Origin of the sequence: Janthinobacterium aestuarii, assembly GCF_051380835.1 — a bacterium.
GTDB lineage: Bacteria > Pseudomonadota > Gammaproteobacteria > Burkholderiales > Burkholderiaceae_D > Janthinobacterium > Janthinobacterium aestuarii.
In genome coordinates this window covers 223,418-281,088 of the sequence record NZ_JBNYXU010000007.1, presented here as the reverse complement: position 1 = coordinate 281,088, position 57,671 = coordinate 223,418, and the positions used below count along the sequence as shown (strand labels likewise).

Annotated in this window: 46 protein-coding genes and 1 tRNA gene (2 of these 47 running past the window's edge); 4 read left to right on the top strand and 43 right to left on the bottom strand. The window is 63.4% G+C overall.

Annotated elements, in window-relative coordinates:
- The 7 genes from ACQ4WO_RS19830 to ACQ4WO_RS19800 form a co-directional block, all read right to left on the bottom strand.
- Positions 1 to 65 carry the 5' portion of an FxDxF family PEP-CTERM protein gene (locus ACQ4WO_RS19830; protein WP_436482910.1) on the bottom strand. It extends 493 nt beyond the left edge of the window, so 65 of the gene's 558 nt are visible here — the first part of the coding sequence; its start codon is at positions 63 to 65; the stop codon falls past the left edge of the window.
- A gap of 181 nt (positions 66 to 246) precedes the next feature.
- On the bottom strand, positions 247 to 1,701 hold the full coding sequence (locus ACQ4WO_RS19825) for a mannose-1-phosphate guanylyltransferase/mannose-6-phosphate isomerase (RefSeq protein ID WP_436482909.1): 1,455 nt from the start codon (positions 1,699 to 1,701) through the stop codon (positions 247 to 249).
- A gap of 23 nt (positions 1,702 to 1,724) precedes the next feature.
- Positions 1,725 to 2,876: a nucleotidyltransferase family protein gene (locus ACQ4WO_RS19820; RefSeq protein ID WP_436482908.1), complete on the bottom strand. Its 1,152-nt coding sequence runs from the start codon at positions 2,874 to 2,876 to the stop codon at positions 1,725 to 1,727.
- A 162-nt stretch (positions 2,877 to 3,038) separates the two neighbouring features.
- Positions 3,039 to 4,319, bottom strand: coding sequence for a nucleotide sugar dehydrogenase (locus ACQ4WO_RS19815; protein ID WP_102295183.1), 1,281 nt, complete (start codon positions 4,317 to 4,319; stop codon positions 3,039 to 3,041).
- Between the two features lie 50 nt (positions 4,320 to 4,369).
- Positions 4,370 to 5,107, bottom strand: coding sequence for a WecB/TagA/CpsF family glycosyltransferase (locus ACQ4WO_RS19810; protein ID WP_436482907.1), 738 nt, complete (start codon positions 5,105 to 5,107; stop codon positions 4,370 to 4,372).
- Entirely contained in the window at positions 5,104 to 6,213 is a 1,110-nt protein-coding gene (wecB, locus tag ACQ4WO_RS19805) for a non-hydrolyzing UDP-N-acetylglucosamine 2-epimerase (protein WP_102295188.1), read from the bottom strand. The genes ACQ4WO_RS19810 and wecB overlap by 4 nt, the downstream gene beginning before the upstream one ends.
- 27 nt (positions 6,214 to 6,240) lie before the next feature.
- Complete coding sequence (locus tag ACQ4WO_RS19800) at positions 6,241 to 8,244, bottom strand: heparinase II/III family protein (protein WP_436482905.1); 2,004 nt, start codon at positions 8,242 to 8,244, stop codon at positions 6,241 to 6,243.
- A 553-nt stretch (positions 8,245 to 8,797) separates the two neighbouring features.
- Between ACQ4WO_RS19800 and ACQ4WO_RS19795 the strand changes: the two genes are divergently transcribed.
- The 3 genes from ACQ4WO_RS19795 (at position 8,798) to ACQ4WO_RS19785 (ending at position 12,383) form a co-directional block, all read left to right on the top strand.
- Positions 8,798 to 10,156, top strand: coding sequence for a phenylacetate--CoA ligase family protein (locus tag ACQ4WO_RS19795; RefSeq protein WP_436482904.1), 1,359 nt, complete (start codon positions 8,798 to 8,800; stop codon positions 10,154 to 10,156).
- A gap of 63 nt (positions 10,157 to 10,219) precedes the next feature.
- Positions 10,220 to 11,290 (top strand): glycosyltransferase family 4 protein, encoded by a 1,071-nt coding sequence (locus ACQ4WO_RS19790; protein ID WP_436482903.1) that lies wholly within the window; start codon positions 10,220 to 10,222, stop codon positions 11,288 to 11,290.
- Between the two features lie 10 nt (positions 11,291 to 11,300).
- Complete coding sequence (locus ACQ4WO_RS19785; RefSeq protein WP_436482902.1) at positions 11,301 to 12,383, top strand: CapA family protein; 1,083 nt, start codon at positions 11,301 to 11,303, stop codon at positions 12,381 to 12,383.
- A gap of 354 nt (positions 12,384 to 12,737) precedes the next feature.
- Here ACQ4WO_RS19785 and ACQ4WO_RS19780 read toward each other — a convergent pair whose 3' ends face one another.
- From ACQ4WO_RS19780 to ACQ4WO_RS19605, 36 genes are all read right to left on the bottom strand, one after another.
- A complete protein-coding gene (locus ACQ4WO_RS19780) occupies positions 12,738 to 14,975 on the bottom strand; it encodes a heparinase II/III domain-containing protein (protein ID WP_436482901.1) in 2,238 nt (745 codons plus the stop codon).
- 384 nt (positions 14,976 to 15,359) lie between these two features.
- Complete coding sequence (locus ACQ4WO_RS19775; RefSeq protein WP_436482900.1) at positions 15,360 to 16,412, bottom strand: glycosyltransferase family 2 protein; 1,053 nt, start codon at positions 16,410 to 16,412, stop codon at positions 15,360 to 15,362.
- A gap of 57 nt (positions 16,413 to 16,469) precedes the next feature.
- Positions 16,470 to 17,495, bottom strand: coding sequence for a glycosyltransferase family 2 protein (locus ACQ4WO_RS19770; protein ID WP_436482899.1), 1,026 nt, complete (start codon positions 17,493 to 17,495; stop codon positions 16,470 to 16,472).
- The gene (locus ACQ4WO_RS19765) at positions 17,496 to 19,058 is read right to left on the bottom strand and encodes an O-antigen ligase family protein (protein ID WP_436482898.1); all 1,563 of its coding nucleotides are present in this window, start codon (positions 19,056 to 19,058) and stop codon (positions 17,496 to 17,498) included. It abuts the gene before it with no gap.
- Entirely contained in the window at positions 19,055 to 20,299 is a 1,245-nt protein-coding gene (locus tag ACQ4WO_RS19760; RefSeq protein WP_436482897.1) for a lipopolysaccharide biosynthesis protein, read from the bottom strand. Before ACQ4WO_RS19760 ends, ACQ4WO_RS19765 begins: the two co-directional genes overlap by 4 nt.
- Before the next feature lie 23 nt (positions 20,300 to 20,322).
- Positions 20,323 to 21,384, bottom strand: a complete 1,062-nt coding sequence (locus ACQ4WO_RS19755) for an acyltransferase family protein (RefSeq protein WP_436482896.1) — start codon at positions 21,382 to 21,384, stop codon at positions 20,323 to 20,325.
- A gap of 84 nt (positions 21,385 to 21,468) precedes the next feature.
- Positions 21,469 to 22,581 (bottom strand): DegT/DnrJ/EryC1/StrS family aminotransferase, encoded by a 1,113-nt coding sequence (locus ACQ4WO_RS19750; RefSeq protein WP_436482895.1) that lies wholly within the window; start codon positions 22,579 to 22,581, stop codon positions 21,469 to 21,471.
- A gap of 33 nt (positions 22,582 to 22,614) precedes the next feature.
- Positions 22,615 to 23,337, bottom strand: coding sequence for a glycosyltransferase family 2 protein (locus tag ACQ4WO_RS19745; RefSeq protein ID WP_436482894.1), 723 nt, complete (start codon positions 23,335 to 23,337; stop codon positions 22,615 to 22,617).
- 152 nt (positions 23,338 to 23,489) lie between these two features.
- Positions 23,490 to 24,176 (bottom strand): exosortase-associated protein EpsI, B-type, encoded by a 687-nt coding sequence (gene epsI / locus ACQ4WO_RS19740; RefSeq protein ID WP_102295786.1) that lies wholly within the window; start codon positions 24,174 to 24,176, stop codon positions 23,490 to 23,492.
- Positions 24,173 to 25,069 (bottom strand): exosortase B, encoded by an 897-nt coding sequence (xrtB, locus tag ACQ4WO_RS19735; RefSeq protein ID WP_436482892.1) that lies wholly within the window; start codon positions 25,067 to 25,069, stop codon positions 24,173 to 24,175. The genes epsI and xrtB overlap by 4 nt, the downstream gene beginning before the upstream one ends.
- Positions 25,069 to 25,944 carry a chain length determinant protein tyrosine kinase EpsG gene (gene epsG, locus ACQ4WO_RS19730; protein WP_230515389.1) on the bottom strand — a complete coding sequence of 292 codons (876 nt, stop codon included), beginning with the start codon at positions 25,942 to 25,944 and terminating at the stop codon, positions 25,069 to 25,071. Before epsG ends, xrtB begins: the two co-directional genes overlap by 1 nt.
- 15 nt (positions 25,945 to 25,959) lie before the next feature.
- Positions 25,960 to 27,369 (bottom strand): chain length determinant protein EpsF, encoded by a 1,410-nt coding sequence (gene epsF, locus ACQ4WO_RS19725; protein WP_230515390.1) that lies wholly within the window; start codon positions 27,367 to 27,369, stop codon positions 25,960 to 25,962.
- A 66-nt stretch (positions 27,370 to 27,435) separates the two neighbouring features.
- Complete coding sequence (gene epsE, locus ACQ4WO_RS19720; RefSeq protein WP_436482891.1) at positions 27,436 to 28,224, bottom strand: polysaccharide export protein EpsE; 789 nt, start codon at positions 28,222 to 28,224, stop codon at positions 27,436 to 27,438.
- Positions 28,225 to 28,278: 54 nt separating this feature from the next.
- A complete protein-coding gene (locus tag ACQ4WO_RS19715) occupies positions 28,279 to 29,292 on the bottom strand; it encodes an EpsD family peptidyl-prolyl cis-trans isomerase (protein WP_436482890.1) in 1,014 nt (337 codons plus the stop codon).
- Positions 29,293 to 29,844: 552 nt separating this feature from the next.
- On the bottom strand, positions 29,845 to 31,227 hold the full coding sequence (locus ACQ4WO_RS19710; protein ID WP_436482889.1) for an undecaprenyl-phosphate glucose phosphotransferase: 1,383 nt from the start codon (positions 31,225 to 31,227) through the stop codon (positions 29,845 to 29,847).
- 8 nt (positions 31,228 to 31,235) lie between these two features.
- Positions 31,236 to 32,498: an XrtB/PEP-CTERM-associated polysaccharide biosynthesis outer membrane protein EpsL gene (gene epsL / locus ACQ4WO_RS19705; RefSeq protein ID WP_436482888.1), complete on the bottom strand. Its 1,263-nt coding sequence runs from the start codon at positions 32,496 to 32,498 to the stop codon at positions 31,236 to 31,238.
- A gap of 40 nt (positions 32,499 to 32,538) precedes the next feature.
- The gene (locus tag ACQ4WO_RS19700) at positions 32,539 to 33,228 is read right to left on the bottom strand and encodes a CAAX prenyl protease-related protein (RefSeq protein WP_436482887.1); all 690 of its coding nucleotides are present in this window, start codon (positions 33,226 to 33,228) and stop codon (positions 32,539 to 32,541) included.
- Positions 33,229 to 33,379: 151 nt separating this feature from the next.
- Complete coding sequence (locus ACQ4WO_RS19695) at positions 33,380 to 35,272, bottom strand: ATP-binding cassette domain-containing protein (protein WP_230515394.1); 1,893 nt, start codon at positions 35,270 to 35,272, stop codon at positions 33,380 to 33,382.
- 161 nt (positions 35,273 to 35,433) lie between these two features.
- A tRNA-Arg gene (locus ACQ4WO_RS19690) sits at positions 35,434 to 35,508 on the bottom strand.
- Between the two features lie 167 nt (positions 35,509 to 35,675).
- Positions 35,676 to 36,446: a PEP_CTERM-anchored TLD domain-containing protein gene (locus tag ACQ4WO_RS19685; RefSeq protein WP_436482885.1), complete on the bottom strand. Its 771-nt coding sequence runs from the start codon at positions 36,444 to 36,446 to the stop codon at positions 35,676 to 35,678.
- A gap of 110 nt (positions 36,447 to 36,556) precedes the next feature.
- Positions 36,557 to 36,946 (bottom strand): RidA family protein, encoded by a 390-nt coding sequence (locus ACQ4WO_RS19680; RefSeq protein WP_436482956.1) that lies wholly within the window; start codon positions 36,944 to 36,946, stop codon positions 36,557 to 36,559.
- A gap of 26 nt (positions 36,947 to 36,972) precedes the next feature.
- Positions 36,973 to 38,133, bottom strand: coding sequence for an acyl-CoA dehydrogenase family protein (locus ACQ4WO_RS19675; RefSeq protein ID WP_436482884.1), 1,161 nt, complete (start codon positions 38,131 to 38,133; stop codon positions 36,973 to 36,975).
- 1 nt (position 38,134) lies between these two features.
- Entirely contained in the window at positions 38,135 to 38,989 is an 855-nt protein-coding gene (locus tag ACQ4WO_RS19670) for an enoyl-CoA hydratase family protein (RefSeq protein ID WP_436482883.1), read from the bottom strand.
- 2 nt (positions 38,990 to 38,991) lie between these two features.
- Entirely contained in the window at positions 38,992 to 39,504 is a 513-nt protein-coding gene (locus tag ACQ4WO_RS19665; protein ID WP_034751704.1) for a MarR family winged helix-turn-helix transcriptional regulator, read from the bottom strand.
- 13 nt (positions 39,505 to 39,517) lie between these two features.
- On the bottom strand, positions 39,518 to 40,318 hold the full coding sequence (locus ACQ4WO_RS19660) for an SDR family NAD(P)-dependent oxidoreductase (protein WP_436482882.1): 801 nt from the start codon (positions 40,316 to 40,318) through the stop codon (positions 39,518 to 39,520).
- 1 nt (position 40,319) lies between these two features.
- Positions 40,320 to 42,710 carry a bifunctional salicylyl-CoA 5-hydroxylase/oxidoreductase gene (locus ACQ4WO_RS19655; protein ID WP_436482881.1) on the bottom strand — a complete coding sequence of 797 codons (2,391 nt, stop codon included), beginning with the start codon at positions 42,708 to 42,710 and terminating at the stop codon, positions 40,320 to 40,322.
- Complete coding sequence (locus ACQ4WO_RS19650; protein WP_436482880.1) at positions 42,707 to 44,326, bottom strand: AMP-binding protein; 1,620 nt, start codon at positions 44,324 to 44,326, stop codon at positions 42,707 to 42,709. The genes ACQ4WO_RS19655 and ACQ4WO_RS19650 overlap by 4 nt, the downstream gene beginning before the upstream one ends.
- Positions 44,327 to 44,419: 93 nt before the next feature.
- Positions 44,420 to 45,130 (bottom strand): response regulator, encoded by a 711-nt coding sequence (locus ACQ4WO_RS19645; protein WP_436482879.1) that lies wholly within the window; start codon positions 45,128 to 45,130, stop codon positions 44,420 to 44,422.
- Between the two features lie 86 nt (positions 45,131 to 45,216).
- Positions 45,217 to 49,380, bottom strand: a complete 4,164-nt coding sequence (locus ACQ4WO_RS19640; protein ID WP_436482878.1) for a hybrid sensor histidine kinase/response regulator — start codon at positions 49,378 to 49,380, stop codon at positions 45,217 to 45,219.
- 120 nt (positions 49,381 to 49,500) lie between these two features.
- The gene (locus ACQ4WO_RS19635; protein ID WP_092715093.1) at positions 49,501 to 50,670 is read right to left on the bottom strand and encodes a patatin-like phospholipase family protein; all 1,170 of its coding nucleotides are present in this window, start codon (positions 50,668 to 50,670) and stop codon (positions 49,501 to 49,503) included.
- Positions 50,671 to 50,877: 207 nt separating this feature from the next.
- On the bottom strand, positions 50,878 to 52,653 hold the full coding sequence (gene ggt, locus ACQ4WO_RS19630; protein WP_436482877.1) for a gamma-glutamyltransferase: 1,776 nt from the start codon (positions 52,651 to 52,653) through the stop codon (positions 50,878 to 50,880).
- Positions 52,654 to 52,725: 72 nt separating this feature from the next.
- A complete protein-coding gene (locus tag ACQ4WO_RS19625) occupies positions 52,726 to 53,484 on the bottom strand; it encodes a 3-hydroxyacyl-CoA dehydrogenase (RefSeq protein ID WP_436482875.1) in 759 nt (252 codons plus the stop codon).
- Between the two features lie 153 nt (positions 53,485 to 53,637).
- The gene (locus ACQ4WO_RS19620; protein WP_128140202.1) at positions 53,638 to 53,985 is read right to left on the bottom strand and encodes an SMR family transporter; all 348 of its coding nucleotides are present in this window, start codon (positions 53,983 to 53,985) and stop codon (positions 53,638 to 53,640) included.
- Between the two features lie 33 nt (positions 53,986 to 54,018).
- A complete protein-coding gene (locus tag ACQ4WO_RS19615) occupies positions 54,019 to 55,452 on the bottom strand; it encodes a UbiA family prenyltransferase (protein ID WP_436482874.1) in 1,434 nt (477 codons plus the stop codon).
- A gap of 2 nt (positions 55,453 to 55,454) precedes the next feature.
- Positions 55,455 to 56,702, bottom strand: a complete 1,248-nt coding sequence (locus tag ACQ4WO_RS19610; protein WP_436482873.1) for a hypothetical protein — start codon at positions 56,700 to 56,702, stop codon at positions 55,455 to 55,457.
- 197 nt (positions 56,703 to 56,899) lie between these two features.
- Positions 56,900 to 57,340 (bottom strand): hypothetical protein, encoded by a 441-nt coding sequence (locus ACQ4WO_RS19605; protein ID WP_436482872.1) that lies wholly within the window; start codon positions 57,338 to 57,340, stop codon positions 56,900 to 56,902.
- A 279-nt stretch (positions 57,341 to 57,619) separates the two neighbouring features.
- Here ACQ4WO_RS19605 and ACQ4WO_RS19600 point away from each other — a divergent pair, with 279 nt between their 5' ends.
- A protein-coding gene (locus ACQ4WO_RS19600) for a TonB-dependent receptor domain-containing protein (RefSeq protein WP_436482871.1) crosses the window boundary here: on the top strand, positions 57,620 to 57,671 show its start. Its footprint extends 2,018 nt past the window's final position; 52 of the gene's 2,070 nt are visible here — the first part of the coding sequence; its start codon is at positions 57,620 to 57,622; its stop codon lies off the right edge, out of view.

Sequence of the window (57,671 nt, the reverse complement as noted above, 5' to 3'; positions counted from 1 at the left end):
TGCGAGAACAAGGCTGAACCGGCAAAGGCCAGGGCCGCCAGCACCGAATACGTATTTTTCGTCATGCGATTCCACCGAGCGTGAGTGCGGACGCGCTTGCATCCGCATGAGTTATCTAATCAAACCAGGCAGAATCATAGCATAAAGCAATCAAATGTGTTAACTATTACCCAATGGAAAGTTACTTTATAGCATCATTCTGAGAGCCAATAGTTTCTATACTCTTGGATCTCGGCCGGCAGGCCATCAGACGCGCTGATATACATCCTCCAGCCGCACGATATCGTCTTCGCCCAGATAGCTGCCCGACTGCACTTCGATCAGGTGCAGCGGCAACTTGCCCGGGTTTTCCAGCCGGTGCGTCATGCCGATGGGGATGTAAGTCGACTCATTTTCCGTCAGCAAGGTCACCTTCTCGCCGCACGTGACTTGCGCCGTGCCGCTGACCACCACCCAGTGTTCGGCACGGTGATGGTGCATCTGCAGCGATAGCTTACCGCCCGGATTGACGGTGATGCGCTTGACCTGGAAACGCTCACCGATGTCGATGCCTTCATAACTGCCCCATGGCCGGTAGACCTTGCGGTGCTGCTGGTATTCGCTGCGTCCCTGCTGCTTCAAATGCTCCACCACCTGCTTGACGCGCTGCACCTGGTCCTTGTGCGCGATCAGCACCGCGTCGTCCGTCTCCACCACCACCAGGTCCTGCAGGCCCAGCACGGCGACCATGCGGCTTTCCGCACGCACCAGGCAATTGCGCACGTCATCGAGATACACATCGCCGCGCACCACGTTGCCGCTGGCATCACGCTGCTGCACTTCCCACAGGGCCGACCAGGAACCGACATCGCTCCAGCCGATGGCGGCCGGCAGCACCACGGCGTGGGCCGTATGCTCCATGACGGCGTAATCGATCGAGTCCGAGGCACAGGCGGCAAAGGCCTTTTCTTCCAGGCAGCAGAAACCGAGGTCGCGGTAGCTATGGCGCACGGCCGCCTCACAGGCGGCCAGCATGGCCGGCTGGAACAGGCCCAGTTCACCCAGGTAACGCTCGGCGCGGAACATGAACATGCCGCTGTTCCACAAGTAGTTCCCCGAGAGGACAAATGACTGTGCCGTCTCCAGGTCCGGCTTTTCCACGAACCGTGCGACGCGATAACCGGCCCCGCCGGTGCCGACCGGCTCGCCGCTGCGAATGTAGCCATAGCCCGTTTCCGGCGCCGTCGGCACGATGCCGAAGGTGGCCAGCGCGCCAGCGCCTGCCAGCGCCGCCGCCTCGGCGATCGCCAGGTGGAACGCGGCGACATCCGTGATGACATGGTCGGCCGGCAAGACCAGCATCAGCGCCTCGGGGTCGAAGGCCAGCAGGTACTGCGCCGCCACCGCCACCGCCGGCGCCGTATTGCGCCCTACCGGTTCGAGCAGGATACCCAGCGGCGCCAGACCGATCTCGCGCAATTGCTCGGCCACCATGAAACGGTGTTCATTACCGCACACGACCATCGGTGGCATGACCTCGATCCGCGCCAGCGCCCTGTCGCCAGTACCGCGCGCGGGCAGGCTGTACACACGCAGCGCCGTCTCTTGCAACATCGTCTTGTCCGTCACCAAACGTAACAGTTGCTTAGGCAACAGCGCCCGCGACAATGGCCACAAGCGGCTGCCAGAGCCACCGGACAGAATGACAGGATAGATTTTCATGGAGATACTCCATCGAAGGTCTGCTATGTGGCATACAGGGCCGGCGGGCCATTCGCGCGGCGCTGGCGGCGGCGGTCGCGCGCATTGCCCCAGGCGTTGGCGTCGCCTTCCGACACGTGGCGCATGCGGCCGGCGCGGTCAACGCAATATTCCTTGAAGACGATCATTTCATCGAGCAACACGTCAGGCAGCACGCGCGTGTATTCGAACAGCACGCTGCGCACCACTTCGGCGCCCGCGCAGACATGGCTGCCATGGCCGATCCAGGTGGGGCCGACAATGCTTGCGCCCGCGTCGATGCGGCAGCCCGAACCGATATACACGGGGCCTTCGATACGCGTTCCGCCGCTCCAGTCGATGCGCGTGTTCAAGCCCACCCACACGCCGTCGGCAATCTGGATACCGGGTACGTGCAACTGGGCCACCTCCCCCATCAGCACGCTTTGCAGCACTTCCCAGTAATCCTTGACGCTGCCGATGTCGATCCAGTTGTAGTGGCGCTTTTGCGCATAGAACGGCAAGCCCTTTTCCACCAGCAGGGGGAACAGTTCCGCACCGATATCGAACGGCCGGTCGCTGGGAATCAGGTCCAGCACCGCCGGCTCGAACAGGTAGATGCCGGTACTGACGCAATTGGACAGCGCCTCGGCCTGCGCCGGTTTTTCCTGGAAGGCCTGGATGCGCCCATCGGCATCGCTGACCACCACGCCATAGCTCGACACCTTGTCCCAAGGCACTTCCAGCGTGATGACGGAAGCCAGCGCGCCCTTGCGGCGGTGTTCGAGCAGGGCCGACTTGAGGTCGAGGTCGATCAAGGCATCGCCGCACAGTACGATCGTGGTTTCATCAAAGAAGCCGCCAAACTCCTGGATCTTCTTCATGCCCCCAGCCGAGCCGAGCGGCACCGGCACGACCTCGCCCGCGTCATTTGTATGGCCCTCGAAGGAATAGCCGATCTGCACGCCAAACTGGTGGCCTTCGCCGAAATACTCCTCGATCTTTTCATGCAGGTAGCTGACGTTGACCATGATATCGGTCACGCCATGCTGCGCCAGGTGCTCGACCAGGTAAGCCATCACGGGCTTGCCCAGGATAGGAATCATCGGCTTGGGCAAATCATAGGTCAGGGGCTGCACGCGCGTTCCCTTGCCTGCCGCCAATATCATTGCTTTCATGATCGCTTGCTTTCCATCGTGGATGAGGGTGGCCGCGCTGCCCCTGTGCAAAGACTGTCGGATCGACTATACAGACGTGCTCTTCAGCACGTTTGATACAGCGCGGGGAAGCATGCGGAAAAACAGGGAATGCGGCATTCCCTGTTCCAGGTCAAACATGTGCTACAAGCGCCAGACCTTGATGCCGGCGGCACGCAGTTCCGCTTCATTGAAACAGGCCTTGACGTCGATGAAGCAGCCGCCCTTGATCAGTTTTTGCTGGAAGTCTTCCACCGGCAGCGACGTCAGCGCGCGATGCGACACGGCCGCCACGATGGCGTCGGCGCGCGGCAACTCATCCCAGCTGAACAGGCGCACGCCGTACTCGTGCATCGCCTCTTCCGCATCCGCGTACGGGTCGTGCACGAACACTTCCACGCCATAGGTCTTGAGTTCGTTGATCACGTCGCCCACCTTGGAGTTGCGCAGGTCGGCGCAGTCTTCCTTGAACGTCAGGCCCAGCACGTTCACGCGCGCGCCCTTGATGTAGCTGCCGGCGGCAATCATGTTCTTGATGGTCTGCTCGGCGATGTACTTGCCCATGCCGTCGTTGATGCGCCGGCCGGCCAGGATCACCTGCGGGTGGTAGCCCAGGGTCTCGGCCTTGTGCGTCAGATAGTAGGGGTCGACGCCGATGCAATGGCCGCCCACCAGCCCGGGACTGAATTTCAGGAAATTCCACTTCGTGCCGGCCGCCGTCAGCACCTCGGAGGTATCGATGCCGATCTTGTCGAAGATGATGGCCAGCTCGTTCATCAGCGCGATATTCAGGTCGCGCTGGGTATTTTCAATCACCTTGCACGCTTCGGCCGCCTTGATGCTGGAGCAGCGGTGCACACCCGGTTCGACGATCGATTCGTACATGGCCGCCACCGCCTCCAGCGTTTGCGGCGTGTCGCCCGAGACCACTTTTACCACGTTCGTCAGCATGTGCTTGCGGTCGCCCGGATTGATGCGCTCGGGCGAATAGCCGACGAAAAAGTCGCGCTTCCACTGCATGCCCGAGGCCTGCTCCAGCACGGGAATGCAGATTTCTTCCGTGGCGCCCGGATAGACGGTCGACTCGTACACCACGATGACACCCTTCTTCATGTGCTGGCCCAGGCTCTTGCTGGCGCCGATCAGCGGCCCGAAGTCCGGGCTGTGCGCCACGTCGACGGGCGTGGGCACGGCAACGATGATGATGTCGGCTTCAGCCAGGACGGCCGGGTCGGACGAATATTCGGCGTGCACGGCGGCCGCCATCTGCTCGTTGCTCAGCTCGCGCGAAGGATCGACACCGCGCAGACAGCTGTCGACCTTGCTCTGCACGATATCAAAACCGATGGTGCGCCCCTGCTTGCCGAATTCGGCAACGAGGGGCAAACCGACATAACCGAGGCCAATCACGGCAATAGTAGTCATAGCAATACTTTCAATCTAAAAAGGGAGTAACCATTGGGGGCGGGTGACGCTCAGCGGCGCAGCGCTTCCTTCAGGAACAGGCGGAAAAACGCCATGTCCTCGATAAAATAGCGCCGAAACATGCGGCGCGGTTCCTGCAAGAAACGATAAAACCATTCCAGTCCCGACTTCTGCATCCACACGGGCGCGCGCTTGACGCGGCCCACGGCCACGTCGAAGGTGCCGCCCACGCCCATGGCGAAGGGGATTTTCATCTGGCCCTGGTACTGGCCCAGGAAATGCTCTTTCTTCGGCGAGCTGATGGCAACAAACAGCAAGTCTGCCCGCGCCGCCGTGATGTCCGCCACGACGCCAGGCTCTTCCGCCTCGCTCCAGTAGCCATTGCGGTAGCCGGCCACCACCAGGCCCGGATACTTGATCTCATACAGGCGTTTGACCTCGCTGACGACTTCCTCGCGCGCGCCCAGCAGGTACACGCGCCAGCCCTTGGCGGCGCTGCGCCGCATCAGCGCTTCGAACAGGTCGACGCCGGCGACGCGCTCCTTCAATGGCTTGCCCAGCAGGCGCGAGGCCCAGACCACCGGCATGCCGTCGACATTGATCAGCGCGCACTCGTTGATAATGCGCCGCAGCTCGGCATCGCGCTCCGCCTTGACCAGCTTGTCGACATTTACCACCACATGCTGGTGCGGCTTGCCGGACTGGATGAAGCCTTCGACCGTCTGCAGGGTTTCTTCCATCGACAGATTGTCGATCTGGCAGCCCATCATCGTGATGCGGCCGCTCATGATAATTGCGCCGCCAGCACGGCCACGATGCGCTCGGCCGCCTTGCCATCCCACAGCAGGGGACGCTGCCCCCGCTTGCCCTCGCCGCGCAGGATCTTGCCGGCCTCGGCCACGATACGGGCGGGGTCCGTACCCACCAGCACATTGCTGCCTTCGTCCACCGTGATCGGGCGCTCGGTGTTTTCACGTATCGTCAGGCACGGCACGCCCAGCGCCGTGGTTTCTTCCTGCAGCCCGCCGCTGTCCGTCAGCACGACGCTGGCGTCTTTCCACAGGTTCAGGAAGGCCATGTAGCCTTGCGGCCCCACCAGCGTCACGTTCGGCCCCATGTCGATGCCGAACTTTTCCAGGTTGGCGCGGGTGCGCGGGTGCACCGGGAAAATCAGCGGCAAGTCCTGCGCGATGCTGCGCAAGGCGCCGCCGATGGCCTGCATCATTTCCTGGCTGTCCACATTGCTGGGACGGTGCAGCGTCACCACGCCATAGCCCTGGCCGGCGCCCGCATGGCGCGCCTTGAAGGCTGCGCCCTCGCCTTCGCCGATGCCGTTGGCAGCCAGCTTTTCCGCCTGGTACAGCACGTTGTCGACCATCACGTGGCCCACATAATGCACGGCGTCATCGGGCTTGCCTTCGCGCCGCAGGTGCTCGAGGGCGCTCGGTTCCGTGACAAAGAACCAGTCGCTGATGCTGTCCGTGACGAGGCGGTTGATTTCTTCCGGCATGGCCATGTCGCCGCTGCGCAAGCCCGCCTCGACGTGTGCGACAGGAATATTCAGTTTCTTCGCCACGATGGAGCAGGCCAGGGTGGAATTCACGTCGCCCACCACCAGCACGGCATCGGGCCGCTCGGCCTGGCACAGCTCCTCGAAGGCCAGCATGATCCTGGCCGTCTGCTGCGCATGGCTGCCGCCGCCGGCCCCCATGAAGACGTCGGGCTGGGGGATGCCCAGTTCCTCGAAAAACACTTCGTTCATGTCGCGGTCATAGTGCTGACCGGTATGGATGATCTTGAAGCGCAGTCCGCCGTGGGCTTGCAGCGCCCGCACGATGGGGGCGATCTTCATGAAATTGGGACGCGCTCCGGCAACCAGATAGAGGGTAGGCATCGTATGTTCTTTCAACGTTAATAGGGACTAAAATAATGCCAGCGTAAATTCTGCCGCGATGTCGCCGCCATCGACCGCGACGCACAAGGTAGTACACGCAACTTTGACTTCGTAGTGGCGCGAATACCAGCCCAGCGGCGGGTCTTCGCTGGCGCTGGCCAGTTGCAGGCGCAGGCCCGTGCCCGCGAAACGGCCTTCCAGGCGGAAGCGCGCGCCGCGCACCACCAGCACGCCGTCTTCCAGCCGCACCGACAGGCCGGGCGCGAAATGCCAGAACTGTTCCAGCGCGTGCATCTGGCGCGCCTCGGCGCTGTCGCGCACGCGCAAACGCCGCGTCGCCGCGTCGAACTCCACGCTGCGCACATGGCGCACGGGATCGGCCAGGCGCGCATAGCCGTCGTGTGCGCCGCGAAACGCAAACTGGGCCGGGCCGACCGGCATCTGCAGGATGCGCACCGCCGCCTTGCGCAGCCACATGAAGCGCCCGCCGCTCACCGACTGATCCTGCCCGTCGACGCGCAGGGTATTGTGCGCCGACGTGCCACGGAAGTAATCGCGCCACTTGATATCCTGCCAGTACGAATAAGTACCGGGATCGATCAGGCATTCCTCGCCCGCCACGGACAAGGTCAGCGCCAGCGCATCGGCATGCCCGTGCGCGGCGATGCCCAGGTAGCCGAGGGGGCCGCAATCGAGCATGCCCTTGATTTCCGCCGGCTGGCCGAAGTCGCTGCCGAACAGCAGGTAGCCGCCGTCGGCAAAGTTCCAGGCGCCGGCCGCGCCATCCGGCGCTGGCATGGCCGGCAAGGTCATGCCACCGAGCAACCATTGCGCCGTGGCGCTATGCTGCGCCGGCGGCTGGCCACCCCATAGGGCGTCGCCCAGCGCCAGCAGCATGGACGGCCGGTCACCCGCATCCATAGCCTCAGCCGGTTCCAGCCGGAAGACGATGCCGTCGTCGGCGTCGCCCACCATCGGCACATGACCGCCCACGTCGCGCACGGCACGCAGGAAATGCGTGGCGCGCTGCAACACGCGCCAATAGGCATCGCTGAACGGCGTGCCGGCGCGCGCGCCGCTCACGCCAGCCAGCAGCAGGAATTCGGCGGCAAACACCTGGTACGCAAACGCCTGTTCGCGGTTGACGCCATCAGCCGAGTGCTGGCGCTGCGCCTGCTGCTCCAGTTCGCGCCGCGCCTGCGCGCGCCAGCCAGCGCTGTGCGGCCAGCACGGCCACGCCTGGCTGGCCACGTACAGGCCGGCAAGCTCGCCGATCAGGTGATTGTTCGCCGACGAATGGCGCGACAGATGGCGGTGAATGAACTGGCAATGCGAAAAAATGCTCGCCAGCCAGCGCTGCCGCAAATGCTCGCCCGCCTGCCCCTGGAACAGGGCGCCGTCGCTGCCGCCCATGATGTGCCAGATCAGGCTCCAGTTGATCAGCCGGATGCCCAGCTCCAGGGAACTGGTCCAGTTCGGTCCCTGCAGCGGCGGACATTGTTCCAGCCAGGAATCGATCTGCGCCGCCAGCGCATCGCGGTAGCGCGCCTCGCCACTCAGCGCCCACGCTTGCGCCAGACGCACCAGGTGCAAATGCCGGCTCAGTTCCCACACATGCTTGATGTCGCCCACGCTGGCGCGGTCGGTGATATCCAGCGCCAAGCTGAAACCGGAAGGTCCCGCCACGCCCGTCAGCGGATCGGTATTCCAGCGCGGCAAGGTACCCACCTGGAAGCGCGCGGTGGCAAACAGCAGCACTTCGCCAGCCATGATGGCATCGGCTTCGCGCAGGTAGGAGGCCGCATTGTCCAGGCGTGGCACGCGGTATGGCCGCGCGGCGCCAGCGCCGGCCAGCGCCGCCGGCGGCGTCGTGGCCAGCCAGCCATGGCGCAGCAGGCGCGCGATGCCCGCCTGGCGCAAACGGTAGAACGGTTCGCCCGGCGGCATGCAGCGCAGCCGGTTCCACAACCATCTGAGGCGGCCGGCACGCTTGCGCGGGGCCGCCGTCATCGCCGCCCTGGCGTCAGTCACGCAAGCACCATGCCGCCACTGCCTTGTCCAGCAATACATCCATCCACAACCTCCAGGATTCCATTCAATTCATGCCAGCGACACAGTATTACGCAAAATACATGCTGTCCACGCAACACAGCCAAAAGAAAATAATATCAAAACAACACAATGATTGCATTCGCTGCCACGCTTGTCAATCGCAGCGCAGCATTTTTGTGCCGGGCCCGCCGCGAAAAAAACCTGGCACGCCCCGTGGAAGCATGCGCGCTGCAGAGCAATGCCGGCGCGGCACGCGCGTTCTGCAAGAATGTAATTTGGACAATTACATTGAAAATAAACTATGATGTGGCTGTGACGCGGCTCTGACAGGGCCGCTGCGGACATGCGTACCGCCCATGCGCCAGCCGCGCTGCATGCTGGCGGCAACAGTGTGCCGAAAAACACCCGCATTGCACTGTATAAATAGTACCGTAATAAACCTGGCGAATACGCTAACATGAGCAAATAGCCACGCCTGGCCGCGCCGCAGCATGCTTGCATGCATGCAAGGGCGTGGCAATGACGATTTTTCTTGAAAAGCCTATCTATGCTGTCGAATGGCCGTAAAAACATCTTATTTCTGCTTCGCCATTTAATCAGACGTAATCCATTCGTCCTGCGCCGCGCCGCCGGCCTGCAGGCGCGGGAACACGCCAGCGCACCGCAGCAATTGGCGCGCCAGGCAACGCTGCTGCGCGCCACCCTGGCCGCCGCCCGGCGCCAGCTGCCGCGCTATGCCGCCATCGCCCTGCCGCCGGCCGATGCCGATCCGCTGGTCTGGCTGCGCACGCATTATCCCGTGCTCGACAAGCAGGACTTGCTGAACGGCCGCGCCACCCTGTACCCGCGCGCGGGCAAACGGCGTCCCTGGTGGCCGGCGGGAAAAACCAGCGGCACCTCGGGCACGCCCCTGGAAGTCTTCCGCAGCCTCGATTCGGTCATGTGGGAAGAAGCCTTCCACCTGCAGGCATGGCAATGGGCCGGCTACACGCATGGCGCGCAGCAAGCCGTGGTGCGTGGCGACCAGGTCTGCGCGCCAGGCCAGCGGCAAGCGCCCTACTGGCATCAGGACCCGTTCGGCAAGCAGTTGTTTATTTCCACAAGACATTTATCCGCGAGCACGGCGCAAGCCATACTCGACGCCATCGCCGCCAGCCAGCCCGCCATCCTGCGCGCCTACCCGTCGGCCTGCTTTGACCTCGCGCGCCACGCCGAGCGCCTCGGCCATGCTTTGCGTCTGCCAGCCGTCGTCACCGGCTCGGAACCCCTGTTCCCCCTGCAGCGCGAACAGATCGAGCGCGCCTTCGGCTGCCGTGTGTTCGACACCTATGGCATGGCCGAGCGCGTCGCCTTCGCCGCCCAGTGCGAAGCGGGCTATTACCATGTGCAGCCCGAGTATTCCCTGGTTGAAATTCTCGACGACGACAACCAGCCCACCAGCGATTTCGGCCATGTCGTCGGCACCACCCTGCACAATCACGTCATGCCCCTGCTGCGCTACCGCCTCAGCGACCGCGCGCGCTGGCTGCCGGGCGAGTGCCCCTGTGGCAGGCACGCCGCGCGCATCGAACTGTCCTCGGGCAAGGTGGAAGACCAGCTGTATGACAGCGAAGGCACCGCCGTCAGCGCCAGCATCGTGACGTTTGCCTTCAAGGGACTGGCGCATATCCGCAAATCGCAGGTCGCGCAAACGGGACCCGGCACCTGGGTCGTGCGCATCGTGCCGGAAGCAGGCTATGCGGAGGCCGACACGGTGGCGCTGGAAAGCAACTTCCAGCGCTATATCAGTGACAGGATCTCAGTCAGCATCCACTTGGTCGAGGATATCCCCCTGATGCCTAGCGGCAAATACAAATGGGTTTCCCAGGAATGGTCTGGAGCGCGCCGGTGAAGCGGCAGGGCCAGGACGCGGCGGCGCCCCGCCGTCTTTTTTAAGCAGAGCGATGAACGCATGATGAAAAAAATCCTCTTTTGCGGCCCCATCCCCCGGCCAGGACAGGCGCCCAATGGCGGCTATGAGGCGTGCAACCGGCGCAGCATCGATGCGCTGCGCGGGCAGGGCCGCACGGTCGACGAGCTGTATTACCCGCAGCCCACCGGCAAGCCATGGAAAAAACTGCCGGCATATGTGCTGGGCTTTGCCAGCCTGCTGCGCGAGCTGCCGCAGCATCAAGGGCAGCTACTGCATTTGACGGGACTGTACAAACAATTTGTCTTGCCTGAAATACTGCTGCTGCGCCGCGCCCGCATCATGGGACTGCGCACCGTGTACGACATCCGCGCCGGTTCCATGCTGCGCTACTACGCGCGCTATGGCGCGCTGTACCGCTGGCTGTTCCGCCACCTGCTGCGGCGGGCCGACATCGTCATGATCGAAGGCATGGAATACGCGGACTTCGTCCGGCAAATCACCGGCAAGCCGGCGTTTTACCTGCCCAACCATATCAGCGCGGGCAAGCTGCCCGCGCGCACGCTCGGCGCGCCCGGCACGGGTCCCGTGCGCCTCGTGTATGCGGGACGCATCACGCTGGAAAAAGGCATACGCACGGTGCTGGAGGCAACACGCCTGCTGGCGCAGCGGGGCGTCGACTGCAGCCTGACGGTGGCCGGCCCAGGTCCGGCGGCCCTGCTGGCCCAATTGCGCGAGGAATACGGCGACTGCGCCGTGCGCTGGCCCGGCGCCCTGTCGTCGGAGCAAGTGCTGGCCGAATTCGGCAATGCGCACTTTTTCCTGTTTCCCACGCGCCACAAAGGCGAAGGCCATTCGAACGCCCTGACGGAAGCGATGGGCATGGGCTGCATGCCGCTGGCGTCCGAGAATGGATTCAACCGCTCCGTGATCGGCGACATCGGGCAAATTCTGCCCCTCGACGCCAGCGCCGCCGACTATGCCGACGCCGTGCAAACCTGGTGCGCCGGCGGGCGCTGGCAAGCGGCATCCACCGCGGCCATGGCGCGCACGCAGGATTTGTTTTCCACCGAACAAGCGATCAGCCGGCTGCTGGCAGCCTACGATCAACCATGAAAGTCTCAGCATGACATTACTGTTCGCCGGTGATCTTGCCTGGCCGCAAGCAGACATCCTCGATTATCAAGCGCTGCGGGAACTCGCCGATGGCGCGGCCATGGTCGTCAATCTCGAGGGCGCGCTGCTGGCCGGGCCCGCACAGGAATGCGCGGTCAATAATGACTACAAATTCAACCTGTATTCGGATGCCTCGGCCACCGGCATCCTGCGCCAGCTCAATGTGCACGCCTGCGGCCTGGCCAACAACCATATCTCCGACTACAAGGGCGGACTGGCGCACACGCGGCAGATGCTGGACGCGAACGGCATCGCCGCCTTCGGCACGCGCGCCTTGCCGCATTGCGAGCTGCAGGTGGCGGGCACGCAGTACATCCTGTTCGGCGCCTGCTCCGCCTTGCCGGAGCCGGGCACGGAAGGCAGCCAGGACAGCGCCATGCCCTTCGATCCTGCCGCGGCGCTCGCCATGCTGGCCCGTTTGCGCCAGCAATTTCCGGCCGCCAAGCTGGTGGCATTCCTGCACTGGGGCTATGAACTGGCGCGCTTTCCCCAGCCGGCCGACCGCGAATGGGCGCGTCAGGCGATCGATGCGGGCGCGGACCTGGTCATCGGCCATCATCCGCATGTGGTGCAAGGCTATGAACGCTACCGGCATGGCGCCATCGCCTATTCGCTGGGCAACGCCATCCTGCCGCAGACGCAATACCGGGGCCGCCTGCTGCACTACAAGACGCCGTATGTCTGCGAACAGCTGGTGCTGGCTGTCGCGGACGACGGCGTGACGGCACACTGGCTGCGCTATCACCCGCAAGAGGGACGGCTGACGCGCGAAGGCTCGGCACCGGCAGGCGATGACGCCCAGCTGCGCGAACGCACGCCGTTTGCGGGCATGGATGACGCGCAATACCGCGCCTGGTTCGCCAGCACGGGCCGCCTCGACGGCAATTCCGGCCACCGCTACAGCTATACCTTCTGGAGCTACCGCGGCTGGCGCCAGGCCGACAGCGCCCTCAAGTTCGCCCTGCTGCGCGCCAGGCGCAGCGTGCGCAAGCTGGCCATCCGCAGCGGCTTGCACAAGCCGTACAACTGGTAGGCCTTCGCGGCAGAGGAAAAAAGGCGATGGCAGCGCCAAGTGCGGGAAATCGCCCGGCGTTGCTTTCCACAATGTTTCCGGCGACCGGATGCGCCGGGCATTGACCATCCAGCGCCAGGCTGGACAATCCGGCAGGCAACGCGTCGCCACGCCACGCCGTGATCAATAGGGGGAGTCGGGTGATGAAGATTTTCCACTGCGCTGCTTGCCTGGCCGGCTCCTTGCTGGTCTGGTGCGTAGCGTCAGCCCACAGGGCCAGCCTGCAATTCACGGGTTTCCCCTATCTGGCGGTGGCATAGCCAAAAAAAACGGCGGCACCGGGGTGCCGCCGTTCGCGTCAGAAGATGCAACTGCTTATTTTGGCAAGGCCATCGAGAAGGTGCCGACAGTCAGGCTGCGGCCCGTTGCCGTTGGCACCAGCGAGATTTTCGGCTTCTTGCAGCCCACATCGAGCACCACCAGGAACTCGGCGCTGGTGGCGGGCTTTTTCACGAAGGCGGCGTGATCTTCGTACGTGCCGGTTTTCGGCGCGCCGCCCGTCTTCTTGACGAAGGTGGTGTCGCCCGTGACGGAACTGATGCAGACATTGCGGTCGGCATTCTGGATGACGACGCCGCCATCCGTTGCCACCGTCATCGGCACGATCGCATGCATGTTCCATTCGAACGCGCGCGCCGTGGCCGACGCCAGGGTGTCGCGCACGACCAGCACGTCAGTGCCGCGCAGGTACCAGAGTTGCCGCTTGTTCGCCGTCAGCGCACCGTCAAAAGCGGCCGTGGCATCGCCTTCCGCATAGTCGAGTCCAGGCGTGGTGGCGAAGGAAATGATCTTGCCATTGCGGCTGAGCAAAGTATCGAAGCCCACGGCCAGCTGTCCCTTGCCGCCGTCAAACGTCACCGCATTATGCGCCTTGGTCTGGCGATACCAGTCATTCCACAGCGGCGAACCATACCAGTCGTACCAGCCGGATTCCGTCAGCAGCGGCCGGCCGCCACTCACCAGCACGATGCTGTTCTGGTCGGCATGGCTGTGATTGAAGGAGCCATACGGGCTCGATTTGAAGTACACGGAGGTGCGGTCGCGCAGCGCCAGGCTGCTGTGCATCGCCACCCAGCCGATGCTGGAGAACAGCGCCGAATTCGGCGGCGGCGTTGCCGTGGTGACGGACGCCACAGGCAGAGGCCATGGCGCTTGCGCCAGGGTCAGCGCATCTTCCTCGCCCACCAGGTTGCGCACATACCATGCTGCTTCGGGCGAAGCGAGACGCGAGGCAAAGCCTTTCAGCTCCGTGGGGATCGGCGCCGTCTCATGCTCGTCGCCAAACACGTGCGTGGGCGAACCTGGCGGCTGGAAGTACATGAACATGCGCAGGAAGCCGGCGCTCCACGGTTTCTCGAACAGGTTCACGCCGGTGGCGTTCGCCAGCGGCTGCCAGACAAACAGGGACGTCAGGGCCATGTGCTGGCCATAGCTGGTGCCGTTCGCAAAGCCGCCTTCCGGGCCGCTCCAGATATAGATCGAATTCACATAGGCGCGGAACGAGAAATCAAACCACTTCTCGGCGGCGGGAATATCGCCCAGGGTCAGCGCGGAAATCAGCGCCACATAGCCTTGCGCCACGACGCCGTGCGAATCGAAGGGATACTGGTCGAGGATGCCATTGCTCACCTTCAGCGAATCATAGATGGGCGCGGTGCGTCCCTCGATCGCCTTCAGCCAGCTGGTGCGCGATGCGCTGTCCAGGTCGCTGCCCAGGAAATCGAAGGCCTTGGCCAGCGTCAGCGCAATCAGGCGGTTTTCCTGGTCGGAATTGGCCAGGCTGGTCGGGCCGGTGGGCGACAGCGCCGCCAGCTGCCCGCCGCGCGTCACCGCTTCGTTCAGGTACTGGCGGTCGCCCGTCACGCGCCACAGCAAGGCGGCCGCTTCCAGCTGGCGCGTCACGTCGCCTATGGCCCAGCGGATCTGCGACACCTGCACGTTGCCAGCCGCCGTCATGGCGCCCGAGGTGACCAACGGCCAGTCCGAATCCTTGTAGATGGGAATGCTCTTGGCGCGCCATTGCACCTGGCCGACGAGCACATTCACGGCCGGGTTGCGTTCGGCCTGCTTGGCCGCACTCCATTTAACCTTGGCAATGTCCGCGGCCAGGCCGCGTGGATGCGCGCGCTGCGCGATGCGCGACTTCAGGGCGGCGGTATCGGGCACGAGGAATGGCTTGGAAGTGCTGGCATCGACATAGAATGGCCGTGCCGTCGACCAGTCGGTGGTGGTCGACGGCCGCACGCGCCAGGAATAGGCGCCGGGCGCCAGGGCGGCGAGCGGCAGATACCAGGTGCGGTCCGTGGTAAAGGTTTGCAGCGGTGCGCCAGCCAGGTCGGTGCGGCGAATTTCCAGTACATACGCGGCGGGATTGCTGGGATGCATGGCCCAGGAAAAGCTCGGTGGATTCTGTGCCTGGATCTGCGCATTCGCCGGAGCAGCACGTGTCACCCGTGCCAATGGCGAGGTCGCCCAATCGGCATAGCTGGGCGCAGCGATGCCGCAACCCAGTAACAGGACGCCACGCAAAATTGATGCAACATTGAAATTCATAATCCCCCCTGGGTAACTAATATAGATAACAAAATAATATGACTGGGAAATTCTAGAAATTCTTGCATTTATTTCTAACTTCCACGAAAATATTGCTATTTAATTCAAAATCCTCGCTAAAATCCCGTTTGCGAGTGGATATTACACCTGATCGCGGCGTAAGTTTTGCCTATTTTCATTGCGTGAAATAAAGAAAATACAGAGAACTATTTATTGCCGGGAGATATATTAAAAGGCTGGCAAAACGCAATGCGGCTCGCCAAACGCTGCAATATAGTAGTGGCCGCGCCTGCATCAGGCGGACCAGGGGAAATTTTGCGCGACTTTAAATGGTTTTTCCAAGAAGAAACTTACAAATCACCGAAAGTTACTTTGCTTATCACGTTACCGATCGCTTAACAAGCATGCTGGAATGGCTATTTGCGGATCGCGGGCCGGGCGCAGAAACCCCCGCGCCGCGCCCACCGAATGCATGTGCCAGGCCAGGATGGCGATGCACGCCCCGCACAAGTCTTTTTTGCGCCAAAACAACATTCCCAGGCTGACACCCCACACGGCGGCCACGCTCGCGCCCAGCGCCGGCCAGAACGCGGCCCCGGCCAGCGCGGCCGCGCCCGCCAACAAGCCGGCCGCCAGGTACAGGGCGGGAGCGGCAAAGACAAACCAGCAGGTGCGCGCCGCATACTTGAACCAGCGGTGGCCGAACGCCGCGCGCAGGAACACGCCGCTCGCTTCGATGCGGCCGATGCGCCACAGGCGCAGCATCATTTGCAGCGACGTTTCATTGTGCCCCGAGTGCCGCACGGCGGGCAGCGCCAGGCGCACCAGGCGCCAGCCGGCCGCGCGCAGGCGCGCACCCAGTTCCGCTTCCTCGAAGGCGGCCAGCCAGCGGTTGGCCAGGTAGCCGACGGCCTCAATCGCAGCGCCACGGTACAAGCCGCCGCCGCCCAGCACCGTCACATCCCGTGCCGGCGCCAGCGAGGCGTACTGCTGCACGCGCATCTTGTCGGCGACGGTGCGCACCGCCGTATCGATCAGGCGCCCGCCGACGCCGGCCACGCCGGGATGCGCTTCCAGGTACGCGAGGCCCTGGGCGATAAAGCCCGGCTCCAGGGTCATGTCACCATCGAGCACGTACAGGTAGCGCCCGCGCGCATACTGATACCCGAGCTGCAGCGCCGCGCCGCAATTGCGGTCGTCGGTCGAGACGAACTGCACGATGCGCACGCCAAACTGCCTGGCGATCGCCACCGTGCGGTCGCGCGACAGCGAATCGACCAGCAGCACTTCCGCGTCGAGGCCCTCGCATTCGGCCAGGGCCGAGCGCAGGCAGGCCTCGATATGCTGTTCCTCATTGAGGGCCTTGATGATGATGGTCAGCAGCGGCGCTTGCTGCGCGCCGGCGGCATCGCGTGGAGTCAGGTCAGTGGCTGGCATGGATAATCTGCAAGGAAAAGGTGGCAAGGCATGCGGGTGGGCACCGGGCGGGGCGTGTCAGGACAAGTCGTCGCGCATGGCGCGCAGCATGGCGCGCGACGCCACCTTGCGCCCCCGCATGGCCGCTACCAGCATGTCGCGCACGGTACGCACATGGCACAGCACAAGCAGGCGGGGCAGCAACTTGCGGTACATCTTGAAGCGCGAGCGGTACTGGGTATAGATGGCGAAGTCGCTGTCGTGCTGCTCCTTGGTCGAGCTACCCGCCTTGTGGTAGACGATGGCGTCTTCCGCCAGCGCCTGGCGGAAACGCCCGCGCGCGCGCAGGGCCCAGTCGATTTCCTCGAAATACAGGAAATAGGATTCTTCCATCTCGCCGACACCCTGCAGGAAGCGGCGCGACACCAGCATGGAAGCGCCGCTGACCCAGTCGAGCCGCGCCTGCGCGCGCTGCACCGCCGCCGCATCGATGTCGCCGCGGCGCATGCCGATGCCGTGCAGGTCAATGGCCACGCGCCATGGCGAGAAATGCCCGCCGCCCAGGGCCTGCACGCGCCCGGGGTCGGCATAGAAGCAATTCACGGACCCCGTGATGCCCGTCTCGGCATCCATGCCGGCGCGCCGCACCATCGCCGCCAGGCAGCCGGGTTCGACCACCGTGTCGTTATTCAGCAGCCACACATAGGCGCAGGCGGGGTCGTCGAGCGCGATGCGGATGCCGACATTGTTGCCGCCGGCAAAGCCCAGGTTGCCTCCCGTCTCGACCAGCAGCAGGCGCGCGGCGCTGTCGCCATGGCGGAAGCTGGCCGGCGCGCGCACGTGCTCGCACGCCACCGGCTTCGGCACCGGCGGCGTCGTCAGCCGGGCCAGCGGACCCGCGGGCGCCGTCCAGGCCAGCGTGCCGGCGGCCCAGTCGCGCAGCTTGCCGATCGAGCCGTCGCTGGAAGCGTTGTCGCAGACGATCACCCCGAAGTCGGGATAATCGAGGCGCAGCACGCTTTCCAGGCATTCGACGGCGTCACGCCAGCCATTCCAGTTGACGAGGACGATCCAGACCTTGGGAGACTTTTCCGGTATTGGCATTTATTTCGCTTTCAGCGTGCGGCCCGGGCGCTTCACCTTTTTTTCCACCTCCGGCGCGGCTTGTTCAGGCGATTCGGCCAGCACGACAATCGCCGCCAGCAGCAGGTAGCCGAGGGTCAGGCCGGAAAAAATCGACAGCACGGTTTTACAGCCGAGCAAAATCAGGATGGCAATGGCCATGAAGCCGGCCGCCATACCGGCGCCGTCGGCCCGCTGCTTGTACATCTTCAGGCCCAGCAGCACGCCGCTGCCGAAAATCGACAGGAAGGCCAGCAAGCCGGGTATGCCGGAATCGAGTGCGATACCCAGCCAATAGTTATCGATGTTGTAGCGTACGCCATCGAAAAAGCCCAGCTTGACCACGCCGATGCCATTGCCGAACCCCATGAAGGGATTGGCGGCAATCAGCGGCATGCCCCGCTCGAGCATCATCACGCGCGACATGGTGCTGCTCATTTCGCCCTGGCTGCGGCCCACCACCAGGGCCGTGACCTCATGCAGGGCGAAATAGCCGACGATCAGGAACACGGGCAGCAGCAGGATGGCCATCAGCAGCGACAGATTGGCTTTTTCCTGCCCCAGGTTGCGCCCGCGCGGCAGCAGCAGCAAGGCGCCGGCCAGCAGCACAGCCGCCACCAGCACCACGACGCCGACGCGGCTGCGCGAGGACAGGATCACGATGAAGGCCAGCGGAATGAAGGCCGCGCTGGCCCAGCGCAACAGACGCGTCGGGTTGCTGAGAAACACAGCCACGGCCAGCGGCGCCATCATGGCCATGAATTCGGCCAGCACCATCGGATGCTCGAACGTGCCCTGGGCCCGGTAATGGCCGTCGCGGAATTTTTCACGCACGGTGTCGAGCATGGTTGCCGAATCTTCCGCGCTGAGCACGATGAAGCGGTCGAACAGGGTGTGCTTCACGGCCGCCTCATATGAAGCGAGCAGGGCCTGGACGATGGCAACGAGGATCAGCAGGCCCAGCAGGCGGTACACATCCTTTTCATCGCGCAGTATCGCCAGGAAGACGAAGAAAGCGATGTAGCAGGTAATGACTTCCACGGCCAGCGACAGCACCTGCGAAATCGGCTGTTCGCCCATTGCCGAGCTGAGCACGCGCCAGGCAAACAGGAACAGCACGCTGAAGACCATGAAGGGATGCGCCTTGCAGCGCCGCACCAGGCGTTCCATGGGATCGCGGCAGGACAGGATGCAAAAGCCGCCCACCATCAGCAGCGACAGCCAGGCCAGCTTGGTCGGATTGACCGACGGCAAGCCACCGAAGCGGTAGACGATGTAGGCGGGCCACAGGTTGATGAACAGCACCAGCAGCAACAGCAAGCCGTTCAGCAAAGCATCGGGCGCGGTCTTGCGCTTGGGCATGACCCACATGCCGATCAGCGCCATCACGCCCATCGGCAAGGCCAGCAGGCGCACCAGCGCGCCCGGCGACAGCACGGCCGCCATCAGGCCAGCGATCAGGCACAAAAACGCCGCCCCGATGAGCAGCATGCCCATCAGTAAGAAACTCCCCTGGAAGGAACTGCGTTTTTGTCTTGCCATCATTGTGCTCCCTTGCTTGTTTGCAGCGCCGCGTAGTTGCGTGCGCCACGATTACACCACCACCAGAAAATGCCCTGCGCCAGCGGTATCCATACCGCATACACGGCCAGGCGCACATTGATCGCACCGTCCACCCCGTAGCGGGGAATGGCCCAGTAGCTGGCCGCCACGACGACGATGCTCGTTGCGATCGTCAAGCCGGTATTCAGTTTCAGCATGCCCCGCCCTATCCATTGCGGCGTCATCAGCAGCGCCAGGCTGATGCCCAGCACCGTCGGCAGCAAGGCGCGGAACATCGCCGCGCTGGGTGCGAACGCCTGGCCGGCCACCAGCGAAATCATCAGCGGCGCCAGCAGGTAGGCCACCACACACACGCCCGCCACCGCCAGCAGCACTTTTTTCGCCAGCCGGCGCTGCTGCGGCCAGAAGGCGTCCGGCGTGGCGCGCGCCAGGCCGCCATAAATCACCATCAGCGCACTCTGCGGCACGATCAGCAGCAAGGCCACCATCTGCTGCGCCAGCTGGTAAAACCCCACTTCGCGCTTGCCCAGGTCATGATTGATCAGCAAGATGCTCACCTGGTCCAGCAGGAAGGCGCTCACCGTCGTCAGGTGGATGATGGCGCCCGCGCTCATCAGGGGGCGCACTTCGCTCTTCACCCAGCTGGCCGAGCGGCCCGCCAGCTGCCACAGCGGCCAGGCCACCAGGGCGGCAACGAAAAACTGGCCCAGCAACTGCGAGGCGAGCGCGCCCGGCACGCCCCAGCCCAGGTACATCACCAGCAAAAAGAACAGCAGAAAACCGATGCTGCGGCCCCAGTACTGGGCGCGATTCAGCAAACCCGTCTGGGCGCTGGCCGCCAGCATGTTCGAGGCATACTGCTCCCAGATCAGCAAGGGCACGCACGCCATGGCTATACTCAATGGCAACAGCGACAATCCCTTGAACAGCGCGCCTCCCGTCCCCGCGTACAGCAGCGCCGCCAGCGCCAGCGCCAGCAGCGACAGGCCCAGCGCCATGCCGCCCAGCGTGCCCATCTGCGCGCCCAGCGCCGGCTTGCTGTCGGCCGACTGCAGGCGGTGCTGCAGGGCTTGCCCCAGGCTCAGGTGGAACAAGGTGGCAAACAGCGCCGCCCACGCCATGGCGGCGGCAAACTCGCCGCGGCCATCCGGCCCCAGCAGGCGCGCCGAGACGAACAGGGTGCCTAGCGACAGCACCATGCCGTAGCCGCGTGCCACGCTCATGCCGACTATCCGCTTCAAGTCGCTCAAGGCCGCACCTGCACGGCGGCGACGTCGACGGGCGGCACGGCCGAGGTGCGCATGACCACGAAATGGCGCTCGACAGCATGCCAGCAGCACCACGCCAGGGGCAGCACGATGGCGCTGGCCAGCAGGCACACGCCGACCGGCGTCGTCGCCCAGCCGTACATCAGCAGCGTTTGCTGCACGGGAAAGGCAAACAGATAAATCCCATACGACAAGTCACCGATCTTTTCCAGGTTGACGGGCGCCACCCACGCGGGGTGGCGCCCCAGCCACAAGGTGGCATAACTGATCGCCACACAGGCCAGCAGGTAGAACAGCGGCCCTGGCACCAGCGCGCTGGCGCCCCACACGGCCAGCAGCAGGGCGGCGATGCCGCCATGCATGGGCACGCGGCGGCGCAGCAGGCGATAGGCGGCACCCAGCAAAAAATAGGGAACCAGCAATATCGGCCCGGCCATGCTGCCTTCAAGCACCTTCCACCAGCACAGCGCGCACACGGCCACGATCGCCAGCAGGGGCAAGGCGACAGAGTCCAGGCGACCGATGCGGCGCAATAGCCACACGCCGCCGCCCACGGCCAGGTACAGCGAAAACTCGATGGGCAGGGTCCACAGCGAACCATTCACGCCCGCCCCGTACGGATTGGCGGTGAACACACCCGGCAAGACATATTGCAAATGCCACATGGTGATATTGCGCGCGATGTAGCTCCACGTCTCGCCATCGCGGTAGTAGTCGGCCAGCTCCAGGGTCGTGACCAGCGGTCCCAGCAACAACGCCGTCAGCACCACCACCAGGATCAGGGCGGGGAAGATGCGCCGCACGCGCGCACTGAGAAACGAACGCAGTTCGGGGCGCGCATACGCGCTCGCCGTGATCAGGTAGCCGCTGATGGAAAAGAACACGCCAACGGCCACCGTGCCCAGGGTCATGCGCCCATCCGTCAGCAGCATCAGCGGCTCGCGCGCACCCTGCGCGCTCAAGTGATAACTATGCGAAAACAGTACCAGCCAGGCAGCCAGCAGGCGCAGCAGATTAAAATTATTGGCCGGCGGCGTCATGCTCGTGATCCTGGCGGGCGGCTGGACGGTACCAGCCGGCCATGACTGCATTAAAAGAAAACATGCTGCTCCCGCTGCTGCGCGTCACTGCGCTGGCAAGGTGCGCAGGATATCGCAGATGCGGTCCACTTGTTCCAGCGGCAAATCCGGGAAAATCGGCAGGCACAGCACCCGGTCCGCCACATGGTGGGCCACCGGCAGCAAATGCCGGCCAGCCGACGGCAAGCCGCGGTACATGGGGAATTCGCTGATCAGTGGATAGAAATAGCGGCGCGTCATGATGTTCTGCGTCTGCAGATACGTATACAGAGCGTCGCGCTGCAGCGGGAAATCCGCTTCCACGAAGACGGGGAAGTAGGAGTTGTTGAGCTGCGCGGGATCGTTTACGGCCGGCACCGTAATGCCGGGCACCGTGGCCAGGTTGCTGCGGTAACGGGCGGCGATCTGCGCGCGGCGCGCCAGAGCATGATCGACGTGCTTGAGCTGCAGCAAGCCGAATGCCGCCTGCACCTCGTTCATCTTGCCATTGATGCCAGGCGCGACGACGGTCGTCTCATCGACGATGCCAAAGTTTTTCAGGTGGTCGATGCGCTGCTTGGTCTTGGCATCGGGACAGATGATGGCGCCGCCCTCGAAGGTATTGAAGACCTTGGTGGCATGGAAACTCAGCACCGACAAGTCACCGTAGTTGAGCACGCTGGTGCCCTTGTGGCGCACGCCGAACGCATGCGCGGCATCGTAGATGACCTTCAGGCCATAGGTATCGGCGATGCGCTCGATCTCTTCCACATTGCACGGCGTGCCGTACACATGCACGGGGAAAATCGCCGTCGTCTGCGGCGTGATGGCCGCCTCGATCTTCGCCGCATCCAGGTTAAAGGTCTGCGGGTCGATGTCGACAAACACAGGCTTGATGCCATTCCACAGCAGGGAATGGGCAGTGGCGACAAACGAATACGGCGTGGTGATGACCTCGCCGGAAATGCGCAACGCCTGCAGCGCCGTCACCAGCGCGATGGTCGCATTGGTAAACAGGGCCAGGTGCTTGACGCCCAGGTACTCGGCCAGTTCCCGCTCCAGTTCCTGGTGGAAGGGGCCGGCATTGGTCAGCCATTTGCTGTCCCATATCTTTTGCAGATAGGGCATGAATTCATCGAGCGGCGGCAGGGACGGTTCGGTAACGAAGATTTTTTTCATAATAGCAACAATTATATATAAGGCGTACGGTGGCTAGGCCTTCTGGTTGCGCTCGCGGTAATGTTTCAGCAAGCGGTCGGGGGCGCGCACGGCGCGCACGCCGAGGTAGCGGATCTTGCGAAAACGGTTCCAGTCACCCGGCTCCGCGTAGCGCCAGGCCGTGATATCCCAAGGAATCGAGGCCAGCCAGCGGTGATAGAACACGGACGAGGTTGACACATTGTTCACCGCGAAATGCGGCGCCTGGTTCACATGCCACTCATCAGGCACCCGTTCGTAATCGAAGGGATGCCAGATGATGTCGGCGCGCGTGCTGCGCGCCAGCGCCAGCAGCTTGCTGATGCGCTCCGGCGCATGCTCGTCGTCATCGTCGAGGTGCGTGACGAACTGGCCGCGCGCCAGCGACAAGGCATGGTTCAGCGCCAGGGTGCCGGCCACCATCCAGCGCTGGCGCGGCTCCGTCGGGTACACGCCCCGCTCGCTCAGATTGACGAACTCGATGCGCGGGTCGTTCAGCGCCGCAATCCGTTCGGCCGTGTCATCGGTGCAGCAATCACCCACCACCACGATCTGCAGGTGCGGATAATCCTGCGCCAGCAGCGACGGCAGGCAGCGCTGCGTCAGCAGCACGCCCCGGTTGTAGGTTGCCACGCAGACAGTCACCAGCGGCTGCGGCATCTCGTAAGCGGCCTGATAGGCGGCACTCTTGCGGGCGCCGCGAAAACCGGCACGCGCTCCCAAGCCCAGGTCGCGCATCGAGCGCAGCGGTTCCCTGAGACGCGACCATATTTTCCTGCCTTTATCTGCTAACCGCCGTAAACTCGTGAAATTCGACAACCATTCCTCCTTGACTGCACGCTGGCAAAGCAGCTCCACCGGCGCCGGCAACGGCGCCACATATGCCACGCTTAATTGGCAAAGCCCATCAACCGGCGCCGGCTATTCTCAGGCAGCACCTTCAGCATGGCATTGACAAAGTCTTCCTGCATGGCAAACGATCGCTGCGTATCGGTGTCCAGCGACGACACGCGGAACAGCAGGCCGTCCGGAATATCGCCGGCCAGGCGATAGCGCATTTCCGCGATTTTCTTTTCATTTCCGCTACGCACCACCACGTCGCCGACCGTGCTCCAGTACGTCACCGGCTCGTAGCGTTCGCGCGACAGATTCGTCTGCAGGCGCTTGACCTTGATATCGCCCTGCGGCGTGGCCAGCACGCCATCCTGCTTGCCCGTCAGCTCGAAGCCCTGCGCCGGATAGCACACTTCCGGATAATGCAGCTGCATGCCGTCGCTCTGGTTGGCGCCGTAGGCGATCGACAGCATCACCCGATAGCCTTCGTTGTTCACATAAGTGCGCGACAGGGTTTGCGTGTAGATCGCCTTCAGCGCTTCTTCGGTGCTCGGGTTGATCACATTTGCGTGGCCTTGCGTCTCTTCGCGCCAGTTGCCGAACTGTGTCGGCACCAGGGCCTTCAGCTCGACCGGCGGGCGCTTGTCGGCCAGGAAATGCGTCGGCGTGATCAGCTTCGCCGTTCCTGCCGAGGCCGCCATCAGTACGCCCAGGACGATACTGCTCAAGATTGCTCGTTTCATGCGCCTGCTCCCTGCGGCCGCGCCGCTGGCGGACGGCGCGAACGCGACAGCCACTGCAGCAGCGAATCCACGCCAATGATGAGTACCAGCGCGCTGATGAACAGGACCATGCCGGCAAAACCGTGCAAGAAGCCCTGCCCTGCGGCGTCGCCGAAATAATAGGTAATCAAGGTCAGCACGCAGACGCGGATGACGTTGGCCGTAAACGAGATCGGTACGATCAGCAGGGCCAGGCCGATGTTGCGGAAGGCCGAGGTATGGCGCACCACGTTCAGGTAGAACAGGCCCAGCGATTCAAGCGTCAGCAGGGTCTGCAGGCCTGCGCAGGCATCGGCCACCAACAGCTGGTACTGGCCAATCTGCAGGATCACCCCGGTACGCGCGATGGGATAGCCGGCCCAGTACAGCAGGTGCTCGGTAACATACGAGACGGCCTGCTTCATCGGCATGGTCAGCGTGCTGACCACGGCGCTTGGCAGCGGCACCATGAACAGCATGAAAAAGAAGGGGAACCACAGCACGCGCAAGGCGCCGGGGCCGCGCTTGAACAGCAGCAGGGCGGCCAGCATGAAGATGAACGAGAGGATCTCGAATGAGACGATTTGCTGCGAAGTGCCCAGGATATACAGCAGCAGCGAGACGATGAACACCGGCCAGCCGGCGGCCGCGCTGCCGGCGGCCGGAGGCACGTCCTTCCAGCGGCGGGCCATCAGCCACAGCGACAAGACGAGGATAATGGGGCCGTGGGCTTGCTCTTCCGTGGCCCACACGCCGTGAAACAGGCCATAGAAAGTCGATCCGAACATGCACACGAAGCCTATCGCAATCGGCAGCCACTCGGGCGCCAGCTTCTTAATCCGCGGTAACACAGCAGCGGTGTCCAGACCAGCCATCAGAATTCAACCATCACGGAGCCGACGATGTCCGCGCCGATTTGCGACAGCTGCTCGCTGGCCGCGTTCAAGTCCGCCACCAGGGTTTCATTGCGGCGCGTCACCAGCAGCACGCCACCGGCGCGCGCGGCAATGGCCAGCGCATCGGAACCTGCAGACAGCGAAGCGGCGTCGTAGAGCACCACGTCGAAGTGGCTTTCCAGGCGCGCGTTCAAGTCCGTGAAGGCGGTGCGGCTGAGCAATTCCTGCGGATTCGGCGGCAAGGTACCCGCTTCGAGGATGTGCAGGTCGACGAATTCGTCGATCTTGGCGATGGCGTCGAGGTCGGCGCGTCCCGCCAGCACGTCGGACAGGCCCTGCTTGTTCTTCAGGTCGAAGATCTGGTGCTGGCTCGGCGTGCGCAGGTTGGCATCAACGAGCAGGGTATGCTCGCCCAGCTGCGAAAACACCACGGCCAGGTTGGCCGCGAACAAGCTGGCGCCATCGCCGCTGTCGACGCCCATGATCACCAGCGACTTGCGGCCAAGGGCGAACCAGCGCAGCATCAGCTGGCTGCGAATGGCGCGCAGCACTTCGACCTGCGGGCTGAACGGTTGATACGCGGCCAGCAGGCGGGCCGAATACTTGCCCTGGCCCTGCTGCAGGTAGGGATAGTCGAACTGGCGCGCCAGCACTTGCTGGATATCCGCTTCCGTGATCAGGCCCAGGCGCTGGGCTGCTTCGCCGAAGCGGATGCCCAGTTCCTTTTGCATGCGCAGTACGCGTTCGGCGTTTTCAGGAGTGATCTTGCCAGATTCCAACAGCAAGCCACCGATGCTGGAATCGCCGCCGCGGGCCTGTGGACGTATGGTATTGCTCAGCGCTGGGTGGTTCATGGGAGTATCCATCAATTAGTTGGCCCGCAAACGGCGGAAAGTAAAGGCATTCATGAAGCTGCGGCGTTTTTTCGCCGGCGGATTCCAGTTGATCACGCCCAGCACCGGCGCTTGCAGCACATCCTGCAAATCGCCTTCGGAACGCACGCGGCGGTTGAGCATCTCGGCCAGCACGCTGAACGCCAGGCCCAGCATGCCGCCCAGGAACACGGCCAGCACGGTGTTCACCAGGATCTTCGGTCCTGCCGGCTTGATCGGCGGCACGGCTGGATTCAACACGGAAATATCCGACTGGTCCGACTGCCCTTCGATCTTGGTCTGCGAGAAACGCTGCGACGCCACGTCGAAGGCGCGCTGCGCGCTTTCCACGTCCTTGGCCAGCACGCCCATTTCATCGCGCGTGCGGTTCAGTTCCAGCACCTTGGTCTTTTGCTCGGCCAGGGCGGCGCGGATCGCGCCTTCGCGCTGCTGCATGATCTGTGCATTGTTGCCCACGCTGTTCGAGGCGATACGCAGCTGTGCCTGCAGATCGGCGCGCAACTTGTCCACTTCGGCCTTGGCGCTCTGGTATTGCGGATGGTTCACGCTGAGGCGCTGCGACACTTCGGCAAACTTCGATTCCGCACTGCCCAGGTTGACCTTCAGGCTCTGGATCAGGGGATTGGCCGCCACGTCAGGCGACTCGGTGGCATTGCTGCCCTGCGCCATGCGCTGGCGCGACGTCGCTTCCATCGCCTGGCCCTGCGCACCCACCAGCTGCGCCGACAGGTCGTTCAGGCGGTTCGATTCCACGTCGAGGCGGTTATCGATGCTGACGATGCCGTGCTCCTGCTGGTATTTGGAGAGGCGGCTTTGCGCCACTTCCACGTTGTCGCGCAGCAGCTTGATCTGGTCGCTGAAGTAGGCGGACGCCTTCTTCATGGGATCGACCTTCAGCTGGATATTGATTTTCTGGTACTCGTCGGCGAAAGCATTCGCCACGGCCGCCACGAATTGCGGATCGGCACCCTTGAAGCTGATGTCGACCACGCTGCTTTCGCGCGATGGCACGATGTCCAGCTTGGCCAGCAGCAGATCGGCCAGCCAGTCGCGCACGCTGCCCTTGCCTTCCGTCGCTTCGTTGAACTGCGCCACGACGGCAGGACTGTCGGCCAGGCGCAGCGAATCGACCACATGCAGGGCCACGTTCTTGCTGCTGATGATATCGATCTGCGTGGCCATGTAACCGGGCAGCAACTGCCCCGGCATGGTCAGGCCCGTCACCGGATCGACGCCCTTGTAGTTGAGCAGCAGCGAGCTGGTGGCCTTGTAGGTCTTGGGCAGCAACAGGCTGACGACCACGGTCACCGAGACGGTGACCAGCAAGGTCAGCAGCAAAATCCAGCGGCGCGCCCGTAGGATCAATAAAAATTGTGAAAAGCTCATGAATTGATTCCCATGCCGTGAAAAAAAGAAATACTGGCTAGCCGGTGAATGCCGCTGGCCATGGTGTTAGAACAGGCTTTCCTGCACATACACGACGTCGTCCACTTGCAGCAGATCGTCATGCTTGGCCGAAATGACTTCCAGCTTGCCCGCCTCGTCGCGGCGCTTGATGCGCACGCCGCGTTCGGTGCCGCGCTGCGTCAGACCGCCGCCCACGGACAGCGCTTGCAGCACCGTCATGGAGCGCTCGAGGCGGAAGGCGCCCGGACGCTGCACTTCGCCGTAGATGTAGAAACGCGGCGCGCGTTCGACAAAGATGACGTCGTTGCCGGCCATGTCGTAGTCGCGGTTCAGGTCGGCGCTGCGCACCATATCGACAATATCGACGCTTTCCTTGGTGGTCTTGCCGTTGCGCTTGCGGATCAGGCTCACGCTGTCGCCGCCATCCGCGCTCAGGCCACCCGCCATAGCCAGCACGTCGAGCATGCTGCGGCGCCCTTCCAACGGATAGCGTCCGGGACGGTTGACCTGGCCCAGTACCGATACCTGCTGGCTTTGCAGCGCGGAAACGATGATGTTAACCTGGGCCTTGCGGATAAAACCGCCACCTTCGAGCAGGCCGCCGATCTTCTTTTCCGCTGCGGCCACGGACAGGCCACCCACCGCCACCGCACCGATCAGGGGGAAGGTGATTTCACCGGCCTCGCTGACGCGCGTTTCCAGTCCCAGGTCGGGACTGCCGTAGACGGACAATTTCAGCACGTCACCCGGCCCCAGCAAGACATCAGCAGCCGATGCGAAGCCAGCACTGCAAGCCAGGACAGCGGCCATGATCCAGAGAGCAAGTCGTTTCATGTTATTACCCAATTCTATTGATAAGCTTCAGTTGAAAATGGTCTTGCCAGCGCTTCACTTCAGTCCAGCAACGCCGCGGTCATTGGCTTCGCTCGACGCCGTCGGCGCCGAGGCAGGCACGGCTGGCGCGACCACGACGGGCGCGGCCGGTGTCACGGCAGCGGCCGGCGCTGGCGCGGAAGCGGCTGCCGACGCGGCGGCGCTGGCATCCTTGCCCGTGACGCTCTTGTTCAGGTACTCGATTTTCGCTGCCGCACGCAGGCGCGCCAGTTCCGCATCGGCCGCTTCCTTGCTCTTCTTGTTAAACAAGAACTGTTCAATTTGCGGCGATGCCGCGTCCAGCGTGACGGGGTTGTCCTTGACGTCGGCCAGCGAGATCAGCAAGGTGCGGTCGCCTTCGCGGATAATGAACAACTGCCCTTTCGGCATGCTCAGCAGCTTGCCGGACAGCTCAGGGGCCAGGTCGGCGCTCGTGCGCGACAGCTGGGCACGGCCATACTTGACCTTGTGCGTGTCGAGCCATGCCGCTACGTCCTCAAGCGACTTGGCGCTGTCCATGGCTGCCTTCAGGTCATCATTCATGTCGGCCGTGGCGATGATCAGTTCACGCATGTCGAATTGCTTGCGCTGCGAGAAAAACTGCGGATTGCTGGTGAAGTATTTTTCCACTTCAGCCTTGGTCGGACGGGTAATCGTGCCGACGCGTTTTTGCATGTAGGCCTGGGCAATGATCAGCGACTTGGCCCGTTCGATGGCTTGCACCACCTTCGGCTCGCGGTCCAGTTTTTCTTTCGCCGCTTCGCTTTGCAGCAACTGGCGGTCGATCAGCGATTCGAGCAACTGCTTGCTGGCGGCTTCTTGCTGAACGGCGGACACATTCGCGCGCTGTAACTCTTCATTAAGTTGCAGCACCGTGATTTCTTCGCCATTCACGCTGGCCAGCGTCTGCCCGGCTTTCTTTTCCTTGCTCCCGCCGCATGCCGACATGCCAGCTGCAATGACGAGAAAGGCACTGGCCCACAGCACGCGTTTAGGCCCGCCAAGTTTTGGAACCGTCAGTCTTGCCATATCGAAATGCTTCAAAATTACTCCTTGGGGATTGGAAAATTGCCAGGCGGAGGCCATGCCATTCCGCCACCAGCACAGCGAACCTGGCACCCAACCGGTGGCAGTCCATTGCACAAAATGACAACATCATTGCAATATTATAAATAAACTACCGCTGTGTGCATAGTACTAACAGAAATATTTGCTTAAAATATCATTAAATGTCCATAAATACAACTATTCTCACGGGAAAATTGTTTCAAAAAAAGCATATATCCCGCAAAAAAACGGCTGCTGCCGCACGGTGATCAACGATGTATTTACCTGACTATTTTCTCTGTGACTGCCATAACCACGGCATGGCGCCGGCGGCCGGCTCTTGCCGTGTGACTAACGATGCAATAGGCCGCAGGGCGGCAAGCAAGCAGTTACTGTCATGTTTTCTGGATGACGGAGATACAGCCTGCGCGCTACCTTGCGGAAGTTCGCGGAGCGCGCCCGGCATGCCTCATTTTATCGCTTATCGCCCCTTGACAAACAAAACATTCAATCGAGTTTGTACGAGTGTGGCGCCTAGTGCGCATTATCACGTTTCAACACAACTTTGACGGTGCGCAAGATGATCCACAAATCGAGCCACAGCGACCAGTTGCGCAGGTAATCGAGGTCGAAATGGATGCGCGCCTCCATCTTGTCCAGGGTTTCCGTCTCGCCGCGCAAGCCATTGACCTGCGCCCATCCCGTGATGCCCGGCTTGACCTTGTGCCGCAGCATATAGCCCTTGATCAGCTTGCGGTACTGCTCATTGTGCGCGACGGCATGGGGACGGGGTCCGACGATGCTCATGCGCCCCTGCAGCACGTTGATAAACTGCGGTAATTCATCGAGAGAGCTGCGGCGCAGGAAGGCGCCGATGGGCGTGACGCGCTGGTCGTTCTTGGTGGCCTGCGTCACCACGGCGCCATCCTCGCTCACGGTCATCGAGCGGAATTTATACACAATGATTTCCTCGCCATACAGACCGTAACGGCGCTGGCGGAAAATCACCGGCCCCTTCGACGTCGACTTGACGGCGATGGCGATGACCAGCATAACGGGCAGCAGCATGATCTGGATCAACAGTCCCAGCACGATATCGCTGCCCCGCTTGACCATGCTGTTAAAGCCCGTAAATGGCGACTCGCGGATGGCGATCACGGGCATGCCGCCCACGCTGTCGAAGCGCGCCTGCATCAGGTCGAAGATATAAATGTCTGGCAAGAAATATACGGAAGCCGTCGTATCCTGCAATTCGTCAAGCATCTTGCGGATGCGCGGCTGGGCCGAAATGGGCTGGCTGATGAATATCATCTTGATATTGTGGGCGCGCACATACGCGGCAATATCGGACATGCGTCCCAGCATGGGTTCGCGCATCTTTTCCGGCCAGCGGTCATCGGTGCGGTCATCGAAGAAGCCGCACACCTGCATGAACAGGTTCGGATTGCGCTCCACCGTGGCGGCAAACTTCAGGCTGGCGTCATTGGCGCCGATGATCACCACCGAGCGCACCTCGCTGCCACGCCCCGGATCGGCGATCAGGCGGCGCGCCGCCAGGTGGCTGGCCAGCAGCACGAACGGCGTCAGCAGGAACCAGCCCAGCACCAGGTCGCGGTCGAAATGAAAAGCCAGGCCCGTCGCCGAGCCCAGGAAGACAAGGATCAGCACCGTCACCGCCCAGCCGACGAGCACGTCGCGCGCATACGCGAGCATGCGCCCGCTGCGCCAGGTACGGTAAGGGTCGACATACTGGAACACGGACGACGAGATGAAGAACGCCAGCATCATCAGCACCAGCGAATAGCCGGTAAACGGCGTGCCGCCCAGCACCGAGAGCAAGTACAGCGTGCCCATGATGATGAGCGGATCGAGGACGCGCTGGAAAAAGGAAATCAGGGGAATATCGTTAACCGTCATGGGACTCTTCAGAACTGCGCACTGGCATTGAATGAAATACCTTTGGCCCGGTAGCTGCCTGTATTGATAATGGGAGCACCCGTGCGCGAATCGCGGAAGGCGTTCAGGCCCAGCTGGATATTCGGCCGGATATTGTAGGTGACACCCAGCGAGGCCGTGCGCGTCGTATCGCTGACGTCGCCTGGCAGGTCGAGCCCGCTCGCGGCCGAAAAGTCGCGCTTTTCGCGGCGCAGCAGCGCATCGACGCGGATTTTCGCGGTGGCATCCCAGGTGGCGCCGACGCTGGCGCCATTGTTCAGGCTGCTGGTAATCAGCGAACTTTCCACGGCGGCAAATTCATGCCAGACGCTGCCCGTGAAACGCACCTTGCCCAGCGGTGCCCAGTACACCGTCACCCGGCCATTCGCGCCGCTCGAATCGCGGCCCGCGAACAGCTGGTTCTTGCGCTTGACCCAGCCGCCCAGCAGCTGCACCTGGGTGATGGCGCTGAAGCGCCAGTAGATATTGGCCTTCACCTCGTCCTGCTCGTAACCCGTGTCCAACCCCAGACCGGTAATATTGTTGCGGTAGGGATAGCTGCCCTTCAGGTGACGCAGCTGCAGGCCGATGCGGCTGTCGGTGGACGGCAGATAGTCCAAGCCCAGCTCGGTGGCATTTTCCGTGCGGTCGGCATAGCGCAAGGCCACGGAGTCATAGGTATAGCGCTCGCGCGTGAAACCGCCGCGCACGCGCCAGCTGGGATGGAAGCGCCAGCCGCCATTCGCATATTCGCGGTGCAGCACGCGCAGGTTGCGGTTGGTGCTGCGCACGTCGCTGAACGGCGTCAGGGTCTGCGAATAGCTGGCGCCCACATGGCCCTCCAGGTGGTTGGCGATATGCCACTCCAGGTCGGCCAGATAATCCTTGCCGCTGTAATCGAGTTCGTCGAAATGGTCGAAATATACGCGCGACCATTTCGCCTGCCCCGTCAATACCTGCCGCCCGATGGGCCGGTTGAACAGGAAGCCCGCCTGCACCTGCCGCGACGTGTCCGAGCGCTGGCCCTGGAAGCCGGGGGCATTGTCATCGAGGCGGAACAGGTTGTCGTCATACGAATACGAGGTGGCGATGAACGGTGAAATCGTGTCATTGAAGGCCGCGAAGGCGGACTGGCTGGCCGCCGCCCCGCCAAGCACCAGCAGCGCGGCAGGCAGATGCCGCAAGCGCAGGCTGGCGCGGCGCGCAGGGACAAAGGACACGGCGGGGGTATTCTTGGGCAAAAAATTCAACATGGGCATTGTCTTTGAGAGAGCAAACAGTTGATTGGCAATATTACCAGTAAGTCCAGTGTCCACCGGAAACAATCCAGATACCCAGCACGCCATTCGTCACGCCATGCGCGAGGATGGGCGACCACAGGTTCTGGCTACGCATGTACAGCAGACTATATGCGGCGCCGGCAACGATACCGGCCAGCCACAAATTGTGTTCAAAGCCGAACAGTACCACGCTGATAACAAAGGCCTTGGCACTGGCCAGGCGCGGATTGAACCGGAGGAAGTCAGGGGCATCGATCCAGCGCAGCAGGAAGGAGCGCCAGAACAGCTCTTCCATTACGGGCACCACCAGCGCCGCGCCGGCGATGCGCAGCACGACCAGGCTCCATTCGATCTGGCCGCCATTGCGGGGGTCGAAGCCGTCGGCACTGCCGATCGTCATCCAGCCTGCATCAAGGTTGATCCACAGCAGAAAAACAACAACGCCGGTCGCCAGCGCCACGGCCAGCGCGCGCGCGCCCAATGGCACCCAGGCCAGTTCCGTGTAACTGCGGCGCCAATACAACAACATGCCCAGCACAACGCCGATCTTGACGGCATACAGCCAGCGCAGATCCTGCGCGGCAAAGCCCGCCCGGCCCAGCATGTCGGCGATAAAGATAAAGGAGAGGTAGGCGAGGAATGGCGCTACCCGGGGCAAGGCGGCGCGGTCAAACATGCTGATGCGCACCGGAGGTGGAACCACGCGCCGGACGCCGTGGTCCGGAGCGCGTGTTTTTGATAACAAACATGCATCCTCCGATGTAAAAAATATAATTATATAATTATATCAAGCAGAACCGTTGCCGTGGCAAGTAATCCTAACTTAAATTACAACAGAGGATACAAGAAACTAATCAGGCATTGCTGCGCGCCTCGATCTGCTCCCACTTTTCCAACGCTTCCAGCAGTTCACCTTCGATCTCGGCCACGCGTGCGTTCAGGCGCTTGCCTTCGGCCGGCGTCTTCTTGTAGAAGTCCGGATGCGACAGTTCGGCGGCCAGTACCGATTGCTCGTCTTCCAGCTTGGCGATCAGTTTCGGCAACTCTTCCAGTTCGCGCTGCTCCTTGTAACTGAGCTTTTTCTGCTTGGCAACAGGGGCGGCAGCTTCGACCTTCACGGCCGGCTTGCTGGCGGGCGCCGTGGCGATCGGCAAGGTGCGCACGCGCTCCCAGTCCGTGTAGCCGCCGACGAATTCGCGCCATTTGCCCTCGCCTTCGGCGACGATCACTTGCGTGACCACGTTGTCGAGGAAGGTACGGTCATGGCTGACGAGGAAGACGGTGCCGGTGTATTCTTCCAGCAACTCTTCCAGCAATTCCAGGGTATCGATATCCAAGTCATTGGTCGGCTCATCGAGCACCAGCACGTTGGCCGGCTTGGCGAACAGGCGCGCCAGCAGCAAACGGTTGCGCTCGCCACCAGACAGCGACTTGACGGGCGAGCGGGCACGTTCCGGCGCGAACAGGAAGTCGTTCAGGTAGGTCATCACGTGGCGGCGCTGGCCATTGATCTCGACCCAGTCGCTGCCCGGCGCGATGGTTTCCATCAGGTTCGCTTCTTCGTTCAGCTGCGTGCGCATCTGGTCGAAATACGCCACTTGCAGCTTGGTGCCGAGGCGGATGCTGCCCGTGTCCGACTCTTCCTGACCGAGGATCATTTTCAGCAAGGTAGTCTTGCCGGCGCCGTTGGCGCCGATCAGGCCGACCTTGTCGCCGCGCAGGATGGTGGCGCTGAAATCCTTGACGATGACCTTGTCGCCATAGATCTTCGAGACGTTTTCCAGGTCCGCCACGATCTTGCCCGAGCGTTCGCCGGCAGATACGTCCAGCTTGACTTGTCCCTGCTGTTCGCGGCGCGCATTGCGCGTCAGGCGCAGCGCTTCCAGACGGCGCACGCGGCCTTCGTCACGCACGCGGCGGGCCTTGACGCCCTTGCGTATCCACACTTCTTCCTGCGCCAGGAACTTGTCGAACTTGGCGTTTTCCACTTCCTCGATTTCCAGCTGCTCCGCCTTGCGGGTCTGGTAAGCCGTGAAGTTGCCCGGATACGACAGCAAACGGCCGCGGTCTAGTTCGATGATGCGCGTGGCGACGTTGTCAAGGAAGGAGCGGTCATGGGTAATGAACAGCACGCTGCCCTTGAAATCGCGCAACAAGCCTTCCAGCCACAGGATGGAGCTGAAGTCCAGATGGTTGGTCGGCTCATCGAGCAGCAGCACGTCCGGCGCCGAGACCAGCGCGCGCGCCAGGGCCACGCGCTTTTGCATCCCGCCGGACAGGGTTTTCATCAGCATGTCGCCCGTCAGGTTCAAACGGTCGAGTACGGTTTCCACCTTGTTCGGCAAGCTCCATGCATCGGCCGCATCGAGTTTGACCTGGATGTCGTGCATGCGTTCCATCAGTTCGTCGTCATTGCCCTGGCCAAACTGTCCCGTCAGCGCATCGTATTCCTTCAGCCACGCCTGCGATTCGCCCATGCCGGAAGCGACGGCATCGAACACGGACATCTCAGGATCGAATTGCGGTTCCTGCTCAACATAAGCGATCTTGATGCCTTGCTGCATCACCAACAAGCCATCATCGAGCTTGAACTTGCCCGAAATGACTTTCAGCAAGGAGGATTTACCCGTGCCGTTGCGGCCGATCAAGCCGACCCGTTCCGAGGTTTCCAGTGAAAATTCCGCGTGATCGAGCAGCGCGACGTGACCGAACGCAAGTTGCGCCGATGAAAGAGAAATGACAGCCATAATGAGTAAAGGTGTTCGGGCGCCGTTCCCTGCACACCGCGTGGTGCGCCAAACAGCTGCCGATTGGATGAATGAAGCACGCATTGTACCGACAACTCGGCACCACCAGTACATTGCGGCCAGCATGAACTCAGGCCACCGGCGCGCGTTGCGTGGGAATGTGGTGTCGCCAGCAGGAATCGAACCTGCATTTAAGTCTTAGGAGGACCTTGTACTATCCATTGTACGATGGCGACACGCGCAGCGGCATTATACAGACAAGCGCACGCCATTGACAGCGTGGCAAGCGGCGAATCCCGTTCAGCCCGCATCGTTTGCCCTAGGGCAAGCCGTCAGGGCCGGCCCTGCCGCGACCGGGCCCGGCTTTTTCGCCGCGCAGGGCAAGCTGCCCGCGCTGGAACGTTCAGGCCAGGCTGGCCGGACGCCTGCCGCGCCGCACCACGACCAGCACGCCTAGCCCGGCCAGCAGCAGGCCATAGGTGGCAGGTTCCGGCACGGCGCTGATAGTAAAGATCTGGATGGCGCCATAGGTGATGTCGGGTGTCACGTAGACGCTGCCGTCAAGCAAGCTCAGGCGCTGCTGCGGCTGCGTCGGGTCGGCGCTATAGCTGTACAGCCATGAATAACCGTTGTGCGTCAGGTCTTCCGGCACGTACAGGTCGTGGCCCAGGCCGAACGTGGGGCCCGTATTGGCCGCGTTATAGGTCTGGTAGGAACCCGTCGACTCGCTGTTTTCCACGCTCAGCATCTGCCGGTGCAGGGCACCGCTGGTCAGATTGAAGAGGAAACCCGTGCGCTCGGCATCGCCTGGCGTCTGGTGGAAGTTTTCCGAGGAATTCCAGCTTTGCGGGTTGTAGCCACCGATCAGCCAGGTTTGCCCCTGGGAGTTCGTCGCTTCCATCACGGAAAAGGTGCGTCCCTTGCCGTCGGATGCCTTGTGGAAATCGGCCGAAGTATCGCCCGCCGCCTTGCTGTAGATGTTCGTCAGCGCCAGGCGCCCTTCGCCCAGCCAGGATTCCAGCGTCGCCTGGTAGCCAGGCGTCAGCAGCGACGCGCCGCCGGCCGACGCCACCGTCGTGCCGCCCAGATACAGGCACAGGCCGCAAGCCGCCAATAGCAGCTTGCCCAAGGGCCGGGCCACCATGCTCCCACTTCCGTTTTTTTCCTGCTTCATGCGACACCCCACCATATCAACGCTCTGGATGGCGAATATAACATGAAAGATGGCTTTTTTATATCACTGCGAAGAAATTTCAATTTACTTTATTGCAACTGTTCTCATCGTCACGGCAATACCGCCGTCACCTCGATCTCGACCTTCGCTCTGTCCTCGATCAGTCCCGCCACCTGCACGGCCGTCATGGCCGGAAAATGCTTGCCGATGATTTCCCTGTAGGCAAGGCCAATTTGTGGATATGCCGCCACATATTCCTTCTTGTCCAGAACATACCAGTTCATGCGCACGATGTGTTCGGGCAAGGCGCCCGCCTCGGCCAGCACGGCGACGACGTTTTGCAGCGCCTGGCGCACCTGTCCCGCGAAGTCGTCCGTATGGAACTGCCCCTGCGCATCCCAGCCTATCATGCCGCTGACGTACACCGTGCGGCCGCTGGCGGCGATGCCGTTCGCATAGCCGCGCGGCCTGGCCCACCCCGGTGGTTGTAAAACCTGCATATTGTTTTCCTCGTTATTCATGTCACTCATGCGTCCGCCGCCTCGCGCAGCAATTCGCGCGCGATAATCAATTGCTGTACTTCGCTGGCGCCCTCGTAGATGCGCAAAGCGCGGATTTCGCGGTACAGGCGCTCGACCGGATGCCCGCTGACGACGCCCATGCCGCCGAACAGTTGCACAGCCGCATCGATCACCTGCTGCGCCGTTTCCGTGGCCGTCAGCTTGGCCATGGCCGCTTCCTTCGTCACCTTGCGGCCCTGGTCACGCTGCCAGGCGGCGCGGTAGGTCAGCAGCGCGGCCGCATCGATACCGGTGGCCATCTGCGCCAATTTCGCCTGCGTCAGCTGGAAGTCCGCCAGGGTCTGGCCAAACATCTGGCGCTTTGTCGCGTGGCGCAGCGCTTCGTCGAACGCGCGGCGCGCAAAGCCCAGCGCGGCAGCGGCCACCGACGTGCGGAACACATCGAGTGTCGCCATCGCCACCTTGAAGCCCTGCCCCGCTTCGCCCAAACGCTGCGACACCGGCACGCGGCAATTGGCAAAACGCAGGCGCGCCAGCGGATGCGGCGCGATCACGGCGATGCGTTCGGCGATTTCCAGCCCGGGATTGTCGGCGTCGACGATGAAGGCGCTGATGCCGCGCGCACCAGGCGCCTCGCCCGTGCGGGCAAACACCACGTAAAAGTCGGCGATGCCGCCGTTCGAGATCCACGTCTTTTCGCCGTCGAGCACGTAATCGTCGCCGTCGCGGCGCGCCGCGCACGCCATGGCTGCCACGTCGGAGCCGGCCTGCGGCTCGGACAGGGCAAAGGCGGCGATACGCTTGCCGCTGGCCACGTCCGGCAGATAGCGCGCCTTGTTGTCCAAGCTGCCGAACAGGCCGATGGCGCCCGAACCGAGTCCCTGCATGGCAAAGGCGAAATCGGCCAGTCCATCGTGGCGCGCCAGGGTTTCGCGCATCAGGCAAATGGCGCGCGTGTCGATCTTGCCATCGGTGCCCGTAGCATGCGCAAGCCAGCCGCCCTGCCCCAGTTGCGCCACGAGCGCGCGGCAAGCCGCATCGACATCGGCGCCGTGCGCGTCGCCCAGGTGCTGCGCCGCCCACGCGTCGAGTTCGGACTCAAGCTGTGCATGATGCGCCTCGAAAAACGGCCATTCCAGGTAAGTGGTGTCGCGTGTACTTTGCATATTAATCGCCCTCGAACTGCGGTTTTTCCTTCGCCACGAAGGCGTGATAGGCGCGGTGGAAATCGTTGGTGGCCATGCAAATGGCCTGCGCCTGCGCTTCCGCCTCGATCGCTTCATCGACGCCCATGTTCCACTCCTGCTGCAGCATTTTTTTCGTCATGCCGTGCGCGAACGTGGGGCCGCTGGCCAGACCGGCGGCGAACAGCTGCGCCGCCTCTGCCAGCTCCTCCGGCTCAACGAGACGGTTGAGCCAGCCCCAGCGCTCGGCCTCGGCGCCGGCCAGGGAGCGTCCCGTGTACAGCAGTTCGGCGGCGCGGCCCTGGCCGATCACGCGCGGCAGCAAGGCGCAGGCGCCCATGTCGCAGCCGGCCAGGCCCACGCGGGTAAACAAGAATGCCGTCTTGCTGCGCGCCGTGCCGATGCGGATATCGGAAGCCAGCGCCAGCATGGCGCCGGCGCCCGCGCATATGCCGTCGATGGCGGCGATGATGGGCTGCGGGCAGGCGCGCATGGCCTTTACCACGTCGCCCGTCATGCGGGTAAACGCCAGCAGGCCGGGCATGTCGAGCTTCGTCAGCGGGCCGATGATGTCGTGCACGTCGCCGCCCGAGCAGAAATTGCCGCCGCTGCCCGTGATGACGACGGCCTTGACGTCGTCCGCATGGGCCAGCGCGCGGAACAGCTCGCGCAACTCCGCATACGATTCAAAAGTGAGCGGATTCTTGCGCTCGGGCCGGTGCAAGGTCAAGGTGGCAACGCCTGCGTCGACGGAAAACAAGAAATGCCGCGCGGCGTAATGGGCCAGGCTGGCACGGTTGCCTGGCAGGTCTTGCGGCTGGCCGGGTAGATGGCGCATGGTCAGTCCTTTATCGAGGTGTCATTCAGCTGCTGCTTCATGTGCGACAGCAGGTCGATCAACTGGGTTTTGTCATCGGGCGTCACGCCGTGCAGCAGTTCCGCGATCCAGCCTTCGTGCACGCGCGCCATCTCGTCGAAGGCGCGCCGGCCCGCTGGCGTCAGCTTGACGCTGTACGAGCGGCGGTCCTTCGGATCGACCACGCGCACCACGAGTTTTTCCTGCTCCAGCTGGTCGGTGATGCCCGTGATATTGCCGCCCGTGACCATCATGCGCTTGGACAGTTCTCCCATGCGCAAACCGTCGGGAAAGCGCTCGAGCTGCGCCATCAAGTCGAAACGGGGCAAGGTGATGCCGAAAGTGGCGCGCAAGCGCGTGCGTACCTCGTTTTCAATCTTGACCGTGCACGAGAGCATGCGCAGCCACAATTTCAGCGACTGGTGGTGGTCCTGCGTCAACCGGCTGGCCAGGTCCAGCACGGGTTCGTCGTGCAAATTTTCGGGTTCTTTATCCATGGTCTTCATTCAGTTACATGACTTCGCCGCCGGCGACGGCGATCGATTGTCCATTCATGGCGGACGACGCGGGCAGGCATAGCCACGCCACCGCATCGGCCACTTCCTGCGGCTGCACCAGCCGCTGCTGCGGATTGCCAGCCGCCAGTTCCGCGCGCGCCGCGTCTTCGCCGCGCCCCGTCTTGCGCACGATGTTTTGCACGGCTTGCGCCACCATCTCCGTTTCCGTGTAGCCGGGACAGACGGCGTTGACGGTGACGCCGCGCGGCGCCACTTCCAGCGCCAGCGCGCGCGTCAGGCCGATCACGCCATGCTTGGCGGCGACATAGGCGCTGACGTAACGGTAGCCCTTCAGGCCTGCCGTCGACGCCACGTTGACGATGCGCCCCCAGCCCGCTTCCAGCATGGCCGGCATGGCCGCCTGGCAGCAGTGATACACGCCCGTCAGGTTCACGGCCAGCATCTGCTGCCAGATGGCGGCATCCGTCTTGCCGAAAGGCGCCGCATGCGCCTGCCCCGCGTTATTGACCAGGATATCGACGCGGCCGAAATGCGCGGCCGCCTGCGCAAACCCTGCCTGCACGGACGCTTCCACGGCCACGTCGAGCACGCAGATGGCGACCCTGCCCGCGTGGCCCGCCTCTTCCAGCTGCATGTGCGCGCGCGCCAGCCGCGCGCCATCGCGCCCGGCCAGGGTGACCCTCGCGCCCGCGTCCAGCAAGGCGCCCGCGCAAGCGAGGCCAATGCCGCTGCCGGCGCCCGTCACCAGCGCGTGTTTGTCGGCCAATGCGCCATCCAGTTGTTCCTTGCTCATGTCATCCTTCCAGCAGCCGCGCGGCCACCTGTTGCGGGGTGAGGCCCGTATTGGCGGCGGCCAGCTGGCGTTCGCGCTGCAGATTGCGTTCCAGCTGCTGCTGGCCAGGCCGGTACTGTTTTGGCCACGCAGCACCGGCGCCGCTGTAGCCGATGCGCGCCATTTCCGTCAGCGTCCAGGCGGGGTTGGCCAGGTGCGGCCGGCCCACGGCGCACAGGTCGGCGCGCCCGGCGGCGATGATGCTGTTGGCGTGGTCGGCTTCGAAGATCGAGCCGACGGCCATGCTGGCGATGCCCGCCTCGTTGCGCACGCGGTCGGCGAACGGCGCCTGGAACATGCGTCCGTACACGGGTTGTTCGAGCTTGCTGACCTGGCCCGAGGAACAGTCGATCAGGTCGGCGCCGGCCTGCTTGAACAGGCGCGCGATGCGCACCGCGTCATCGGGCGTGATGCCGCCTTCAACCCAGTCATGGGCCGAGATGCGCACGCTCATCGGTTTATCCTGCGGCCAGGCCGCGCGCATGGCGCGAAACACGCGCAGCGGATAGCGGCAGCGGTTTTCCAGGCTGCCGCCATACTCGTCCGTGCGGCGGTTGGTCAGCGGCGAGATAAAACTCGACAGCAGATAGCCATGCGCGCAATGCAGTTCGAGCCAGTCGAAACCAGCGACGGCCGCCGCCAGGGTGGCGCGCACGAAGTCCTGCTCGATGCGCGCCAGGTCGCTCTCCGTGGCCGCACGCGCCACCTGCGACACACCGGCCAGGTACTGCTGTTCCGAGGCCGAGATCAAAGGCCAATTGCCCTCGCTGAGCGGCAAGTCGATGCCGTCCCACATGGGCCGCGTCGAACCTTTCGCTCCCGCATGCCCCAGCTGCAGGGCGATCTTCGCATCGCTGTTCGCATGCACGAAATCGACGATGCGCCGCCAGGCCTGCGTGTGCGCTTCGCTGTACATGCCGGGACAGGCGGGCGTGATGCGCGCATCGGCCGACACGCACGTCATCTCGGCAAACACGAGGCCCGCGCCGCCCATGGCGCGCGCTCCCAGGTGCATCAAATGGTAGTCGCCCGCCACGCCATCGACGGCGCTGTACTGCGCCATGGGCGAGACGGCGATGCGGTTTTTCAGCAGCACGCCGCGCAGGCGGAACGGTGTAAGCATGGGCGGCAAGGCTATCTCCCGCAAAGGTTCTTGCGGAAACACAACACCGGCCTGCTCGCCCGCGCGCCGCGCCAGCCACTGTTCATAATCGGCCACATACGCAGGGTCGCGCAGGCGCAGGTTTTCATGCGAAATGCGCTGGCTGCGCGTGAGCATGGAATAGGCGAACTGCGGCGCTTCCATGGCGCTGTAGCGCTCGACGTTTTCAAACCACTCCATGGAATTGCGCGCCGCGCTCTGGATTTTCAGCACCTCGATGGCGCGCAGTTGCTGGTAGGCGGCCAGCGCCGCAGCCGTCTCGGCATGCTGGCCGAAGCAGCGCGCCAGCTCGATCGCGTCTTCCAGCGCCAGCTTGGTACCCGAGCCGATCGAGTAATGGGCCGTGTGGGCCGCGTCGCCCATCAGCACGACGGGCACGCCATCCTCGTGATGCACCCATTGCCGGCAAACGATGCGGGGGAAGGTGATCCACTGCGCCGAGCCGCGCAAGTGCGGCGAATTGCTCAGCAAACCATGGCCGTCGAGTTCCTCGGCAAACAGGGCTTCGCAAAAGGCGATGCCCTCTTCCTGGCTCATGCTGTCCAATCCCGCGGCGCGCCACACGTGTTCGGGCGTTTCGACGATGAAGGTGGAAGTGTCGCCATCGTATTGATAGATATGCGCCTGGAACCAGCCGTGCGGCGTCTGGCGGAAGGCAAACGTGAACGCCTCGAATTTCTTGCGCGTGCCAAGCCAGACGAAGCGGCAATGGCGCTGGTCGATCTCGGGCTGATAGCTGGCCGCATAGCGCGTGCGGATGCGGCTGTTCAAGCCGTCGCTGGCGATCACCAGGTCGGCGCCGTACTGCTTCGCGATGGCCTGGTCGTCCTGCACTTCCGTCTCGAACACCAGCTGCACGCCAAGCTCCTCGCAGCGCGCCTGCAGGATGTTGAGCAGGCGCTTGCGGCCGATGCCGCAAAAGCCATGGCCGCCCGAGCGCACGGTCTCGCCCTTGAAGTGGATCTCGATATCGTCCCAGTGGTTGAACGCCTGCAGGATGGCGCGCGCAGTCGGCTCGTCCGCGTTGGCCAGGTTGCCCAGGGTCTGATCGGAAAACACGACGCCCCAGCCAAACGTGTCGTACGGGCGGTTGCGCTCGATGACGGTGATGCGGTGATCCGGGTTCTGCTTTTTCATGAGCAGACTGAAATACAGGCCGGCGGGGCCGCCGCCGATGCAGACAATATTCATGGGGTGTCCGTGCGAAGTTTGAAGCGCTGCAGCTTGCCCGTTTCCGTGCGCGGCAGGGAAGGCAGGAAGCGGATGGCGCGCGGATATTTATACGGGGCGATCTGCTGGCGCACGAAGTCCTGCAGTTCGGCCGCCAGCAATTCGCTGGCCTGGCTGCCGTCTTTCAGCACCACGTGCGCCTCGACGATCTGGCCACGCTCGGCATCGGTGCGCCCGACCACGCCGCATTCGGCCACGGCCGGGTGGCGCAGCAGCGCCTCTTCCACTTCCGGGCCGGCGATGTTGTAGCCGGCCGAGACGATCATGTCGTCGCTGCGCGAGCGGTAATAAAAATAGCCGTCCGCATCCATCTCGAAGGTGTCGCCCGTCAGGTTCCAGCCATTCTGCACGTAATCGCGCTGGCGCGGGTCGGACAGGTAGCGGCAACCGGTGGGGCCTTTCACGGCCAGGCGGCCCGTCACGCCGGGCGGCTGCGGCACGCCCGCATCGTCGACGATGCACGCCTGGTAGCCGGGAATGGCCTTGCCGATGGCGCCGCGGCGTATGCCCTCGCCCGTGGCGGAAATGAAGATGTGCAGCATCTCGGTCGCGCCGATGCCGTCCGTCATGGCCAGCCCGGTCGCCGCCTGCCACGCGTCGCGCGTGGCCAGCGGCAGCCCTTCGCCGGCCGACACGGACAAGCGCAGGCTGCGCAAGTCGTGCTGCGCGGCCAGGGGTGCCATCTGGCGGTAAAAGGTGGGCGCCGTGAAGCAGATGGTGGCGCCATAAGCGCCGATGGCGCGCAGCAGGCCGTCGGGCGTGAGTTTTTCCAGCAGCACGGTGGCCGCGCCAAAGCGCAGGGGGAACAGCAGCAAGCCGCCGAGGCCGAAGGTGAACGCCAGCGGCGGCGTGCCGATGAAGATGTCGCCGGCACGTACCTGCAGCATGGAACGGGGGAAGCAGTCGCAGATGGCCAGCAAGTCGCGGTGCATGTGCATGGTACCTTTGGGGATGCCCGTCGTGCCCGAGGTAAAGCTGATCAGACAGACGTCTTCGGCGGCCGTGTCGTGCGCGGCAAACGGCGCATCGTGGGCCGCCATGCGCTGCTCCAGTTCCGTGTCAACAGCGCCAAAGCACAGCATGGCCGGCAAGCCGGGCACGCCATCGAGTTCCGCGCGCAAGCCCTGCGCGCACAGCACGGCATTCACTTCCGCCTTGGCCAGGATGGTGGACAGTTCGCGTGCGCGCAGCAGCGGCATGGTGGGCACGGCGATGCAGCCGGCTTTCAGCACGGCGAGCAGGCAGGCCGCCATCATGGGAGTATTCGCGCCGCGCAGCAGCACGCGGTTGCCGGGGATCAGGCGTAAATCGCTGCGCAGCACGTGGGCGATGCGGTCGACTTGCCGCGCCAGCTCGGCGTAGCTCCAGCGCTGGCCGTCGGCCAGGATGGCGGTACGCTCGCCGCCGCCGTTGGCCACGGCCGCATCGAGCAGCACGGCGACGCAATTGAGGCGCGCCGGATACTGGAGCTCGGGCAAATCAAGGCACAGCTGTGGCCAGAGTGTGCGCGGCGGCAAATGCGTGCGCGCAAAGTCGTCCTGGGGAGATGCGGTCGTAGGCGAAGGGTCGCTGCTCATGCTCATCCTGGCGGGTAGCGGGCGCGTGCACAAGGCCCGGAAGCAGATACTTTAAACCTAAAGTATTTTTCCGGCAAGCGAAAAACAGCAGATTCAGTCGTCTCTGTCCTGTTGCTGCAGCAAACGCGCCTGCTGTGCCACGCTGCGCGCCAGTGCGGCCAGGGCCGTTTGCATCTGGTCGCCGTCGAGCACCGCCGATTGCAGCAGCGCGCTCATGCCCGCTTCCGCGCCATGCAAACCCAAGGTGCGGCAACCGAGGTGCAGCCGTTCCAGCTGCTGGCGCGCCTGGGCCGGTTCGCCGCACGCCAGCAAGGCGTCGACCTGTTCGCTGGCGGCGCCGATCTGCCCCTGGAAGCCCGTCAGATAGGCCAGCAGGCGTTCGCCGTCGATGCCCAGCCGCTGCAAGGTGTCGCGCGGCGCCTCGGCCGGCAAGGCGGAGACGTCGAAACAGGCGTCGATATGCTGGCGCACCTGCTCCGGCTGGAAGGGTTTGACGATGTAGCCGGCGGCGCCGGCCTGCACGGCGTCGCGCACCGTGTCCTGGTCATTCGCCGACGAGACGAGCACCAGCGGCATGGCGTCGAGCGCGCTGTCGGAGCGGATTTTCTGCAGCAGCTCCATGCCGGACAGGCGCGGCATGCGCAAGTCGCAGAAGCACAGCGAAGGACGCAAGCCGCCTTCAAGCTGCTCCCACGCCGCCGCGCCATCTTCGGCTTCCACGATATCGTGCACGCCGCAGCTGTCGATCAGATGCATCAATACCATGCGCGACACGACATCATCGTCAACCACCAGTACTTTCATTGCTTTCTCCATTGGCGGCAGCGTCAAGGTGCCTGGCCGTATTCTACCCAGTTTCGCCGCGCGCCCGATGGCCGGCATTGCTTATTTTACATTTCTTGACCCGAAACGGCTATTTGCGCCAACAGTGCGCGCAATTGCGGCAAATGCAGGGCCACCTGCGTCCAGCGCCCGCCATCCGCCGCCTCTTCCATTTCCGTGCACAGCATGTGCAGCTGCGTTTCATCGAGATAGGCAGCGCTGCCCTTCAAGCCGTGCAGCAGGCGCCCGGCGTTATCGCGGTCCTGCGCCGCCAGGGCGTCGTCGAGTTCGCGCAAGCGCCCTTCCAGGTCGGCGACAAAGGCGACGCGGATGCGCCGTTGCAGCTCGCCGCTGCGGATCGACTGGGAAGGCGCCGGAACAGGAACTGCCGGCGCGATGCCGAACAGGGCATCGAGTTCGGCCTGCCCCCGCGCGACGCCGCGCGGCGCGTTCGACGGCATGCGCGGCAACATGAAACCGCGCTGCAGCTGGCGCTCGATGGCGCGCGCCAGCAAGCCATGCAGCGCCGCCTCGTCCACCGGCTTGCTGAGAAAATCATCCATGCCGACGCCCAGATAGCGGCTGCGGTCTTCTTCACTGGCGTTCGCCGTCAGGGCCACGATCATCAGTTCCTGGTCACGCACGGGCTGGTCGGGCCAGCCGCCCACGCGGATCAGGCGCGTCGCCGTGGCGCCATCCATCTCCGGCATGCGCCCGTCCATCAGGATCAGGTCGTAACGCGTATGCACGCAGGCCGCCACGGCCAGCACGCCGTTGGCGACCACGTCGACCCGGTGTCCCAGTTCCTCGAGCATGACGCGGATGATGATCTGGTTGGTGGGGAAATCTTCCGCGCACAGCACGCGCAGCTGGTGGCTGTGCGGCGCCAGCGCCACCTGCGGCACCAGCGGCGGCGCCACGCCATCGGCCAGCGGCAAGGTGAAGGCAAACGTGCTGCCCTGCCCCGGCGTGCTGGCCACTTCGATCTCGCCATCCATCAGTTCGACCAACTGGCGGCAGATGGCCAGGCCCAGGCCCGTGCCGCCGTAGCGCCGCGTGGTGCTGGCGTCGGCCTGCTCGAACTTCTGGAACAGGCGTGCCATCGCATCGGCATCGATGCCGATGCCGCTGTCGCTGACGGTAAAGCGGATCAGGTTGACCTTGCGCCCGCCCCTGCCGCTGGCCACGCCGGCCCGCTCGACGCACACGCTGACGCCGCCGCGCTGGGTGAACTTGAAGGCATTGCCGACCAGGTTGACCAGCACCTGGCGCAAACGGGTCGGGTCGCCCACGACGAAGGGCGGCAGGTCGGGCGCGAAATCGATGGAGAAACCGATGCTGCGCGCGGCCGCCTGCTCTTCGAACAGCGTCACGACCGTCTCGATCGCCGCGCCGAGCGCGAAGTCGATGTTTTCGATACTCAGCTTGCCCGCCTCGATCTTGGAAAAGTCGAGCAAGTCGTTGATGATCACCAGCAGCGACTGGGCATTGGCCTGGCCGCGCAGTATCTGCTCGCGCGTGGCGTCGTGCAGCTGCTCGTCGCGCAGGGCAAAGCCCAGCATGCCGATCACACCGGCCAGCGGCGTGCGCATCTCGTGGCTCATGTTGGCCAAAAATTCCGACTTCTGGCGCGTCGCATCTTCGGCCTTGCGCTTGGCCTGGCGCAGGCTTTCCTCGTTTTTCGTCAGGCTGCTGTTGACCTGCGCCAGCTTTTCCGACTGGGCCAGCACTTCGATTTCCTTGCTCTGCAACTCGGCCGTGCGTTCGCCGACCAGTTTTTCCAGTTCGTTCTGCTGGCGCCGCAGCGTGCGCACGCGCTGGCGGTAGGCGCCATACACGGCACCCAGCAGCAGCGCCGCCATCAGGGTGCGGAACCACCAGGTTTTCCAGAACGGCGGCAAAATCGTGATGGCCAGGGTGGCGCCGCTCTCGTTCCACACGCCATCCTTGTTGGCCGCCTTGACGCGAAACACATAGTTGCCCGCATCGAGGTTGGTGTAGGTGGCAAAGCGCCGCCCCGCATCCGTCATGACCCAGTCCTGGTCGAAGCCTTCGAGCCGGTAGGCGAACATATTGCGCTGGGGCGCGGCGAAATGCAGGGCCGCGAATTCCAGCGAAAAGACGCTTTCGCGGCTGGTCAGCACCAGCTCGCGCGTATGGTCGATGGCCGTCTTGAGCACATGCGCGAACTCGCCGCGGCCGATGGCCACCGGCTTGTTGAATATCTGCAGTTCCGTGACGGCCACCAACGGCGGCACGCGGTTGTCGTGGATATCCTGCGGCATGAACGCCGTCATGCCGTTGAAGCCGCCGAAATACATGGTGCCGTCCGACGCGCGCAGGGCCGCGCCATCGAAGTACGAGCCTTCCACCGTGCCGTCGGCGCTGTCGTAGTTGCGAAACAGGCCGCTGCGCATGTCGAGCCGCGTGATGCCGCTATTCGTGCTCAGCCACAGCTGCTCGTTGTCGTCTCCGAGGATGCTGGCGACGGCATCGTCGGCCATGCCGTCCTTGCGCAGGAAGCGCCGGAAGCGGATCTCTCCTTTCGCATCGACGTCCATGCGGTTCAAGCCATTGGCCGTGCCCACCCACAGCACGCCGCGCTTGTCCTCGTGCAGGAAATGCACTTCGTCGTGGCTCAGACTCTGCGGGTTTTGCGGGTCGTGGCGGAAATGGCGGAAGCGGCCGCTGGCGCGGTCCAGCAAGTCCAGGCCGTGGAAGGAACCTATCCACAGCCGCCCCTTACCGTCTTCCAGCACGGGCCGCACCATGTTGTCGGACAGGCTGTTCGGGTCGGCCGGATCGTGGCGGTAAGTGGTAAAACGGCGGCTGACGGGATCGAAGCGGTGCACGCCGCCCCGCGTCGAGACCCACAGCATGCCGCTGCGGTCGCTGACGATATTGCGGATGGTGTCGCTGTTCGGATCGCCGGCGGCAAAGCGCATGGTGAAGAAACGCCCCAAGGCCGGATCGAAGCGGTGCAAGCCCGTCGAGCCGCCCACCCACAGCACCCCGTCCGGCGCCTTGTACAGGGTCGTGACCTGCTCGTCGCGCGACATGCCGGGCGCGCTGCGCAGGTCGAACAGGCGCGAACTGCCGTCGCGCGTGTCGTACAGTTTCAGGCCGCCCTTGGTGGCCAGCCACAGCTTGCCGTCGCCCGCGTCGGCCACGGCGCGCACTTTCTTGTCCGCCAGCGCGCCCACGTCGCCGGGCGCGCGCGCCATGCGCGAAAAGCCGCCGCTGCCCAGGTCTACCCGGCTCACGCCGTTGTACCAGGAGCCAACCCAGAAGGTGCCGGCGCGGTCGCGATACAACGATGACAGCTGGTTGTCGGCCACGCTGAACTTGTCGCCCGTCTGGTGCCGGTACTGCAGGAAGGTGTCGCTCTCGGGCAGCCAGCGGAACAGGCCATCGGCATTGCTGCCCAGCCAGACGGTGGCGTCGACATCCTGGTACAGGCTGGCCACGCGGATGGCGGAAAAGCCATGTTTCTCGCCTAAGCGCACTCTCGCCTGCGGCGGCTGGCCGGCGGCGCCCAGGCGCCAGCGCTCGGCACCGGCCATGGTACCGATCCACAGGTTTTGCCGGCGGTCGATCAGCAGCGACTGGATCACGTTGTACTTCGAACCGGGCGTCGCATCGACGGCAAAATGCTCGAAGCGCTCGCTGCCCGGCGCCAGCATGTCCAGGCCCGTCACCGTGCCGATCCACAGGCGCTGTTGCGCGTCCAGCGCCAGCGCCTTGATTTCATTGTCGCCCAGGCTGTGCGGGTTGTCTTCTTCATGGTGCCAGGTGCGGAAGCGGCCTGTGGCGGGGTCGAAATGCTGCAAGCCGTCCGAGGTGGCGATCCAGAAGCCGCGCGCGCCATCGTCGAGAATGGCGTGGATATGCCGGTTGCCGTTGCCGCGCTTGCTCTTTTCGGCCGGGCCATAATGGATGAAGGTCTGGCTGGCGGCGTCGAAGCGGTCCAGGCCATTGTCCGTGCCCACCCACAGCTGGCCCTGGCTATCGACATGCAGTTCGCCGACCCAGTTATCGGCCAGGCTGGTCTTGTCGCCCTCGATATTCTTATAGACGACCATGCGGTAGCCGTCGTAACGGCTCAGGCCTGACTGGCTGCCGAACCACATATAGCCTTGCCGGTCCTGGGCGATGGCCAGCACCGATTCCTGCGCCAGGCCCTGGTCGACGCTGAGCTGGTCGAAACGCAGGGTGGGCGCAGGCCCCGCCACGGCCCATCCGCCCGCCATCAAAATTAACAGTAAGGCAACATCGCAAACACGTCGAAATACCCGCACAATCGTCCTGTCAAAAAAAACGCGAAAAAACCGCACGCCGCTCCAAGGGCCGTCTCAAGAACCAAAAAACGCCAGTACATCGTCCTTGCGGGCCTGCGTATCGCGCTGTCCAAGACGGATCAGCTCGTTAGTATACGTCGATTCGAACAATAAATACGATGCCAGCGCCGCGCCGCGCGCTTCTGCCGCGCCGATGCCCGACAACATGGTGCGGATGGGACGCGGCAAACTGCCGATATGCCGGCTGGCGATGGCGTCGAGCCGTTCGGACGGCGCGATGACCAGCAATTCCACCGGTTTCAGCGCCGTCTTGCCCAGCAACTCGGGCGGCAGCATCGACAGGGTCAGGTTGATGCGGTTCAGGCGCTCGATGTCGACGGCCAGGCCGTCGAGGAAAATCGACGACAGCGCATGGCCGGCGATCTGCGCCAGGCTCGGGTAGCGCGCCGCTTCGGACGCGGCGGGCGCCGGTTCCGTCATGCGTCCCGCCCCCACCACCAGCACCTTGTTTGCGCCCAGGTGAATGGCCGGCGAGATCGGCGCCAGCTGGCGCATGGAACCGTCGCCGCAGTATTCGCGCTGGCCGCCCACGTACAGGGGCACGGCGGGGAAGATGAAGGGGATGGCGGCCGACGCCAGCAAATGCTCCACGCCGATCTGGTCCGGCAGGGCCAGGCGTTGCGTGCGTACCCACGGCGCGATATCCTCGGCCGTCTGGTAAAACGTCATGTGCCGGCTGCCCGAATACGACGATGCCGTCACGGCCAGCGCATGCAGCAAGCCGTCGGCAAGGGCCGCGTCCAGGCGCGGCAGGTCGAGCATGCGGTGCAGCAGGCTGACCAGCGGGGTATTGTCGAGCAGGGAACTGGGCGGCGATGCATGCCACTGGCGCAGCAGCCAGCCGAACGACAGCAGGGACAGCCAGCGCGCGCCCGAACGGATCACGCCCAGCGAATCGGCCCGGTACACTTGCTCGACTTCGATGTGCTGCCACACGTCGAGCAGCTTTTGCACGCCTTCGCCGAAGTTATCGGCACGGCAGGCCAGCGCCGTGGCGTTGATGGCGCCGGCCGAGGTGCCGCAGATGATGTCGAAGGGGTTGCGCGCCGGCGCCCAGCCCGCTTCCCACAGAATCGCCGAAATCGCCTGCAGCACGCCCACCTGGTAGGCGGCACGGGCGCCTCCTCCCGTGAGTATCAAGCCTGTTTTATTTTGCATTCCCATGCCGGCAGATTAGCAGGGTCTGGATGCTTTGTGGAAAAGTTTGGAAGGTAGACGCCAGTTCCTGCAGGTATATTGTTTGCAGCACGGCGCCGGACAAAACCGTAGCGAGCGGAAGGGAGAGGTGGCTAAGAAGCGCAACCGTACTCTAGTACGGTGAGCATCGCAGGCCGCCTATACCGACGCGCAGTAGGTTTGGTCCGGTGGCCCCTAATCGCCCCGAACCATGCCTTCACGCCGTGGATCAGCCCCCCCAAACCAGAAATCCTTGCCATGCGCATTCAGGCGCATGATGCCCTGCAAGCCGGAGTTCTGTTCGATCACGCGCACCTCATGGCCCATCGCCTGCAGCGCCTCGACTTGCGCTGCAGGCGCGCGGCCCTTTTCCAGTTCCGTCGGGCCGTTGCGGCTGCCGAAGTTCGGCAGGCTGATCGCCTGCTGCACGTTCAAGCCCCAGTCCATGGTGCCGACCAGGACCTTGGCGACATAATTGATGATGGACGAGCCGCCGGGCGAACCCGTGGCCAGCACCAGCTTGTGCGTGCCCTTCTCGAACACGAGGGTGGGCGACATGGCGCTGCGCGGCCGCTTGCCCGCTTCGACCCGGTTGGCAATCGGGCCATCCGCATCGCGCGAATCGAACGAGAAATCCGTCAGCTGGTTATTCAGCAAAAAGCCGTCGACCATCTGGCGCGAACCGAACGCGTCTTCCACGCTGGTGGTCATCGACAGACCGCCGCCAAAAGCGTCGACGGCCACCAGATGCGACGTCGACGGGCGCTGCAGGGCGTTGTCCATGCCCCACGCCACCTGCATGCCGGGCGGCGTGCCGGGTTTGGCTTTGCCCATGGATTTGTCGCCGATCAGCGCGGCGCGCTGCGCCAGATAGGTTTTGTCGAGCATCGAGGCGACGCCATTGCCGGGCAGCGGCACGAAGTCCGTGTCGGCCACGTAGCGGTTGCGGTCCGCGTAGGCCAGACGCCCCGCTTCCGAGAACAGGTGGATCGCTTGCGCATCGAGCACGCCGTCGACGGGCGCATACGGCCGGATATCCTTCACTTCCAGGATGCCCAGCATCTGCGCGATGGCGATGCCGCCCGACGATGGCGGCGGCATGCCGCACACGGTCCAGGCCTTGTAATCGCTGCAGACGGGCTCGCGCACCTTGGCCTGGTAGCCGGCGATGTCGGTCGCCGTCAGCTTGCCCGGATTGGTCGGATGCGAGGCCACCTTGGCGGCGATGTCGCGCGCGATGCGGCCGTTGTAAAAGGCGTCGGCGCCGCCACGGGCGATCTCGCGCAGGGTGCGCGCCAGTTCGGGATTCTTCAGCACGTGGCCGACGGGCCAAGGCTTGCCCTCTTTGTCATAGAAATACGCGGCGGCGACAGGGTCGCGCTTCAAGGCCTGATCCCAGTTCAGCAAGCCGTTAAGGCGCTGGCTGACGGGAAAGCCGCCGTGCGCCAGCTTGATGGCGGGGCCGAACAGGGTGGCCCACGGCAGCTTGCCGTGTTCCTTGTGCGCCAGTTCGAGCATGCGCAGCACGCCCGGCGCGCCCACGGAACGCCCGCCCACCACGCCCGTGGCGCGCGAGACGGGGCTGCCGTCCGCATTCTGGAACAAGTATTCATCGGCGGCGGCCGGCGCCGTTTCGCGCCCGTCGAACGCCTGCACGCCCTTGGCCGTGGAGTACAGCAAAAAGGCGCCGCCGCCGATGCCCGACGATTGCGGCTCGACCAGGGTCAGTACCAGCTGCGTGGCGATGGCCGCGTCGATGGCGCTGCCGCCTTTTTTCAGCATCTGGTAGCCGGCATCGGCAGCCAGCGGATTGGCGGCGGCGACCATGAATGTCTGCGCCGCCCAACCCGATTTTTCCGCATACGCGGTGGCGACTTCCGGCGCCTTTTGCGGCGCCTCGGCAAATACGGGACTGGCAGCGAGGGCTCCCAGCAAGGTCAGGCTCAGCGCCAGCGGCTTCAATGTGATCATGCTTACTCCGGTAAAGATACCCGGGTATGCTACCTCAAATGCCGGCCACGGCGCTGCACCCTCGACGAGGGCTTACTTCGGCTGCATGCGGATCGCGCCATCTAAACGTATCGTCTCGCCATTGAGCATGACGTTTTCCACGATGGCTTTCACCAGCTGCGCGTATTCGCCGGGCTTGCCCAGGCGCGATGGGAACGGCACCATCTTGCCCAGCGCATCCTGCACTTCGGCCGGCATGCCGAGCAGCATCGGCGTTTCGAAGATGCCGGGCGCCACCGTCATCACGCGGATGCCGTTGCGCGACAGGTCGCGCGCCATCGGCAGGGTCAGTCCCACCACGGCCGCCTTCGACGAGGCGTAAGCCGCCTGGCCGATCTGTCCGTCGTAGGCCGCCACGGACGCCGTGTTGACGATGATGCCGCGCTCGCCCTCAGCGGTGGCATCCTGCTTGGCCATGGCGTCGGCCGCCAGGCGGCACATATTGAAGGTGCCCACCAGGTTGATGTTGACGACTTTCTGGAACAGGGCCAGCGGATGCGGGCCATCCTTGCCCACGGTTTTCACGGCCGGCGCCACGCCGGCGCAGTTGACGAGGCCGCGCAAGGTGCCCAGTTTGGCCGCCGCCACCACCACGGCCAGGCCGTCTTCTTCCGACGTCACGTCGCACTGCACGAACACGCCATTCAGTTCCGCGGCCAGCGCCTGGCCCGCTTCCGTCTGCACGTCGGCCAGCACGACCTTGCCGCCGGCCGCCGTCAGCATGCGCGCCGTGGCCGCGCCCAGGCCCGATGCGCCGCCCGTGATGATGAATACATTGTCTTGAATCTGCATGAAATCTCCTGAGTATGCTGAGTGATAAGGGCCGTGTTCCCGGCGCCTGATGGTTGCGTGTCGCATGATGCCATAGTTACGTTTACGTAAACGTAATGTCAGCGACAATTGTAGCCATTTTTGCCAGGCAGATCAAAAAGTAGAGCCGCCGGCTCAGGCCGGACGAGACAGGACGAAGGCGCCGGCCGTAATCAGCACGACGCCGGCGATCTTGGACAGGCTCAGGGTTTCCTGCAGTGCGATACCGCCGAGCAACGCCACCAGCAGCATGGTAATGGCTGTCATCACGGGGTAGGCCAGGCTCATCTGCAATTTCTCCAGCGCCACCGCATAGCAGACAAATCCCAGCGCATAGGCGCCGCCGGCGCCGCCCAGCCACAGCAGGCGTACCAGGCTCAGGCCGCTACTATGCTGGCTGGACATTTTAATCAGAAACGTGGCGGCCGCGCTGGCAATAGCAGCCAGCGCGCACCACAGATAGCCTGCGTGCACTGAATTCATGGTCGGTCTCGGTTCGGGTAAGGGAGCGCCAGTCTACAGGCTGGCGCCGACGGCCAGCAGCATGCTGGCGGCAATGATGCATAAACTGATGGCATCCTTGCTGACATACAAGACCGGATCTTCATTGACTTCGCCGCGGAACGACAAGGTCCACAGCCGTCCCAGCCAGAATACCAGCAGCGGCACGATGCCCAGCAGGAAATACGGCCGCGTGTACAGTACCAGCACGTTTTCGGAATTGAAGTACAGCATGAACACCAGCAGCGAAATAAAGCCGCTGTTGACGCCCATGATGCCGATCGGCGCCTTGTCCGCCGTCGTATAGTTGCGCCCGCTTGTCTTTTCCTTGCCCTGGCGCTCAAGATTGAACAGCTCGCTGTAACGCTTGAGCAAGGCGAGGCTGAGGAAAATAAAGAAGGAAAACGCCAGCAGCCAGAAAGACGGTTCAATATGCGTGGCTGCGCTGCCGCCCAGAATACGCAGGGTGTACAGGATGGCCAAAGTGACGATGTCGACCATCAGCATGCGCTTGAGCTGGATTGAATAGGCCAGGGTCGTGATGAAATACACCACTACCACCAGCAACAGCAGGGGGTCGAACGCGGCGCAAATGGAAAGCGCCGCGATGGCCAGCAGCGGACTGGCCAGCATGGCCACGTGCAGCGGCAGCTTGCCCGAGGCGATCGGCCGGTGGCATTTGACGGGGTGGCGCCGGTCGTCAGCCGCATCCAGCGCATCGTTGAGCAGGTAGGCGCTCGACGCGCACAGGGAAAAAGCGGCAAAGGCCACCAGCGCCTGCAGGAAGGCATCTACATTCAGCGCATGGCCAGCCAGCATGGGCACGAACACCAGCAGATTCTTCAGCCATTGGCGCGGCCGCATCGCCTTGAGCAGGGGCCCCCACCAGCCCGTGCGCGGGGTGCCGGCCGAACGCGTGCTCAAGCCGTCGGCCAGGCGGAATGGCTTGCGCGTGACGGAAAACGCGCCATTGCTCGCATTCCAGACCGCAATATCGACGCTGGCATTGCCGATATAGTCAAACCCCTTGTTGCCGAACGCATCTTTCAGCTGCGCCGCCTTGTTGTGCGACGTCAGGTTGACGCCGCCCTCGGTCGCCAGCACCTTGCCGAACAAGCCCAGGTGGGCGGCGACCAAGTCGGCGAAACGGCGCTGCGAACCGGTCGCCAGCACGATCAAACGGCCCTGCGCCCGCTGCAGCACCAGTTCGGCCAGCAAAACCTTATCGTAGGGCAAGGCTGCAGGGTCGAGCTCGATCATGGAAGCGATTTTTTCCTTGAAGCCGGCCTTGCCCCGCAAGAGCCAGAACGGCAGGCGCCACAGTTGCAGAAAGCGCAGCTTGATGAAGATCAGGATCGACTCCCATAACAGATCCGAGTGGATCAGGGTTCCGTCGAGGTCAACTACCAGCGGCACGGCCGCCGGCTCGCGCATCATGTATTCAGCCATGTTTATCTTTCGGACGACATTTTCAGAAAACGGTGGGAAATCCAGACGCTGTCCTCGTTGACCGGCAAGGGCGCGGCCAGCGCCCCCAGGCGGGCACTCAAGGAGCACAGCATCAGTGCCATGGCGACAGGAATGAAGGCATCGAACTGGCGCGCCTCGTTGAACTGTCCCACCAGCGCCGTCATGGCGACCAGGCATGGCAGGATCAAGGTGCTGCGGCGCAAAAAGGACGGTGCGTGGCGCCAGCCGGTCGCGGCCAGCGCATACCACAGCAGCAAAGGTGCCAAGCTGTAGACGAGGCCGCGCGTGTCGTGCAGCAGCAGGTTCAAGTTGAAGGCCAGCTTGTCGCCCTCCCAAGCCTGATGGGCCGGCAACAGCGAAAACATCAGCATGCGAACCATCGCGTACAAGGCCAGCTGCAGCGCCAGGAAGGCGGCAAGCGAACGCAAGCTCATGCGACCGAGAAACATCACGGCGCTGACGACAATCAGGAACAGCGTGATTTCATGGTTGAACGTGCCTGCCGCCAGCATCGCCATGTACGGCACCAGCTCGCGGCGCATCAGGTGATACAGACAGAAGGAATACACGAAGATGATGCCGATATCGTAGAAGGTGTAGTAATTGAGGGTCGGCGCCCACATGCACAACACGATAAACTGCCCGATGAAGGCCAGGTCGCGGCGGATGAACAGGGTGGCAAAGCGGCGGACCGACCACAGCATCAGCACCACGGCCAGCACCTGCGACCAGAGGAAACTCTGGATGGCGTTCAGCTGCGGCATCGCGTATTGCAGCACCTGTGCCGGGAAAATGAACATCACGCGGTGCTGGAACGGCGGCGTGCCCTGGTAGGCCATGATCTTGTCGATCACGTACCAGCTGCGCTGCACGCCGAAATGCATGAGGATGTAGCCGAACACGGCCGCATACACGACAAACATCGCATGGTCGAGCCAGTCGCTGCCCGCAGCGACCGGGCGCCGCAAGCGGTATAGAACCAGCGCGGCCGTCAGGGTAAAACTGCCCCACAGGATCAGGCACAGGCTGAGGATGGCCTGCAGCTTGGCGATATAAAAGCCCAGCGGGTGCCTGTCAGCATGCGCCAGCATCTGGTTCAGGGACGACCAGGAGCGCCCCTGGTAGGCCTCCGTCACCAACGTGCCCCCCGCCAGAAAACCCCAGGCAAACAAGGCAAGAGCACCACAGGAGAACAGCACGAGCTGCAGGCGAAGACGAGCAAGGTTCATGTAAGGTATCGGGGGAATTGATAATGGAATAAAAATTATAAAATATGCATTTTTATTGTCTCATGATATATATAAATAAACAATAAAATAAATGCAGCGAAATCCTGATTCCAGCACGCGGCAAGGCGCGCGCCGCCACGCAAGCCTGGCTTGCCTATGACCTTGGCAGGTAAATGTGCGCTGGCGCTAGACGCGGATCAGAAACATTGCACAAATGCACCGTTGCGGTGACAAATGCGGCCATTGGCGTCCAGGGTGGCATTGCCCGTGCCGTTGTAGCGTGCGCCCGACGTATCGCGGCAGCCACCGAGGTCGCATGCACCGATCGCTTGTGGCAGGGCAGGCATCGGGGCAGCCGGGCTCGGTGGCAGTGGTGACAGGGCCACGGCGGGCGGTGCGCTGCGCTGCGCCGGCATGCGGCCGATCACCTGCGCCACGGAACGGCGCGGCTGCACGGGCGGCGCGGGGCGGCATGGTTCCACGGCCAGCTTGCCGCTGTCGCGCGGGTCGAGCTGACACATGGGCAAAGGCTCAGGCAAGGACTCGGCCGGTGCCACCGCCTCCTGCGCCCAGGCATGGCCGCCAGCGAACAGCAAGGCGCAGGTCAGCGCAGGTATGGTTTTGATCATCGTCTTCATGTCACCTCCCAGCATCGGTCTCATAACTTTCATTATTTGCACACGCCGTGACAGATGCCAGCGAGCGTAACAATTTCTCACTCTTATAGCTGCCATGCACAAGCTGCAACGGCGTTTTATTTCCTTTCATCACTTTCCTTCTTGCCAGGATAGCATTACAATAATAACGATTCTTATTCTCATTGACAGAATGGGAGCGCAGTTTATTGCATTTTCAATCATTCATACCCGAGCCACCCGGAAGGCAGCCAGGAAAAAACAACATCCGGAAAGTTCACCATGACCAAGCGCAGTCCCGCCTTCGCAACCTTCGCAGTCCCCGCCGCCATTC

Excerpts from the sequence above, each read along its gene's own strand:
- ACQ4WO_RS19785 (WP_436482902.1), top strand. The coding sequence starts at position 11,301 with ATGACATTACTGTTCGCCGGTGATCTTGCCTGGCCGCAAGCAGACATC.
- epsL (WP_436482888.1), bottom strand. The coding sequence starts at position 32,498 with ATGTTGAATTTTTTGCCCAAGAATACCCCCGCCGTGTCCTTTGTCCCT.
- ACQ4WO_RS19715 (WP_436482890.1), bottom strand. The coding sequence starts at position 29,292 with ATGGCAAGACTGACGGTTCCAAAACTTGGCGGGCCTAAACGCGTGCTG.
- ACQ4WO_RS19780 (WP_436482901.1), bottom strand. The coding sequence starts at position 14,975 with ATGAATTTCAATGTTGCATCAATTTTGCGTGGCGTCCTGTTACTGGGT.
- ACQ4WO_RS19665 (WP_034751704.1), bottom strand. The coding sequence starts at position 39,504 with ATGGATAAAGAACCCGAAAATTTGCACGACGAACCCGTGCTGGACCTG.
- ACQ4WO_RS19620 (WP_128140202.1), bottom strand. The coding sequence starts at position 53,985 with ATGAATTCAGTGCACGCAGGCTATCTGTGGTGCGCGCTGGCTGCTATT.
- ACQ4WO_RS19670 (WP_436482883.1), bottom strand. The coding sequence starts at position 38,989 with ATGCGCCATCTACCCGGCCAGCCGCAAGACCTGCCAGGCAACCGTGCC.
- ACQ4WO_RS19650 (WP_436482880.1), bottom strand. The coding sequence starts at position 44,326 with ATGAGCAGCGACCCTTCGCCTACGACCGCATCTCCCCAGGACGACTTT.
- ggt (WP_436482877.1), bottom strand. The coding sequence starts at position 52,653 with ATGATCACATTGAAGCCGCTGGCGCTGAGCCTGACCTTGCTGGGAGCC.
- ACQ4WO_RS19810 (WP_436482907.1), bottom strand. The coding sequence starts at position 5,107 with ATGAGCGGCCGCATCACGATGATGGGCTGCCAGATCGACAATCTGTCG.
- ACQ4WO_RS19750 (WP_436482895.1), bottom strand. The coding sequence starts at position 22,581 with ATGAAAAAAATCTTCGTTACCGAACCGTCCCTGCCGCCGCTCGATGAA.
- ACQ4WO_RS19680 (WP_436482956.1), bottom strand. The coding sequence starts at position 36,946 with ATGCAGGTTTTACAACCACCGGGGTGGGCCAGGCCGCGCGGCTATGCG.
- ACQ4WO_RS19625 (WP_436482875.1), bottom strand. The coding sequence starts at position 53,484 with ATGCAGATTCAAGACAATGTATTCATCATCACGGGCGGCGCATCGGGC.
- ACQ4WO_RS19775 (WP_436482900.1), bottom strand. The coding sequence starts at position 16,412 with ATGCCAGCCACTGACCTGACTCCACGCGATGCCGCCGGCGCGCAGCAA.
- ACQ4WO_RS19610 (WP_436482873.1), bottom strand. The coding sequence starts at position 56,702 with ATGAACCTTGCTCGTCTTCGCCTGCAGCTCGTGCTGTTCTCCTGTGGT.
- epsI (WP_102295786.1), bottom strand. The coding sequence starts at position 24,176 with ATGAAACGAGCAATCTTGAGCAGTATCGTCCTGGGCGTACTGATGGCG.
- ACQ4WO_RS19685 (WP_436482885.1), bottom strand. The coding sequence starts at position 36,446 with ATGAAGCAGGAAAAAAACGGAAGTGGGAGCATGGTGGCCCGGCCCTTG.
- ACQ4WO_RS19615 (WP_436482874.1), bottom strand. The coding sequence starts at position 55,452 with ATGGCTGAATACATGATGCGCGAGCCGGCGGCCGTGCCGCTGGTAGTT.
- ACQ4WO_RS19605 (WP_436482872.1), bottom strand. The coding sequence starts at position 57,340 with ATGAAGACGATGATCAAAACCATACCTGCGCTGACCTGCGCCTTGCTG.
- ACQ4WO_RS19635 (WP_092715093.1), bottom strand. The coding sequence starts at position 50,670 with ATGGGAATGCAAAATAAAACAGGCTTGATACTCACGGGAGGAGGCGCC.
- ACQ4WO_RS19770 (WP_436482899.1), bottom strand. The coding sequence starts at position 17,495 with ATGCCAATACCGGAAAAGTCTCCCAAGGTCTGGATCGTCCTCGTCAAC.
- ACQ4WO_RS19820 (WP_436482908.1), bottom strand. The coding sequence starts at position 2,876 with ATGAAAGCAATGATATTGGCGGCAGGCAAGGGAACGCGCGTGCAGCCC.
- xrtB (WP_436482892.1), bottom strand. The coding sequence starts at position 25,069 with ATGGCTGGTCTGGACACCGCTGCTGTGTTACCGCGGATTAAGAAGCTG.
- ACQ4WO_RS19760 (WP_436482897.1), bottom strand. The coding sequence starts at position 20,299 with ATGAGCGTGGCACGCGGCTACGGCATGGTGCTGTCGCTAGGCACCCTG.
- ACQ4WO_RS19660 (WP_436482882.1), bottom strand. The coding sequence starts at position 40,318 with ATGAGCAAGGAACAACTGGATGGCGCATTGGCCGACAAACACGCGCTG.
- epsF (WP_230515390.1), bottom strand. The coding sequence starts at position 27,369 with ATGAGCTTTTCACAATTTTTATTGATCCTACGGGCGCGCCGCTGGATT.
- ACQ4WO_RS19815 (WP_102295183.1), bottom strand. The coding sequence starts at position 4,319 with ATGACTACTATTGCCGTGATTGGCCTCGGTTATGTCGGTTTGCCCCTC.
- ACQ4WO_RS19645 (WP_436482879.1), bottom strand. The coding sequence starts at position 45,130 with ATGAAAGTACTGGTGGTTGACGATGATGTCGTGTCGCGCATGGTATTG.
- wecB (WP_102295188.1), bottom strand. The coding sequence starts at position 6,213 with ATGCCTACCCTCTATCTGGTTGCCGGAGCGCGTCCCAATTTCATGAAG.
- ACQ4WO_RS19825 (WP_436482909.1), bottom strand. The coding sequence starts at position 1,701 with ATGAAAATCTATCCTGTCATTCTGTCCGGTGGCTCTGGCAGCCGCTTG.
- epsE (WP_436482891.1), bottom strand. The coding sequence starts at position 28,224 with ATGAAACGACTTGCTCTCTGGATCATGGCCGCTGTCCTGGCTTGCAGT.
- ACQ4WO_RS19710 (WP_436482889.1), bottom strand. The coding sequence starts at position 31,227 with ATGACGGTTAACGATATTCCCCTGATTTCCTTTTTCCAGCGCGTCCTC.
- ACQ4WO_RS19765 (WP_436482898.1), bottom strand. The coding sequence starts at position 19,058 with ATGATGGCAAGACAAAAACGCAGTTCCTTCCAGGGGAGTTTCTTACTG.
- epsG (WP_230515389.1), bottom strand. The coding sequence starts at position 25,944 with ATGAACCACCCAGCGCTGAGCAATACCATACGTCCACAGGCCCGCGGC.
- ACQ4WO_RS19675 (WP_436482884.1), bottom strand. The coding sequence starts at position 38,133 with ATGCAAAGTACACGCGACACCACTTACCTGGAATGGCCGTTTTTCGAG.
- ACQ4WO_RS19745 (WP_436482894.1), bottom strand. The coding sequence starts at position 23,337 with ATGCGCGACCTGGGCTTGGGAGCGCGTGCCGGTTTTCGCGGCGCCCGC.
- ACQ4WO_RS19695 (WP_230515394.1), bottom strand. The coding sequence starts at position 35,272 with ATGGCTGTCATTTCTCTTTCATCGGCGCAACTTGCGTTCGGTCACGTC.
- ACQ4WO_RS19790 (WP_436482903.1), top strand. The coding sequence starts at position 10,220 with ATGAAAAAAATCCTCTTTTGCGGCCCCATCCCCCGGCCAGGACAGGCG.
- ACQ4WO_RS19755 (WP_436482896.1), bottom strand. The coding sequence starts at position 21,384 with ATGACGCCGCCGGCCAATAATTTTAATCTGCTGCGCCTGCTGGCTGCC.
- ACQ4WO_RS19655 (WP_436482881.1), bottom strand. The coding sequence starts at position 42,710 with ATGAATATTGTCTGCATCGGCGGCGGCCCCGCCGGCCTGTATTTCAGT.